The sequence below is a fragment of the Pseudoalteromonas sp. S3776 genome (genome assembly GCF_005886915.1).
Lineage (GTDB): Bacteria > Pseudomonadota > Gammaproteobacteria > Enterobacterales > Alteromonadaceae > Pseudoalteromonas.
Map to the genome: position 1 here is coordinate 1 of NZ_PNCU01000011.1, position 57,671 is coordinate 57,671.

General features: G+C 40.8%; 53 protein-coding genes (1 of these 53 running past the window's edge). 37 read left to right on the forward strand and 16 right to left on the reverse strand.

Annotated elements, in window-relative coordinates:
• Positions 1–306: 306 nt before the first annotated feature.
• From CWC16_RS06080 to CWC16_RS06110, 8 genes are all read left to right on the forward strand, one after another.
• Entirely contained in the window at positions 307–720 is a 414-nt protein-coding gene (locus CWC16_RS06080; protein ID WP_138540878.1) for a GFA family protein, read from the forward strand.
• Positions 721–1,043: 323 nt separating this feature from the next.
• Positions 1,044–1,196, forward strand: coding sequence for a hypothetical protein (locus tag CWC16_RS19850; RefSeq protein WP_160318638.1), 153 nt, complete (start codon positions 1,044–1,046; stop codon positions 1,194–1,196).
• Positions 1,197–1,277: 81 nt separating this feature from the next.
• A complete protein-coding gene (locus CWC16_RS06085) occupies positions 1,278–1,862 on the forward strand; it encodes a glycosyltransferase (protein WP_138540879.1) in 585 nt (194 codons plus the stop codon).
• Complete coding sequence (locus CWC16_RS06090) at positions 1,859–2,878, forward strand: glycosyltransferase (RefSeq protein ID WP_138540880.1); 1,020 nt, start codon at positions 1,859–1,861, stop codon at positions 2,876–2,878. The genes CWC16_RS06085 and CWC16_RS06090 overlap by 4 nt, the downstream gene beginning before the upstream one ends.
• The gene (locus CWC16_RS06095; RefSeq protein WP_138540881.1) at positions 2,875–3,909 is read left to right on the forward strand and encodes a glycosyltransferase; all 1,035 of its coding nucleotides are present in this window, start codon (positions 2,875–2,877) and stop codon (positions 3,907–3,909) included. Before CWC16_RS06090 ends, CWC16_RS06095 begins: the two co-directional genes overlap by 4 nt.
• Positions 3,893–4,951: a glycosyltransferase gene (locus CWC16_RS06100; protein WP_171037631.1), complete on the forward strand. Its 1,059-nt coding sequence runs from the start codon at positions 3,893–3,895 to the stop codon at positions 4,949–4,951. The genes CWC16_RS06095 and CWC16_RS06100 overlap by 17 nt, the downstream gene beginning before the upstream one ends.
• On the forward strand, positions 4,941–5,783 hold the full coding sequence (locus tag CWC16_RS06105; protein ID WP_171037632.1) for a glycosyltransferase family 2 protein: 843 nt from the start codon (positions 4,941–4,943) through the stop codon (positions 5,781–5,783). Before CWC16_RS06100 ends, CWC16_RS06105 begins: the two co-directional genes overlap by 11 nt.
• Before the next feature lie 113 nt (positions 5,784–5,896).
• Positions 5,897–6,121 carry a hypothetical protein gene (locus CWC16_RS06110; RefSeq protein ID WP_138540884.1) on the forward strand — a complete coding sequence of 75 codons (225 nt, stop codon included), beginning with the start codon at positions 5,897–5,899 and terminating at the stop codon, positions 6,119–6,121.
• On the opposite strand, the gene CWC16_RS06115 is transcribed toward CWC16_RS06110, so the two are convergent.
• On the reverse strand, positions 6,118–7,290 hold the full coding sequence (locus CWC16_RS06115) for an MFS transporter (protein WP_138540885.1): 1,173 nt from the start codon (positions 7,288–7,290) through the stop codon (positions 6,118–6,120). The two genes, CWC16_RS06110 and CWC16_RS06115, sit on opposite strands and share 4 nt — an antisense overlap.
• A 131-nt stretch (positions 7,291–7,421) precedes the next feature.
• On the opposite strand from CWC16_RS06115, the gene CWC16_RS06120 reads away from it, so the two are divergent.
• Entirely contained in the window at positions 7,422–8,204 is a 783-nt protein-coding gene (locus CWC16_RS06120; protein WP_138540886.1) for an AraC family transcriptional regulator, read from the forward strand.
• Positions 8,205–8,225: 21 nt separating this feature from the next.
• On the opposite strand, the gene CWC16_RS06125 is transcribed toward CWC16_RS06120, so the two are convergent.
• The 3 genes from CWC16_RS06125 to CWC16_RS06135 form a co-directional block, all read right to left on the reverse strand.
• Positions 8,226–10,286, reverse strand: coding sequence for a TonB-dependent receptor (locus CWC16_RS06125; RefSeq protein WP_138540887.1), 2,061 nt, complete (start codon positions 10,284–10,286; stop codon positions 8,226–8,228).
• A gap of 74 nt (positions 10,287–10,360) precedes the next feature.
• Positions 10,361–11,017: a YoaK family protein gene (locus CWC16_RS06130; RefSeq protein ID WP_138540888.1), complete on the reverse strand. Its 657-nt coding sequence runs from the start codon at positions 11,015–11,017 to the stop codon at positions 10,361–10,363.
• Positions 11,018–11,028: 11 nt separating this feature from the next.
• Positions 11,029–11,721: a substrate-binding periplasmic protein gene (locus CWC16_RS06135; RefSeq protein WP_138540889.1), complete on the reverse strand. Its 693-nt coding sequence runs from the start codon at positions 11,719–11,721 to the stop codon at positions 11,029–11,031.
• Positions 11,722–11,840: 119 nt separating this feature from the next.
• Between CWC16_RS06135 and CWC16_RS06140 the strand changes: the two genes are divergently transcribed.
• From CWC16_RS06140 to CWC16_RS06150, 3 genes are all read left to right on the forward strand, one after another.
• Positions 11,841–12,089 carry a TIGR03643 family protein gene (locus CWC16_RS06140; RefSeq protein ID WP_055015297.1) on the forward strand — a complete coding sequence of 83 codons (249 nt, stop codon included), beginning with the start codon at positions 11,841–11,843 and terminating at the stop codon, positions 12,087–12,089.
• A 76-nt stretch (positions 12,090–12,165) separates the two neighbouring features.
• On the forward strand, positions 12,166–12,528 hold the full coding sequence (locus CWC16_RS06145; protein WP_138540890.1) for a hypothetical protein: 363 nt from the start codon (positions 12,166–12,168) through the stop codon (positions 12,526–12,528).
• A gap of 23 nt (positions 12,529–12,551) precedes the next feature.
• Positions 12,552–13,631, forward strand: coding sequence for an endonuclease/exonuclease/phosphatase family protein (locus tag CWC16_RS06150; protein WP_138540891.1), 1,080 nt, complete (start codon positions 12,552–12,554; stop codon positions 13,629–13,631).
• A 537-nt stretch (positions 13,632–14,168) separates the two neighbouring features.
• Here the strand turns inward: CWC16_RS06150 and CWC16_RS06155 are convergent.
• Positions 14,169–15,164 carry a hypothetical protein gene (locus tag CWC16_RS06155; RefSeq protein WP_138540892.1) on the reverse strand — a complete coding sequence of 332 codons (996 nt, stop codon included), beginning with the start codon at positions 15,162–15,164 and terminating at the stop codon, positions 14,169–14,171.
• Positions 15,165–15,663: 499 nt separating this feature from the next.
• Between CWC16_RS06155 and CWC16_RS06160 the strand changes: the two genes are divergently transcribed.
• Positions 15,664–15,912 carry a hypothetical protein gene (locus CWC16_RS06160; protein ID WP_138540893.1) on the forward strand — a complete coding sequence of 83 codons (249 nt, stop codon included), beginning with the start codon at positions 15,664–15,666 and terminating at the stop codon, positions 15,910–15,912.
• A 149-nt stretch (positions 15,913–16,061) separates the two neighbouring features.
• Here CWC16_RS06160 and CWC16_RS06165 read toward each other — a convergent pair whose 3' ends face one another.
• On the reverse strand, positions 16,062–17,438 hold the full coding sequence (locus CWC16_RS06165; RefSeq protein ID WP_138540894.1) for an NAD-dependent succinate-semialdehyde dehydrogenase: 1,377 nt from the start codon (positions 17,436–17,438) through the stop codon (positions 16,062–16,064).
• Between the two features lie 182 nt (positions 17,439–17,620).
• Positions 17,621–18,139, reverse strand: coding sequence for an NUDIX hydrolase (locus tag CWC16_RS06170; protein WP_138540895.1), 519 nt, complete (start codon positions 18,137–18,139; stop codon positions 17,621–17,623).
• Between the two features lie 240 nt (positions 18,140–18,379).
• On the opposite strand from CWC16_RS06170, the gene CWC16_RS06175 reads away from it, so the two are divergent.
• The 6 genes from CWC16_RS06175 (at position 18,380) to CWC16_RS06200 (ending at position 24,633) form a co-directional block, all read left to right on the forward strand.
• On the forward strand, positions 18,380–19,720 hold the full coding sequence (locus CWC16_RS06175; protein WP_138540896.1) for a sigma-54-dependent transcriptional regulator: 1,341 nt from the start codon (positions 18,380–18,382) through the stop codon (positions 19,718–19,720).
• A gap of 14 nt (positions 19,721–19,734) precedes the next feature.
• Positions 19,735–19,950 (forward strand): histidine kinase, encoded by a 216-nt coding sequence (locus CWC16_RS06180; protein ID WP_138540897.1) that lies wholly within the window; start codon positions 19,735–19,737, stop codon positions 19,948–19,950.
• A gap of 27 nt (positions 19,951–19,977) precedes the next feature.
• Complete coding sequence (locus CWC16_RS06185; protein WP_138540898.1) at positions 19,978–21,462, forward strand: sensor histidine kinase; 1,485 nt, start codon at positions 19,978–19,980, stop codon at positions 21,460–21,462.
• A complete protein-coding gene (locus CWC16_RS06190) occupies positions 21,463–21,924 on the forward strand; it encodes a response regulator (RefSeq protein ID WP_055015307.1) in 462 nt (153 codons plus the stop codon). It abuts the gene before it with no gap.
• Between the two features lie 102 nt (positions 21,925–22,026).
• Positions 22,027–23,997, forward strand: a complete 1,971-nt coding sequence (locus CWC16_RS06195; RefSeq protein ID WP_138540920.1) for an ATP-binding response regulator — start codon at positions 22,027–22,029, stop codon at positions 23,995–23,997.
• 15 nt (positions 23,998–24,012) lie between these two features.
• Entirely contained in the window at positions 24,013–24,633 is a 621-nt protein-coding gene (locus tag CWC16_RS06200) for a fumarylacetoacetate hydrolase family protein (RefSeq protein WP_138540899.1), read from the forward strand.
• Here the strand turns inward: CWC16_RS06200 and CWC16_RS06205 are convergent.
• From CWC16_RS06205 to CWC16_RS06215, 3 genes are all read right to left on the reverse strand, one after another.
• Positions 24,584–25,507: an ABC transporter substrate-binding protein gene (locus tag CWC16_RS06205; protein WP_138540900.1), complete on the reverse strand. Its 924-nt coding sequence runs from the start codon at positions 25,505–25,507 to the stop codon at positions 24,584–24,586. The two genes, CWC16_RS06200 and CWC16_RS06205, sit on opposite strands and share 50 nt — an antisense overlap.
• A gap of 108 nt (positions 25,508–25,615) precedes the next feature.
• On the reverse strand, positions 25,616–26,668 hold the full coding sequence (locus CWC16_RS06210; RefSeq protein ID WP_138540901.1) for an aldo/keto reductase: 1,053 nt from the start codon (positions 26,666–26,668) through the stop codon (positions 25,616–25,618).
• A gap of 66 nt (positions 26,669–26,734) precedes the next feature.
• Positions 26,735–27,157, reverse strand: a complete 423-nt coding sequence (locus CWC16_RS06215) for an acyl-CoA thioesterase (protein ID WP_055018178.1) — start codon at positions 27,155–27,157, stop codon at positions 26,735–26,737.
• A 469-nt stretch (positions 27,158–27,626) separates the two neighbouring features.
• Here CWC16_RS06215 and dinB point away from each other — a divergent pair, with 469 nt between their 5' ends.
• Together dinB and CWC16_RS06225 are read left to right on the forward strand one after the other, a co-directional pair.
• Positions 27,627–28,679, forward strand: coding sequence for a DNA polymerase IV (gene dinB, locus CWC16_RS06220; protein WP_138540902.1), 1,053 nt, complete (start codon positions 27,627–27,629; stop codon positions 28,677–28,679).
• 119 nt (positions 28,680–28,798) lie between these two features.
• Positions 28,799–30,334 (forward strand): M17 family metallopeptidase, encoded by a 1,536-nt coding sequence (locus tag CWC16_RS06225; protein ID WP_138540903.1) that lies wholly within the window; start codon positions 28,799–28,801, stop codon positions 30,332–30,334.
• Positions 30,335–30,600: 266 nt separating this feature from the next.
• Here the strand turns inward: CWC16_RS06225 and CWC16_RS06230 are convergent, their stop codons facing one another.
• A complete protein-coding gene (locus CWC16_RS06230) occupies positions 30,601–32,238 on the reverse strand; it encodes a methyl-accepting chemotaxis protein (protein ID WP_138540904.1) in 1,638 nt (545 codons plus the stop codon).
• A 142-nt stretch (positions 32,239–32,380) separates the two neighbouring features.
• Complete coding sequence (locus tag CWC16_RS06235; protein WP_138540905.1) at positions 32,381–34,606, reverse strand: S9 family peptidase; 2,226 nt, start codon at positions 34,604–34,606, stop codon at positions 32,381–32,383.
• A gap of 112 nt (positions 34,607–34,718) precedes the next feature.
• On the opposite strand from CWC16_RS06235, the gene CWC16_RS06240 reads away from it, so the two are divergent.
• Positions 34,719–35,123, forward strand: coding sequence for an HIT domain-containing protein (locus CWC16_RS06240; protein ID WP_138540921.1), 405 nt, complete (start codon positions 34,719–34,721; stop codon positions 35,121–35,123).
• 44 nt (positions 35,124–35,167) lie between these two features.
• On the opposite strand, the gene CWC16_RS06245 is transcribed toward CWC16_RS06240, so the two are convergent.
• The gene (locus CWC16_RS06245) at positions 35,168–36,868 is read right to left on the reverse strand and encodes a DUF8614 domain-containing protein (RefSeq protein WP_138540906.1); all 1,701 of its coding nucleotides are present in this window, start codon (positions 36,866–36,868) and stop codon (positions 35,168–35,170) included.
• Between the two features lie 310 nt (positions 36,869–37,178).
• Here CWC16_RS06245 and CWC16_RS06250 point away from each other — a divergent pair, with 310 nt between their 5' ends.
• Positions 37,179–38,018, forward strand: a complete 840-nt coding sequence (locus CWC16_RS06250; RefSeq protein ID WP_055015319.1) for an HDOD domain-containing protein — start codon at positions 37,179–37,181, stop codon at positions 38,016–38,018.
• Between the two features lie 81 nt (positions 38,019–38,099).
• Here CWC16_RS06250 and rdgC read toward each other — a convergent pair whose 3' ends face one another.
• Both rdgC and CWC16_RS06260 read right to left on the reverse strand, forming a co-directional pair.
• The gene (rdgC, locus tag CWC16_RS06255) at positions 38,100–39,008 is read right to left on the reverse strand and encodes a recombination-associated protein RdgC (protein WP_138540907.1); all 909 of its coding nucleotides are present in this window, start codon (positions 39,006–39,008) and stop codon (positions 38,100–38,102) included.
• An 83-nt stretch (positions 39,009–39,091) separates the two neighbouring features.
• A complete protein-coding gene (locus CWC16_RS06260) occupies positions 39,092–40,849 on the reverse strand; it encodes a HAMP domain-containing sensor histidine kinase (protein WP_055015320.1) in 1,758 nt (585 codons plus the stop codon).
• Positions 40,850–41,210: 361 nt separating this feature from the next.
• Here CWC16_RS06260 and CWC16_RS06265 point away from each other — a divergent pair, with 361 nt between their 5' ends.
• The 14 genes from CWC16_RS06265 (at position 41,211) to CWC16_RS06330 (ending at position 57,469) form a co-directional block, all read left to right on the forward strand.
• Positions 41,211–41,579, forward strand: coding sequence for a response regulator (locus CWC16_RS06265; protein ID WP_055015321.1), 369 nt, complete (start codon positions 41,211–41,213; stop codon positions 41,577–41,579).
• A 229-nt stretch (positions 41,580–41,808) separates the two neighbouring features.
• Positions 41,809–44,226 (forward strand): bifunctional aspartate kinase/homoserine dehydrogenase I, encoded by a 2,418-nt coding sequence (gene thrA, locus CWC16_RS06270; RefSeq protein WP_138540908.1) that lies wholly within the window; start codon positions 41,809–41,811, stop codon positions 44,224–44,226.
• Between the two features lie 9 nt (positions 44,227–44,235).
• Positions 44,236–45,171, forward strand: coding sequence for a homoserine kinase (gene thrB, locus CWC16_RS06275; protein WP_138540909.1), 936 nt, complete (start codon positions 44,236–44,238; stop codon positions 45,169–45,171).
• Positions 45,172–45,182: 11 nt separating this feature from the next.
• Entirely contained in the window at positions 45,183–46,466 is a 1,284-nt protein-coding gene (thrC, locus tag CWC16_RS06280; RefSeq protein ID WP_138540910.1) for a threonine synthase, read from the forward strand.
• A 270-nt stretch (positions 46,467–46,736) separates the two neighbouring features.
• Positions 46,737–47,993 (forward strand): serine hydroxymethyltransferase, encoded by a 1,257-nt coding sequence (gene glyA, locus CWC16_RS06285; protein ID WP_055018152.1) that lies wholly within the window; start codon positions 46,737–46,739, stop codon positions 47,991–47,993.
• 411 nt (positions 47,994–48,404) lie between these two features.
• The gene (nrdR, locus tag CWC16_RS06290; protein WP_004586861.1) at positions 48,405–48,854 is read left to right on the forward strand and encodes a transcriptional regulator NrdR; all 450 of its coding nucleotides are present in this window, start codon (positions 48,405–48,407) and stop codon (positions 48,852–48,854) included.
• 2 nt (positions 48,855–48,856) lie between these two features.
• Positions 48,857–49,990, forward strand: coding sequence for a bifunctional diaminohydroxyphosphoribosylaminopyrimidine deaminase/5-amino-6-(5-phosphoribosylamino)uracil reductase RibD (gene ribD, locus CWC16_RS06295; RefSeq protein ID WP_138540911.1), 1,134 nt, complete (start codon positions 48,857–48,859; stop codon positions 49,988–49,990).
• 16 nt (positions 49,991–50,006) lie between these two features.
• Entirely contained in the window at positions 50,007–50,660 is a 654-nt protein-coding gene (locus CWC16_RS06300; protein WP_055015326.1) for a riboflavin synthase, read from the forward strand.
• A gap of 29 nt (positions 50,661–50,689) precedes the next feature.
• Positions 50,690–51,802: a bifunctional 3,4-dihydroxy-2-butanone-4-phosphate synthase/GTP cyclohydrolase II gene (ribBA, locus tag CWC16_RS06305; protein ID WP_055020229.1), complete on the forward strand. Its 1,113-nt coding sequence runs from the start codon at positions 50,690–50,692 to the stop codon at positions 51,800–51,802.
• 101 nt (positions 51,803–51,903) lie between these two features.
• Positions 51,904–52,368: a 6,7-dimethyl-8-ribityllumazine synthase gene (gene ribH / locus CWC16_RS06310; protein ID WP_004586865.1), complete on the forward strand. Its 465-nt coding sequence runs from the start codon at positions 51,904–51,906 to the stop codon at positions 52,366–52,368.
• A gap of 15 nt (positions 52,369–52,383) precedes the next feature.
• Entirely contained in the window at positions 52,384–52,794 is a 411-nt protein-coding gene (gene nusB, locus CWC16_RS06315; protein ID WP_004586866.1) for a transcription antitermination factor NusB, read from the forward strand.
• Between the two features lie 94 nt (positions 52,795–52,888).
• A complete protein-coding gene (gene thiL / locus CWC16_RS06320) occupies positions 52,889–53,863 on the forward strand; it encodes a thiamine-phosphate kinase (protein ID WP_138540912.1) in 975 nt (324 codons plus the stop codon).
• A complete protein-coding gene (locus CWC16_RS06325) occupies positions 53,860–54,345 on the forward strand; it encodes a phosphatidylglycerophosphatase A family protein (RefSeq protein WP_024031690.1) in 486 nt (161 codons plus the stop codon). The genes thiL and CWC16_RS06325 overlap by 4 nt, the downstream gene beginning before the upstream one ends.
• Before the next feature lie 37 nt (positions 54,346–54,382).
• Positions 54,383–57,469: a ligand-binding sensor domain-containing diguanylate cyclase gene (locus CWC16_RS06330; protein ID WP_138540913.1), complete on the forward strand. Its 3,087-nt coding sequence runs from the start codon at positions 54,383–54,385 to the stop codon at positions 57,467–57,469.
• 133 nt (positions 57,470–57,602) lie between these two features.
• Here the strand turns inward: CWC16_RS06330 and dxs are convergent, their stop codons facing one another.
• Positions 57,603–57,671, reverse strand: the 3' end of a protein-coding gene (gene dxs / locus CWC16_RS06335; RefSeq protein ID WP_138540914.1) for a 1-deoxy-D-xylulose-5-phosphate synthase. It continues 1,794 nt past the right edge of the window; the window shows 69 of its 1,863 coding nt (coding positions 1,795–1,863); the start codon falls outside the window, past its right edge; it ends in the stop codon at positions 57,603–57,605.

A 57,671-nucleotide genomic window follows, 5' to 3' on the forward strand; every position in this document is an offset into this window, starting at 1 on the left:
TATTCACCATAATTAGGCGATAACGTCGTAAAAATGCCAATCAGGTTCTGCCTAGGGGCCATTTACTCTTTGTTGCCTACATGGATGTAGGTAAGGGGCGTGAGCAGGACGCGGAAGCTTTGCTCGGTTTTTACTTATTCTTACATGGATGTAAGTCATTAGAATAACGCAGGAGCAGTTATCGAGCCCACTAGGTTACAAACCTCGCGCCGCGATTTTAATCGCCCCTAGATTGAACAAATTTCAATCCGCAAAGGTCAACACGCCCTAGGTTAAACACCTTTAAACATGCTCAAGGAGAGTAAAATGAAAATTACTGGAAGCTGCTACTGCGGTGAAATTAAATACCAAGCCCAGTCGCAAAATAATAACGTACTTGTATGTCATTGTAGCGATTGCCAACGCATGTCTAGCGGGCCATTTAGAGCGGTCATTATGGGTGAGCCTAACTCAGTCGTTTTTACTAAAGGCGAGCCAAAAGAGTATGTTAAAACAGCACAGAGCGGCAATAAACGTGCGCAAGGCTTTTGTGGTACGTGCGGCACTACACTTTACGCAACTAATGAAGCTAAAGCCGATAGAGTGTACGGCCTGCGTATAGGTGCTGTTGATCAGCGAGATGAATTTACCCCAGCTGCACAAATTTGGTCGCAATCAACGCTTAAATGGCTAAACGATTTACACCAAGTGCCTGCTTTTGAAACTACACCTCAATCATAAGTGCTGTTAGCGTTGAGAAAATAAAATAGCTAATTAGTTATGCTTTGCTAGTGGGAAAAATCTCGCTAGCTGCATTTTACTCCCTCCTTTACCTCCTCTTTATATAAAATTAAAGTATTTTTAGGCCAAATGACTTTGTGAATTATTTTCATATTTTATTGAAATATATGCCTACATGCTCATTTGTAGTAGTAGCTCACCTCAGCTTTTGTATTTAAGTTTATGATATTTATAAAAATAAAGTTTATCTTTATATGTACCTATTTGGCTTGTTAATTGCTGATAAACACCACGGACTACATATTAATGATGAGGTGAAACGAATGAGAATTTTATCCACGAGCGAAGTAGGGGCTGAATTAGAAGCAGCCAAATCACGTTTAAAAAAATTACCCCACTGGAAACTCTCTGAAAAGTTAGCCTTAGAGCTGCGCTTAAAACAACTAAGCGCTTACTTTAACGAATACAAAAGTTAGCGTTTGATTTATTAGCGTAATAGATATGGAAATTAATCCCCTTGTTTAAGCGGTTTTAAATAATATGGCTAAGGAAAAACAATGAAAAGCAAAAGGTACTGTAAAACGGCCATCGTGCTAGTAACTTACCACTGCAATGAAGGTGTTATAGAGCGCGTTAAAGAAATACAAAAATACGCCAGTAATTACATCATCACGATTGTTGATAACTCAACACAAAAGTACAAACAAAGGTATAACTTACGCCTAAGATTAAAGGCGATTGACCCCAACATTATTTATATTGATCACACACTAAACTGTCGGTTTACGGCTTATAACGTGGGGCTGCAAACAACGTTGAGTGATTTTGTTGTTTTTCGTACTGACGACGATGTATTTGATGAAAAGCACACTTTTAAACTAATAAACGAAGGCTTTGAAGAGGACTTTGTTTTTACTCCCTATTACTTTGATAATACAAAAAAAGTAGAGCGCACTTATCAAAGACCGATAGAAACCCTGGTATTTAAAAAGAATTCATTATTTGCGTTTTTACCTTTTAAAACAGCCCCAAGCAGCGATTGGCAGCTAATGAAAAAGATGTTTGCTACAAAAAGCAAAAAGGAAGTGCCACTCGTTCTTTTGTATAAAAAACCGCATGGTCGCGAGGAGCTTGCTGTATGAAACTAGCAATAATAGCGCATCCCCGATTTCCTATTAAATCTCCCTATGCTGGTGGGTTAGAAGCTTTTACTGGCGCATTAGTTGAATACTACCAATCAGTTTATGAGGTTACTTTATATGCTCACCCAGACAGTGAGGTTAACTGTAAATTAAAATCGTTCCCGATAGATAACAGCCAATATCAACAATACCCCGATATAGTTGAAAACGATTTTATGCTCAAGGTAATGGACGATATAACTAAAGAGCAGTTTGACGTAGTGCATAACAACTCCCTTAACCCGATTCCCATACTGTGGGCCAGTAAACATAATATTCCTATGTTAACCACGTTGCACACACCGCCTTACTCAAAATTAAAAGCGGTGGTAGGGCTGGCTTCTTACTCGCCATTTATACACTTTACCGCAGTCTCGCACTCTTTAGCAGAAGCGTGGGAGCCTTTTATAAACGATAAAGTAGAAGTGACCTACAATGGTATAGACCTTAAACGCTGGCAGGTAACAAAAAAGCCGCAAGATTATGTGTTTACGTATGGCCGAATATTACCAAGTAAGGGCATTGATATAGCAATATCTACAGCGCAACAAATGGGGATTGCTATTAAATTTGCCGGCCCCATAGCCGATCAACACTATATGGATGACGTAGTGCGGCCTTTACTAAAACCCTGCGATACCTATTTAGGGCACCTTGATCACCATAGTATCAAACACCAATTGGCTCATGCCAAAGCTGCAGTATTTGGCACCCGATGGGATGAGCCTTTTGGGCTTTCTACTTTAGAAGCTATGGCAACAGGTACGCCAGTGGTGTCGTTTAATCGCGGTGCATTTGCCGAAATAGTCAGTGAAGGCGCAGGTGTGCTTGCTAAGGGCAATAATGTAAATAGTTTAGCCGCCGCGCTTGAGGCTTCATTCTCACTAAATCAAAGCGATGTAATTAAAAGCGCTCGTAATTTTCCTATTGCAAAAATGTGTAGCGAATATAGCAATATACTGGGGAGAATTGCATGAGAATACTGATGGTCGCAAGCCCAATAGTCTCTTTACGACAGCCCTTTAAAGGGGGCACAGAAGCCTTTGTTGCTAATTTAGCTAACGCATTGTGTAAAAAAGGCCACACTGTTGATGTGTTGTGTAAAGATGCTGATGAAGAAAACGAGTTTAACATTTTACAGTTAGATGAATCCCCAATGCGCATGAAAGACAACATAACCACAGAGGAAGAAGGCCAAAAGCTGTACCAAGCTGCCCAATTTGCGCTAATCGATAATTCGTATTACGACGTTGTGCATTACCACAGTTACTACCATGCACTCTATGATGTGGCATTACTTCATAATATAAAAAGCGTAATTACTTTACATGCCCCGGTATCACCAAAGTTAGGTTTAATACATAAGCTGCATAAAGCGCGTAGCGATCACCGCTATATTGCTGTATCTAACAGGTTATGCAAAGAGTGGGAGGCTCATCTAGGTAGTGCCATTAAAGTGATTTCAAATGGCGTTACTCTACCCAAAAGTGAGTGTGTGCAAAAAATTAATAAAACCCACGATTTATTTTGGATGGGACGTATTAACGCCGAAAAAGACCTAGTATCGGCGATTAAAATAGCGCAAAAATTACAGCGCAAATTATGCATAGCTGGCCCCGTTGAGGATAGGGAATACTTTAATGCTCACGTCGAACCGCTTCTTACAGACTCCATTTATTATATTGGGCATTTAAAACACGATGAATTGTTTACACAACTTGCTAAATCTTGTTTGTTTTTAGCTACCTCTAAGTGGAACGAACCTTTTGGCCTAACCACCATTGAAGCGCTTGCTCATGGTATACCTGTTGTAGGCTTTAAAACAGCCATACCAGAAGAACTACGATTTTCTAACGTGTGTACTGCACTAAACAATGTGGATGAAGCTGTATCTTCCATTAAAAAGCTAGGCAAAGTATCGCCGCAAGCGTGCCAATCTTTTGCTAAAAACTTCGACTTTAACGTGACTGTTTCAAATTATGAGGCCGAATATGCAGCACTTATATGAGCCAAATTTACCGACTGTATTTTTTTATGTTCACCATCATGGCGCGGGCCACATTACACGTGCTGAGTTACTTATTACTAAGTTACAAAATAGCTATAACGTAGTGGTGCTTTATGGCGATTTAAACGTAAAAATTGCTTTGAATAAAGTGTGTAAGCGGAGCATTTTTGAAAAGCTACCTTCAAAATGGGCAGGCCAAAGCGCTGTACAAAGAAGCTATAACACTGCATTTGAAGGAATCGAATATAGCGAAGCGCCACTTGAACGCTCCATAACCTTTAACCTATTGGCGCAGCAATACAAACCGGTACTATTTATCAGTGATGTATCGGCCGAACTGACTATTATGGCCAGAAGCATTGGTTTACCTGTTTTAATGCAGCGCCATTCGGGTGATATTAGTGGCGATCCCACGCAAGTGTTTGCTTACGAATGCGCGACTAAACTATATGCCCCGTACCCAAAGCAGCTAGAAACACCTCACTACAGCTATTTTAATAAAACTCATTATTTAGGATTTATATCAAAATACACAAGTTGTAAAAGCGCCACCAATACAGATTTTGGCAGCTGTATTACTTTGCTAATGACCGATGCCCAGAGCGCGGCATTAATTGCCCGTACACTTATTAAGTACACCGAACACGTTGAGGTTATTGGTTGCCAAGGTGAAGCCATTGAAGGAGTAACCTACAAAGGCAAAGTGAGCAATATAGATCAAGTGATTTCAGCAAATGTGGTTGTAACAAGTGGTGGCAATAACGCAGTATCACAGTTGTTATCACTGGGGAAAAAGCTAATTGTTATACCCGAAAACCGACCCTACCAAGAGCAAGATGAAAAAGCGCGCATGTTAGCTAAAAATAACCTCGCAGTGCATTTGCCTTTTTCAGCGTTTTTACAGCACAACAATGCCCAAATAGAGGCTGCGTTGGTTAATGTAAGAAAAACCCAAACAAGTAAAACACAAATAATAAATGCTACAGAACAGTTTACCAGCGAGTTTGTAGAATTAGTTAAGGAGGTTGCAATTGAGTCATAATTTTTCAATCGTTACTATTGTAAAAGGCCGCCACCAGCAGCTTGCTAACCTTATCCACAGTATAGAAAATAGCACGCTTCGCCCATCTGATATGGTGGTAGTGTGGATGGATGAAAAAAATAGCCATAATGTTACCCCAAACACGTCTTTTGTGACCAAAAATGTGTACATACAAGAAAATGGCTTACCCCTTGCTAAAGCGCGCAACACGGGGGTTAAAAATGCGCAGCAAAACGACGTTATATTTATAGACGTAGATTGCATTTGCTCCCCAACACTTTTTGAAAGTTTACTTGCTAAACTAACCCACGGATTAGTGGTCAGTGCTAAAGCAAAGTATTTACCGTATGTGCCCAAAAGCGGTAACTATGAATTATTAGTGGAGGAAGCTGTTGATCACCCTAAACGCAAAAACTTACCTACAAACGAAGAGGTAGATTTTTTAACTTTTTGGTCTTTAATTTTTGTGATTAATAAACGTGACTTTAATAAAGTTAATGGTTTTGATGAGCAGTTTATTGGCTACGGCGCAGAAGACACCGACTTTGCAATGCAGTGCAAAGTAAGCAATATAAAGCTTAATTACATTGATGATTGGGTATTGCACCAGTACCACGATAAGTTCACGCCACCTTTAAATTACGCCGAAGATATTTGTAACAACGCCAATACATTTGCAAATAAGTGGCAATTTTTACCTATGTTTGGTTGGCTAAAAAAAATGGCCGCTATGGATATTGTTGAAATTGACGAAAAGAGCCACAGCGTTAAATTTTTAAAAAAACCGACCACCAATGAAATAGAAGCGTGCCGCTCTACCTCGCCGTATTAAATTAGGTGCGTTAAATGCTAAAAGCGAAACAAGCAATGGATATGACAAACGATTATTGAAATTTTTTTTCCTACATGACTGTCTATTTATAAGACCGTCATGTGGAGAAATATATGTGTAGTTCACCTAAAACTAGCCGAGCCGTTAAAAAGTCAGCCATTAACTTTAATGACGACCTAACTCAAGAGCAGCGCCTGCGTTTTGCTGCAAAAGCTAATTTAGCACAAGAGCGCCGCGCACAACGCGAAGCCACAAATAAGCGCTTTGAGAAAAAGCACTTGTCAGTAAAAAAGCCAGCGACAGGCTTGTTAGCATGGTTATGCCAGTTGATAAGCTAGCTATTATTAAGCGTGGTATTTTTTCCGCTAAACCAGCCACATGTAGCACATAGCACGCCCGCACCTGCACATAGCCAAAGTGGCGCACTCCAGCTGCCAGTGCTTGTATGTAGCGCCCCAGCTATCATAGGGCCAATAGCCGCCAGTAAATAGCCAATACTTTGTGACATACCCGACAGTGAGGCCGCTTGTGTTGAGTTATCGGTACGTAAGCTAATAAACGATAACCCTAAAATAAAACACGCGCCAGAGCTAAAACCAAGTAGTAGTGTCCATATCAATGCAAAGCTTGGCATATATAACAAACCAAGCGCACAGGTTGCACTGAGTGATGCAAGTATAAAACTAAGCGCACTTTGATCTTTGAGCTTGGCAAGTAACGGTATAAGTACCAGTCCAGGTATGGCGGTCGCAATTTGAAAAGCCCCATGGTAGGCACCTGCTTGCGTTGCACTTTGCCCCGCTTCGGTGAGTATGCTGGGTAGCCACGTAATGATGATGTAGTTTAAAAACGAATTTAAACCTAACAATAGTGTAATTTGCCATGCAAGTGCATAACGCCAAATGCTTTTAGTAAGTGCTGAGGTATGCGTTGTTTGTGTAGGTTTAGTGTGTTTATTTAATTGCGCCATCCATATAACTAACGTGGTAAGTGTAATAAGTGCACTTGCCCCTAAAGCAAACTGCCAGCCTAAGCCTTCATATTGGCTGAGCGGATAAACTATCGTTGAAAAACCACCAGATACAACGCCCATGGTGAGTACATAAGCAGAGGTCATTACCGCAACTTTTGCTGGAAAGTCGCGTTTTATTAAACTCGGTAGGAGTACATTAGCTATGGCAATACCGGCGCCTATTATGGCGGTGCCAACAAATAGCATAATGGCTGAATCAATCACGCGCCCAGCAATACCCAGTAATATTAAAAATACAGCAAAAAACAATGTGCGCTCAAGCCCTTGGCGCTCAGCCAGGCTTGCAGCCATAGGCGATATAATGGCAAAGGCAATTAGCGGTAACGTGGTAATAAAGCCTGCTTGCGAAGCGGTTAAATTAAAGTGCGCAATTATTTGTTCAAGCACAGGGGCAACCCCTGTAAAAGGCGCACGTAAATTGGCAGCAATAAGTAAAATACCGATTACAAGTAATACGCCTGAAAAGCGAGACATACCGCTATTACTGTTAGGTGTATGAGTCATTATTACAAAATATGTTAGCTAATAATGGGCGCTAGTATAAACAAATCAGCAGTATTATAATTTAGCTATACTGACATTAAATAACTAAAAACTGACAAAATATGTTTGAGCCTAAAGGGTGGGGATACCTACAAAACTACGAGCACATGGTACAGCCCATAATCGCCAAAGTAGATACCGCACAAGGCAGTAAAGAATACCCTTTACATACACATCCAAAAGGGCAATTAATATTAGCGCTTGATGGTTATGTAACCTGTGAAGCCGCTAATAAAATGTGGATGGTGCCAACGCATAGCGCTATTTGGGTACCTGCAAACACCTTACACAGCAATCGCGCATCTGATAACGCCAAATTATGTTTTGTATTTATTGATGCCAATAAGCACGGTATGCCACAGCATACCTGTACATTAGCAATAACGGGGCTGGTAAAAAGTTTAATGCTAAAACTCGCCAGCGAGCACCAAGCCTATAACGAAGACTCTAAAACAGCACGCTTAGCTCAGGTACTGTTTGATTTATTAATTGAAATGCCCGCCCAGCCGCTCGACTTTGCGCTTTCTAAGCATGCGGTTATTCAAACGATGGGGCAGCAGTTACTCGCACAGCCAAATAATCGCAAAACCCTTGCGCAATGGGCACACGATTTTGCTTTAACCGAGCGGACCTTAGCACGGCTTATAAAAAAGCAAACCGGTATGACCTTTGGTAAGTGGCGAATGCAATTACATATAATTACAGCGCTGCAGGCATTGTCAGATGGGCAAAGCGTACAACAAGTGTCGGCGTTATTAGGGTACGAATCGGTGAGTGCGTTTATAACTATGTTTAAAAAGGTTATGGGCAAATCGCCCACTAAATACATGGGCGATTTAAATTAGTTAAATCTTTAAGTTAACGCATTACCACGTGTACGTAGCTGAAATCATGGCGTTACGCGGTTTACCAGGAAAGTACCTATCGCCAGTAAAGCTGGTGTAATCAGCACGCTCTGCGTAAGCTTCGTCGGTCAGGTTAATTATACGTGCAAGCACTTCTAGGTTTTTGGTAACTTGCCACTTAGCCCGCAAGCTTAAAATATCATGCCCCTCGTAGCTATGACGGTTTTCTGGGTCGGTATAGTAACTACTTACGCTATGCCATTGCAGTGCAAGCGCTAGGTTATTAAAGGCTTGCCAGGTTAAATCAAGGTTAGCTACATTTCGAGGCGCGGTGTCTACGTTGTTACCGTTTATATTTAGCCCATTAATTAACTGGTTATTGGTATATGTGTGCTTTGCATGTGTACCTGCAAATTGTAAGTTAAGTGTTTTACTTAATGCGTAGTCTACTTCAAGCTCAATACCTCGGTGGCGTGAACGGCCATCATTAACGTTATAAAAGTCGCTATCGCGATAAATAGTGTTGTGTTTGCTCATGGCATGCACAGCCAATACATAACTCACATCGCTGTAATACCCTTTTAAGCCAAGCTCGGCATTATTGGCTATTTCGGGGTTTAAATTAGCGGTAGTTTGCTCGCGTTGTAATTGGTAAAGCTCTGCCGCTTGCGGCGCTCGGTAGCCACGCGAAAAGTTAGCGTATAGCGTATTGTTTTTGTTGACCTTATAGCTTACACCAAGCTTAGGTGAGGTATTGCTAAAACTGTTTTTACCACTGGCTGGGCGGCTATAACGGCATCCGCCAAAACCACATTCAGTGCCATCATCTTTTGTGCGGCCAGTCAGCATATTATTAGTGTAATCGTACTGCATGTGCTCATATCTTAGGCCGGCGCTAATAAACCATTTATTTAATTGCCACTCAACTGATGCAAACGGTGCATACAGGGTTGCGTTTACATCGTAATCGTAATGTTTGCCTTGCGGTACTGTGGCTACTAAAAATGCAGAGCCCTGAGTTGGCTCGTTTTGGCTTTGTGTAAAGTCGCTGCGAGTGTATTCGCCATCAAGCCCTAGGTTTACTTTTATATTACTTTGCAAGTTATGTTGATACAGCGATTGCACACCTATGCCTGTTTGACTATTGGTTTCAAGCGGGGTGCCAGGTAAAAAATGCTTAAAAAAGTCCATGCTTTGGTCGCGCACATAAGGCGTTATAGAAAGCACATTGCCATTTTTAAAGTGCCACTGGGCGTTGCTCCACGCTCTAAATGAGCGGGCTTTTCTAAAGGCATCGGGATCAAAGTTTTGCTGTGCTATGTCTTCGTTTTTATAGCTTTCAAAACCCGTTATAAAGCCTGCAGTTTGCTGATCTAAATTTGTGTATGTAAGGCCGGAGGTCAGTAACAGGTTATCGTTTTCAAAGCGGTGGCGAATATTTACTTTTTGCTGTTTAACGCTTTCATCATCACGGTAACCAGTATCGTCGGTAACACTTGCATTAATGCCAATCCCACTGTTGCCGTAGTCTTTTCCTGCGCGTAATTTATAACGAGCATACCCGTATGAGCCATAATCAAGCCCAAAAAGTCCGCCGCCTTGGGTGGTGTCTGGCGTTATTACATTAATTACACCATGCACGGCGTTTGAGCCATAAAGTGCAGAGCCCGGGCCTTTTAATACTTCAATGCGCTTTGCCATTTCGCTATGCGCTTCAAATAGCTCGTTTATATTACAAAAGCCTGCAGCACGTAGCGGTATGCCATCTTCAAGGGTGAGTATGCCGCCACAGGCTGCTGCGCCCGAGAGCACCGGCGAGCGAAGTGCCGGTAAGTATTCTTGCCCATTTCCGCGCTGTACATTAGCACCTGCAATACGTTGTAACGACTCTTCAACATGAGTAGGCGCAATGCTATTTAATTGCGCCTCAGATAAGGTACTAATAGTAAGCGGATAGGGTGTAGCCAGTGCTTCTGTACGTGATGCGGTGGTTGTTATGGTTTCTATTGCATCATTGTTTTTATTATCAGCAAGTGTAACGTGGCTGAGTGGCAATAACAGCGGCAAAATATAAGGTTTCATACATTCCTTTAAGGTGAATAACGCTTTATTAACTCAATGGTAAGGTGTTTTAAACAGTATTTAAACCAATAGCGTTAAAGTGTGCGAACTCTGTAAATTTTATACGTTACAGATAATACAAAGCACGCCAGCGCAGGCACCACTAAAGCAAGTATTGAGTAATACTCAAATAAAATAACCCCAGTAATACCGCCAAGTAAAAAACCAAAAATAATAAGTAAAAACATAACGCCTTTGCGGGTATCAAAGGGTTCACCTTTTAGCGCTTTGCCTATCATTAAACCTAGGTCGGTAAAAATACCGGTTAAATGAGTGGTGCGCACTACTGCGCCGCTGTAATTAGTGGCAAGGGCGTTTTGTAAACCACACGCAGCGCTGGCAAGTGTAATGCCATAAACATGGGCGCGGCTGAGTAAATAGGCGCTTAAAAGTAGTAATAGGCCTTCAATAAATAATAGGGTGTCGTAATGTCGCCCAAGCTTTAACGAGCCGCCGGTAAGTAAAAAGCCAGAAAGGGCAGAGCCAAGCATAAAGCTCAGCACTACAGCCAATAGCAATAGTGCGCTAGAGACATTACTCATTAATGTAATACCAAGTAGCGTTACACTGCCCGAAAGGTGCGAAATAGCCTGATGTTCAAACCCTAATAACCCAATAGCGTTAACAATGCCCGCTATGAAGGCGAGTGCAAACGCGCCATACTCAACCCATTTTGGTAATTTAGTTAACATTGCCTACCTTATTAATGCACACCGAATTGCGCTTTATAGCGCTTTATTTGCTCATCAACGAGTGCGGTGTCGACCACGCCATGCTTAAAAGCAATATAGACAGGTAGAGCGTACCCTTCAAGCTGCTTAGCATGTATGTTTTTATAGCCTTTTGAGTACCATAAACCGGCTTGATAATTAGTAATTGCGTAGTCAACACGCTGTTTATCAAGCAAATCAAACGTGGCCTTGGTTGAAAGTGAATGCATAAAGTTGCTTTGTTTAAGATTATATTCTTTTGCCAGTACACTGGGTAATTTAACGCCTCTTAGCATAGCAATACGTGAATTTGATAAGTCATTATTAAGGTTTTCTTTTTCTGTGCTAAATAAACCAAATTGGGTGGTGTGTAGTGGTTCATTAGTAAATTCTAAATATTGTGCTCGCTCGGTATTATTAGCGAGCGCAAAGTAGCAATCGTAGTAACCTAACTTCATTTCTTTTTTAATACGTGCCCACGGTAAATGTACCAGCTCAATGGTTACTTTTAAATTACGCTCTATAAAAGCTAAATAGTCTATATCTATGCCCGTAAAGGTATGTGTTTCATCGTCATAAATTGTAAAAGGCGGGTAATGAGTCGTTGCACAGCGTAGCGTTTTATTTGGCGCGGCTAATAATAGCGAAGAAAAACTAAAAGCTAAAAGCAGCAGTAATGTGCGCATACATATAAATCCAATTTTTTCTTATGTTAGTGTGTTTAGTATACAGCGATATTCGGTTTTGAGGTGATGATCTATGTATTTTTTCTTCTCGTATAAGTTTAAATTTTTAAGAGACAACCATGTTTAACGCAGAGCAACAATCGCGAATCATAGAAATGGCGTGGGAAGACAGAACTCCCTTTGAGGCTATAGAGCAGTTATACGGACTTAATTATTCACAGCTTGTATCGTTTATGAGGGGGCATATTTCAAAGGGCAGTTTTAAAGTGTGGCGTAAACGTCATGCAGGGCGTAAAACAAAGCATTTAAAATTACGAGATCCAGCCATAATGCGCAGCCACTGTAAAACACAGTATAAGCAGCGATAAAAGCTATTTTTAAGTTTCATACGATGTTCAGCCGTGTTTGATAATCTTTAGTCATTAACTTTATTAGAGATTATTTATGAAAGCGTTTTTATTCACTGTATTTTTAGCAGGCGCCTTGGTTAGCATTAATGCCCAGGCAAAGCCCAATAAGGACAATCACGGCCATAAAAACGGCCACCATAAACATCAGCAGCACAACTATAAAAGCAGCAATAAACTATCTAAAAAGCAGCACAAAAAATTTGTACGTGCTGGTTGGACACCACCAGGGCTAAGTAAGCGTTACCACATAGGCGATTACCTAGATCGCGACGTATATAAACAAGGCCGCGTTATTGAACGCTCTAGAGATAATGGTACAGTAAGTATAAAAATTGACCGTACAATTATTCATATGGTGCACGACACCCGAGAAATACTTTCAATTCTAATTTCTTAAGTACACTTTATAAGGATATTTAAATGCTCATTGCACTGGCTCTAATCATTGGCTTTTTTTTATTAGTGACTTTGTTACCTATGTCGTACAGTCAGCACTATTTAGTACGCAGCTGCGACTTTGTCCGACTTCAGGTATTTTATATAGCCAGCGCTGTTGCAATCGTGTCGTTTTATTTACTGTGGCAAAGCGGCAATAGCGGGTACTTGTATACTGCTTTAACCGCATTACTAACCATGATATTACAAGGGAAATGGATATTTCCTTACACTTGGCTTGCTAAAAAAGAAGTTAAAACCGCCTCTGTGAGCGAAGATCACAGTGTTAGAATCATGTCGGCTAATGTACTTATGTCAAACCACAATAGTGAGCAACTAATCTCACTTGTCGATAAGCACCAGCCCGACTTATTAATTACCCTTGAAAGCGACAGCTGGTGGGAAAACAAATTAGCTGTTCTTAAAAAAAACTACCCATACTTTATAGAGTGCCCAAAAGACAACCGCTATGGCATGCACTTATACAGTAAATTTAAAATCCTTGATGCGCAAATATGTGAGCTCATTGAAGACGATATACCTTCAATTCATATATTGTTCGAAAACGATGAAGGCCTGCAAATGCAAGGGCACTTTATTCACCCCGCGCCCCCAAGCCCTACAGAAGAAGACTCATCGCGCCCACGCGACTCGGAGCTCATAATGGTGGCAAAAGCACTTAAAAACCCATCACGCCCTACCATTGTAGCCGGCGATTTAAACGACGTAGCGTGGTCGCGCAGCACGCGTTTATTTATGCAAATAAGCGGTTTTTTAGACCCACGTAAAGGCCGTGGCTTTTATAACACCTTTCACGCAAGTTACTTTTTTATGCGCTGGCCGCTTGATCATTTATTTCACAGCCAAGGCTTTAAAGTAAAACGCATTAAGCGCCTTGCAAAATATGGCTCTGATCATTTTGCACTACTTACCGAGCTGGTTTATGAAAATGCCAAGCAGCAATCATTAGAAGATAAACCAAAAGAGCTTAAGCAAGAAGAAATTCAAGAGCTTGCCATGAGCAAAGCTGATAAACGAAAGGTGCCAAGGTTTGAGAAGAAGTGATAGCTATTAGTTTTTAGCTATTAGCTATTAGCTGTTAGTTGAATATGTTTAAACTTGAACGCCCAAGTTTAACTCATGGTACTTCATCAGCTTGTGTAGGTTGGATAAGTGAAGGGCCATCCGACACAGTAAAATACCTTGCCTTATGATCAATATTTTATGCAGTTGAGTGGCTGGAGCAGTCATTGGTAAACTTTGATGTGTGAAGTCAAGAGTTTGACCCCTTTACTTAAGAGCATCTCAGCATTCCTTTGAGTACATAATAATTTAATAGTGCGCTCATTGCGCTTATTTCTGCTGACGTCATGCTCATTTATATATCTTATATAGTATTAAAAAGTCACCTAAGGTATTGCTATCGCTAATTTTTTAAACTTTAAGGTGAAGTTAATTAAACCAATGGGCGCGCCGCTAATTTTAATAGATATATGCGCAAAGAGTAGTTTGATCAACCAACTAACTTATATTTACCAATCTGAATGACCGGTTATAGCTTTAGGCGACTTAACCATAGCGGAGGTAAAAGCTTGTTAGTTTTTATAAAACTAATTTAATAAGGTCATATACGTAATTAGTAAAGACTCCCACCGCAAGAGTCCCAATTAACCCTAGAGCACTCCAAGCTATAGATTTGGTATTCCTTTTAGAAAACTTTTTTATTAACTTTGCATCGCCTTTATTCATATTTAGATAAGATAACGCTAAGTAGCTATCAATAGAAGATTCAACTTTACTCAATAGTGTATCTGCAATGTTACCTATGATTAAAAATGCTGATGCATAAATAACTAAGAATTGGAGAGTTAATTCAGGGCCTATCTCCTGTAACTCAATTGCAGAAGCAGTAAAAAATGCAAGTAGACCATAAATGGTTAACGTGCCAAACTTTCTAATTAAATGTGAAAACCTTTTTAATAAGGGGATTAACTTTAAAGTTTTTGATTCATCGCATCCTTTAATCCATTCATCAAACATGGCGGTAAAGTGTCTTGCTTTCACATAATCACAATAATGGACAGAAATTCTAGCTGTCGTTGTAACCATGCTTGCAATGAATGCTGGAGATATAAACGGTGGAGCTTCTTTTTCAATTTGTTGTAACTCACCTATACGAGAACGAACTTGATTGATAATTTTGTAGTTTTCAAACTCTCCAGTTTCAACATTATATAACGTGAATGTGTATAACAATACAATATCTGCGGTAGGGTTGGGGCTGGTTATATTGTGTTTTTCAAACAGTTCAAATGAATTGAATTTTTCAGACTCTCCTTCATGATGAGAGACTGCAATACGAACCCCTAAATTATCTTTAGCTTGGTTCAAAGAGTTAATAGACTGAAGTGTTTTTATGTGTAGTTCTTTAATATCTTGAAAACATATTAAAATATTATCATTATAAGATTTAGAAATTTCTTCACTTTTAGCATTAATCTTATCATGCATTTTTAGATACATATCCATCTGAACATCTTCATGCTTTACTATGTTGTTGGATGATTCTTCATCCATGACCTCAACAACACTTCCCATTTTGAACCTCTAAATTTGATAATCTGCAGGTAAAATTAAGTCGCTAACCAATTTTTTACGCCGCCTGTTCCTATTGTATGACCTATATTAATACCAAAAAGCGTAATTTATTACCAACTAAAAAATTGCTTTTGATAAGCAATTTTTAGTAAAAACAGCTTCGCTTTCCCTGCAATACTAATAGGCTTTCACTATATTGATTTACTTGTGATCCTAAACTAGTTATCTGTAATAATTGTTCGACAAGTTAAAGTTACCAACTAGCAGCTGCTCGCTCATTGTTGCCTGTCAGCTTAAGTCTAGTGAGATAGGTTGCATTGCATAGTTAAAGTTTTTATATTATTCGGCAATATTTTACTTGGTGCTAATAAAGCACTGCGTGCAAAGGAAAGCATGTGAATTATAAAAAATGTGCTACCCAGTTAAGGCGCTTGCTGCCTTATCTTTAGTTGCAGTTGCAGTTGCAATTAAGTACTGGATGCCAACGGAGGTTGGCTTTGTGTTTATGCTATTGCCTTATTTGGTTTTGTATTTTTTAGCGAACGCTAATAACTACCAAAATAAACGACTCTTTCTTATCAGAATTATAGCTGCATTATTTACTATTATTTTAGCGCCTGTTCTCATTTTTGGTATAAAGCCTGATCCTCAAGCTGGAGTGGGTGTTATGTTTTTGCTGATAATGCAACTAGCTGCAATCAGTGCCTCAGAATTTTTTATATTATTTTTTAATGTTGATAATGATTAAGAAGAAACATGCATATTTTCAGCTATTAGTATTTAGTTTCGTGTGGTTTGGTCTTAGTAAAGGGTGAGCTCTGCTGTAGTATAATTAAAAAAAACCTAAAAGCGGTTACCCACTTTTAGGTTTTTTATGTATTGGTATTTAAAGCTAAATTAGCTATTGATCATAATACATTTGATATTCACAAATTCGCGCATACCAAAGCCGCCGTGCTCTCGGCCGTAGCCACTTTCTTTAACACCACCAAACGGTAGGTTGGGTTGGGCAAGGCCGTAACCGTTAATGTTGATCATACCGGTATCAAAATGCTTTTTAGCCAGTTCAATGGCTTTTTTCTCGTCTTTTGAGAAAATACCACCGCCTAAACCATAGCGAGAGTCGTTGGCGATGCGCATTGCATCGTCGTTGTCTTTTGCTTTAATGAGCGAAGCTACAGGGCCAAATAATTCGTCATCGTATGCTGGCATGCCCGGCGATAAATTATCAAGAATAGTCGGTGGGTAGTAGTAACCTGTTTGCGAAGGTACTTCGCCACCTGTAACTACATTTGCACCGGCTTTAACTGATTGCATTACTTGGTCGTGAATTTTATCGCGTAAATCTTCACGCGCCATTGGGCCTAGGTCTGTATCATCAGCCATTGGGTCACCCATTTTTAATGCTTCAAATTGCGCTTTAATTTTTTCTTTAAAATCATCATAGAGTGATTCTACAACCACAAAGCGTTTTGCCGATACACAGGTTTCGCCGTTGTTGATCATGCGCCCTGTAACACAGGTTTCAACAGCAAGGTCTAAATCTGCATCATCAAGAACTAAGTAGGCATCGTTGCTGCCAAGCTCAAGCACTGTTTTTTTAACGTGCTTGCCGGCTTCTTCGGCTACTTTTTTACCCGTGCCATCACTGCCTGTAAAGGTTACGCCGCTGATTGCTTTGTGCGAAATAAGCGCGCTGGCAGTTTTGCCGTCAATCAGTAAGTTGCTAAAGCAATATTCAGGGAAGCCCGCTTGCTTAAATAAGCTATCGATTTTCTCTGCCATGCCAAATACATTGCCCGCATGTTTAAGCACGGTGGTGTTACCGGCCATAATGTTAGCGGCACTGTAACGGATTACTTGATAAAGCGGGAAGTTCCAAGGCTGAATACCTAATAAAACACCGGTTGGTTGGTAGCTAATAATAGCGCGGCCGCCGTCCATATCGCGCTCTTCATCGCCAAGTACTTGTGGGCCGTTTTCGGCTGTGTAACGACAAATACCAGCGCACAGTTCAATTTCTTGAAAGCCTTGCTCGTACACTTTACCCATTTCTTCGGTCATTAATTTAGCAATAGATTCTTTTTGCTCTTCAAATAAAGAGGCTAATTTATTTAAACATTTAGCACGTTCGGTAAATGAAGTTTGACGCCATTTTAAATATGTTTCGTGAGATTTTTCGACTACCTGTTCAGCTTCTTCTTGAGAAAGCAGTGTGTAGGTATCAATGGTTTGCTCAGTTGCGGGATTAATCGTTTTAACTGTGTTACTCATTTTTATCTCCTTACAAATTAGTTATCGGTAAAGGTGCAAACACAAAGCCAGTTTGTTTTATAAAGCAAAATTTATCTTAAGTGTTTGAATAGTAATGGATTTAACTTTTATGATGTGGCGAAAATTAAAACTAAGTGATGAGCAAGCAGTAAAAAATACTGCTTTATGCAATTTTTACAGCCTTAGTTAAACAGTTGCTGTGCTATTTGTTTTAGTAGGTACGTTTCACGAATGATAGACAACCCTTGTTTGTCGCTAAGGCTGATTGTGCGCTCGTTGTGTGCAATGGCGTCGTGAATATTAACCCATTTAGGCGTCATACCATTTTGTTGCTCGTAATGTTCAAGCTGTGCTTTACCAAGTGCTTTGTTTGCATCGCATAGATAGCAATACGACTGAATATGTATAATATCAAAGTCGTCTTTATACCAAGGGCGGTATTCTTCGTATAGCCCAAACGGTTTAATAATTTGTATATTTTGCGCGCCAGTTTCTTCGCTAAGCTCCCTTATTAACCCTTGCTCTAGGGTTTCACCTTCATCCACACCGCCGCCGGGTAAGCTATAGTCTTCGTAGCGACGGGTATACATTAATAAAATATGTGCATCTTTAATCACAATGGCACGGCCTGTACGGCGAGTAAATTGAGTACCTTGGTTTAAATTTATACCAGGATGAACCATGGTTTTTAATAATTGCATTTTGTCTCCTTTTTATGACGTTAAAATTGTATCAGCTGGTATAATGGGTGAGTAATGAAAATAATTATAATTTCTAAAAAAAAATTATGATCGATATGGCTTAAGTGTACGTACATACTTGGTTATTAAAATTAAACGTTAAAAGACTCAATAGTTTAATCATTTTTAAGAGATTCTAGTTCTGCCCTTTATTTATAATTTAGGGGGCGTAGAATAACAAAAAAAGCATAGGGATTTATCATGTTAAACATACTTTTAGTCGACGATGACGTTGAATTTAGTGACGTTGTTTGCCACATTGTCGAATTCCTCGGACACAACATTTGTACTGCAACCAGCTTAAAAGAAGCGCATCAATGGTTTGAAAATAATACCTTTGATCACGTGTTGCTCGATTTTATGCTGCCAGATGGCAGTGGCCTTCATTTGCTTGATCATTTAAAAATGATTGGACAGTCTCCTAAAGTAACGCTTATTTCCGGCCACCCTTCAGTAAAAGGGATTTTGGCAGATATGTGCGAGCAAGATGTTGGGCATTTATTAAAGCCACTACAACGCGAAGACCTAGAGCTGGTATTAAACGGCCCTAAAAAAACGGTTAAAAAGACAAAAACTCCAGCTATTACACGCCACTTTAATAGTTTAATTGGTGAATCAGCGCCAATGCAAAAGCTTTACACCATGATTGAGCGTGTAGCTAAAACCAATGCTAACGTAATGCTGATGGGTGAAAGCGGTGCAGGTAAAGAGGTGGTTGCGCAGGCTATTCATAATGCTAGCCAATGCGAGGGGCCTTTAGTGGCAAGCAACTGTGGTGCCTTATCTAAAGAGCTAATCGGTAGTGAACTATTCGGCCATGAAAAAGGGGCGTTTACGGGGGCAATTGCCCGTAAAGAAGGGGTATTTGAGCAAGCTGATGGCGGCACATTATTTTTAGATGAAGTGACTGAAATGCCTATTGATATGCAGCCAAACTTACTGCGTGTACTTGAAACTAAAAAGGTAACACGCGTAGGTGGCAATCGTGAATTGCCTATAAACTGCCGCGTTATTTCTGCTACTAACCGTTCTCTGACTGATCTGGCACAAAATAATGTTATTCGTGAAGATATTTATTTTAGACTTGCGGTTTTCCCTATAGATATACCCGCGCTGCGTGAACGAAAAGAAGATATACCATTGCTTGCTAAAGCTTTTTTAGAACAGCTTAACGATGAAAATGGCACTGCGTTTTATTGGCATAATGAGCAACTCAAAGAGCTTCAGCAATACGAGTGGCCGGGTAATGTACGTGAACTGCGCCATGCTATTCATCGTGCCTTTATTATGAGCGATCCGCAGACAAGTGAAATTACCTTACCAGATAGCTTAGAGTCGCCGTTTTCGCGGGTAAATACGCAAGCAGCAGACAACCATGTGTCGGCAGGGCAAACCATTGAAGAAGTTGAAAAAGAACTAATTCACGCCACGCTAGATAAAGTACAAGGTAATAAAACGCTCGCTGCGCAAATGCTCGGGATCAGTACAAAAACGTTGTATAACCGATTAAACGCATACGGCGGAATTGGAGAATATAAGTAGCTATAGGAAGTAATATGAGTGAGGAAAAAGAAGTAAATACGCTAAATAAACTGGTACACGATGCGAGAGCGCCGCTAAATAGAATTTCTATGAACGCAGAGCTCATTAAGCTGGTGTTAGAAAACGATATGCCAAAAGACAAAGCGTTAGCAGCACTCGATAAAATAATTTCAAACTGTCAGCAATGTAGCGAAAGATTACAAAACATTACTGATTTTAATAATAAGTAGCCATTTAAAATTAGGTATTTACATATAATGAGTAAGCAAAAGCAGCAGGGTAAAACGAATATAACGTGGGCCGCTTTTATCGCGATAGTACTATGCATAGTGGTAGGTAATGCATTTTTAGCATTAAGTACTATTCAAGGATTAACGCAAACACAAAAAAGTTTAGATAATACCAGCTTACTAGCAGATGCTATTGAGCGCCTTCATTTATCAATTGTGCAGGCAGAATCTGGCCAGCGCGGCTACTTACTCACCGAAGAAGATGACTACTTAATGCCCTATTACGATGCGATAGGGCAAATAGAATCGCAAATACAGCATGTAAAGTCTCTACATTCTGAAATTGATGGACAAGCAGAACGAATTGCACAATTGTTAGTGTTAACCGAAGCTAAAATTAACGAGCTTAAAAAAACGGTTAAACTTGCCACTAATGATAAAGAACGCCGTGCATTGTATTTATTAAATACGCACAAAGGGCGAGAGCTGTACAAAGATATTCGCGCTAAAGTTAATGATATTCAAGACCGAGAACTGTTGTTTAAGGTAAGTCATTTTTCGAAGTTGGCACAAATAAAAAATGAGGCGAAAATCACCTTTGTAATAACCGCGGTGACAAGTGCACTGCTTATTATAGGTATGTTTATTTTAACACGGCTAAATTTAAGAAATGCGGCTAAATATCGCGAAGAACTTGAAAGGCAAAACGAAACACTTGCGAGCAAAGTGTCTGAGCGTACTCAAGAGCTTACCTTATATTCAGATGAGCTTAGCCGCTCAAACCGTGAGCTTGAAGAGTTTGCTTTTGTTGCCAGCCATGACTTACAAGAACCACTACGAAAAATTCAAGCATTTAGTGATCGCCTAGAAACCATGTTTAAAGATGAGCTGGGCGAAAAAGGCATCGATTATATAGGCCGTATGAAAAATGCAGCACAACGTATGTCTAATCTTATTAACGACTTGCTAGAGTTTTCGCGGGTAACAACGCGAGGTAAAGACTTTGATGACACTGACTTAAAAGGCGTAGTGAACGATATTTTAAGTGATTTAGAGGTCGCCATAAATGAAAGTAATGCGCAAATAGAGGTGGGCGAACTACCGGTTATTCAGGCCGATAAAAGCCAAATGCAGCAGCTGTTTTTAAACTTACTATCTAACGCTGTTAAGTTTAGAAAACCAGGTGAAGAGCCACATATAAGCGTAACGTACGAGTATAAAGACGAGTTTAGCGAAGATCATAACGAAAAAGTGGGCTGGCAAATTATCACTATAAAAGATAATGGTATTGGTTTCTCACAAGAGTATGCTGATAAAATATTTGTACCATTTCAGCGCCTGCATGGGCGCTCGGAATATAAAGGCACAGGGATTGGGCTTTCAGTTTGTAGGCGTATAGTTGAGCGGCATGGTGGGATAATTACCGCTCATAGTAAAGACGGTGAAGGGGCAACCTTCATAATAAAATTACCTGTGGAAACAACGCTTTTCACACTTCAAGGAGAGGCTTAGATGCCGTATTCAAAAGTGAAACCTATTACAATATTAATGGCTGATGATGACGAGGACGATCGCCTACTTACGCAAGATGCGCTGGCTGAAAGCCGTGTACTAAACGAGCTGCATTTTGTGGAAGATGGGGTTGAATTATTAGAGTACTTAGAGCGAAAGGGTAAGTTTGAAGATAAAAGCTCATCGCCACGCCCTGGTCTGATTTTGCTTGATTTAAACATGCCGCGCATGGATGGCCGCGAAGCACTTGAGGCTATTAAAGCAAACCCTAACCTTAAAGGTATACCTGTTGTTATTTTAACCACCTCTAAGCAAGAAGAAGACATGGTTAAAGGGTACAATCTAGGCGCAGCTTCATACATAACGAAACCGGTAACGTTTGATGGCTTGGTTGATTTAATGAAAACCCTAGGAAAATACTGGGTTGAATTTGTAGAGCTGCCAACAACGTTTAACGACTAAATAATACCATTGCGCAATAATACTTAATCATACGAATTGGTATAAGTAGCAAGAATAAGCCCCTAAATAGGGGCTTATTAAATGCCATTAAAAGGAGATAGCATGTTAGATAAAGTGACTCGCTTACTTTTAGTAGAAGATGATGAAGATGATTACATCCTTACTCGCGACTACTTAGACCAGTTAGATTCACATACATTTGACATAGATTGGATAAGCTCTCCTGAGCAGGCAATAAGCATATTAAGTAAAAACGAGCACGATATATGCTTGCTTGACTACCGATTAGGTGCCTCAAATGGGCTAAGTGTATTAAAAAAAGCCATTGCTAATGGGTTTAGCGGGCCAATTATTATGCTTACGGGGCAATCTAATGATGAATTAGACTCCGCAGCGCTGGATGCCGGTGCTGTAGATTACCTTATAAAAACAGAAATGAGCTCGAGCCGTTTTGCCCGTGCTATACGTTATGCGCTGGCACGTAAAGATGTTGAAGGCGAGCGAGTAGAGCGTTTAAAAGCCGAAGCTGAAAACCGCTCAAAAGATAGATTTTTAGCCCACTTAAGCCACGAATTACGTACCCCGCTTTCATCTATATTAGGTTACACAGAGCTATTGCTGCAAAGTGACTTTAGCAAACAGGCCGAGAACGAATTAGGGGTTATTTACCGAAACGGTAAACACCTACTGAGCTTGTTAAATGACGTGCTCGATTTATCTAAAATTGCTGCTGACAAATTAGAGCTTACATTAAGTGAAGTAAACTTAGATAGCATGCTTGCTGATGTTTACACCTTAATGCGTGTATCTGTGCTTGATAAAGGCTTAAAGCTTCGCTTTGAGTCTCTACAGCCTTTACCGCTCATTGTGAGACTAGATGCGACCCGCGTACGTCAAATACTCATTAATCTAATCAATAATGCGGTTAAGTTTACTGAAAAAGGCGAAATTGTAGTTAGTGCCTGGACCGAGTGGGTTGAAGGGCAAGAGATGCTATTTTTTAGTATTAAAGACTCAGGTATGGGGATTGCCCCTGAAAAACAAGCACTCATTTTTAAACCTTTTGAGCAAATAGCCGATGTTGAATCTCGATCTGTTGGCGGCGCTGGTTTAGGGCTCGCTATTTGTGCTGAGCTATTAACGCGTATGCATGGCAGTATTGATTTAACCTCGAGAATGGGGGAAGGCTCTACTTTTACTATTTCAGTGTACCCAGGCGATATTAGTGAAGTGGAACGCCAAGTATTAAACTTTAGTAGTGGCTCGCAGTTACAGACAAAATCTGCACCGTGTAAAGTAACAGGCCGCGTATTAGTGGTTGATGATTTACGCGATTTACGGATGTTAGTTGGTCATATGATTAGCACGTGTGGTGCGCGTGTAGATTATGCAGAGCATGGCCAACAAGCACTTGAAAAAGTAAGAATCGCACAAGCGTATCGCTCCCCATACGATATCATCTTCATTGATATCCATATGCCTGTAATGGGGGGGAAAGAAGCCACCATAGAGCTTAGAAAAATGGGCTACACAGGCCCAATTATTGCGCTTACAGCCGCAACAATGAAAGGCATACATGAAGAGCTTGCCGCACTCGGCTTTAACGATGTAATACCTAAGCCCGTTGATAGCTCCTCTTTGTATCAGTGTTTACAAGATTTTTTAGTATCTCCAGAGCACGCGCCTCAAGCTAAAAACATTCACAGTGATAAAGCGGTAATAGAGAAAAAGCAGCGATTTTTGTTGGTTGAAGACGACCAAGATGCTGCGCAAATTACACAGTTACTGCTAGAGAGCTTAGGGGTAGAAACTGTGATCACCTCAACGTGTGCACAGTGTTTACAAACCCTAAATCATGACCAGCAATTTGATAAGGTATTGCTTGATATGCATTTACCTGACGGCCGTGGTGTAGATTTAGGGAAGCAAATTAATGAACGTTACCCTAGCTTAAGCTTAGTGATTGTTAGTGGTGCAGAGCCTGATCCTAAGCAGATTAAAGATTTAAATATTAATCATGTACTTTTAAAACCGATTAATCTGAGCTTATTAGAAACCTTGATCAGCTCGTAACTTAGAAGTGATTTTATGCAGTCAATTAAACTAGAAAGTGAGTTATTAACGCCCTCAAAAATAGTGTGTGTTGGGCGTAATTATACCGCACATATTGCCGAACTTAATAATGAACTACCAGATCAAATGGTATTGTTTAATAAGCCAAATAGTGCCATAACGGATACCTTATTTACTACGCATAATAACGACACGCTGCACTTTGAAACTGAGCTGTGTTTTATTATTAAAAATAATGAGTTAGCGGGCGTCGGTTTAGGGTTAGATTTAACTAAACGTACTGTGCAAAGTAAGCTTAAAAATAAAGGGTTACCGTGGGAGCGCGCGAAGGCATTTGACGGCTCGGTATTACTAACGCCCTTTGTAAGTATTGCGGATGCTGAGCAGGCGTTTACGTTTGAGCTTAAAATTAACGATAATGTTATTCAGCAAGGCGATACACAATTTATGATACACAAGCCTAAAGATATTTTAAGTGAAATTAATGAGTTTATGCACTTAGAAAATGGCGATGTAATAATGACCGGGACACCTGCAGGCGTTGGAGAAGTCCCTGCAAACAGTGTATTTACAGTTAGCCTATATGCTAATTCGGCGTGTTTGTTATCTCAACGTTGGCAGGTTCAGTCGTGTTAAGTATTTGCTGTTGGTAATACTTAGAAAACTGAGGGAAACTTTGTTCTAACCAAAAACGCTGACTATTTATATAAGCAGGCGAGTGTAATACCTGCTTATGTAGCGCTTTATTTATTTTATCAAGCGCTTTGGTAGCAAAGTTATTTGGCGCTCTTACAGCACATCCTATCGCTCCTAAAACAAATTTTCGAGAGTCTTCTTCTATTGGTACACTGACGATATTTTTAAATCGACTGTGATTTACAAAATAATCTCCCAGAAACGGGTAGTCTATTGTGTAATCTATAAAGCCGCGGCTTAATCGAGCAATCACTGCTTGGCTTTCATTTTCGCTACTCCAGCTCAGCGATGCTTTACGGTACACCGTGGTATTTTCGATTATTTTATTAATTTTGGTTGTAAACTTGCGCGCCGCCGCTTGACCATAAACATATTGCTCGTCTGACAATAAATGAATAAGTTTAATAGGGTTCCCGTGTCGAGCTTGTATTTCTGCTGCCAGTTTTTGCGTGGTTAAAACCGAAAAGGGCGGGTATACCGTTGTTGGGGTAGAAAACTGTAGTGCATCATTAGCTGTTTTTTTATGAATCACACATGGAAAGCACACATTATCGCCTTCATTTAAGTGCTTATTAATTCGTTCTTGCGGCACAATTAAGCGCGTGTGTTTTACATCATCAATAGTTTGGATGAGTTGCTCGGTAAGGTTATCGCAAATCCCACCCTGAGGGGCGTGTGAGTCTTTATCTATATGAAACGGAGGCGTATAACTTTGTAACCACACAATTTCTTCAATTGGGTGTGTATTGTCAGCGTACCCGTACTGTGAAAAACCACCCAGCACAGTGCAAAATAAAACTATATTTTTAAGCATAACTCACTAAAAATAATCCATTTAAGTTAACTTTAGTATAGTTTTACTTTGTATATGTTCAAATTTAACAACGGAATAGGCAGTAATTAAACCGCCTATTATTTTGCTTTAGTATGGCTGCGGGTAATCTTTAAAAATTGCGCCAATTTCAGCAAGGGTGTCATTGCTTAAAGTTAAGTTAAATGCGTCAATATCTTCTTTTAATTGCGCCATATTAGTCGCCCCAATAATTGATGAAGTAACGCCATCGACTTGATTACACCACGCAAGGGCTAATTGTGCCGGTGTTATACCAATTTCATGCGCCAAATCCACATAGCGCTGCGTTGCTTTTTGCGCGTTAGGGGTATCCCTGAAAATGCCATTTCGCTGCATGAATGTCCAACGCGATCCAGCAGGTCGCGCGCCATTTAAATATTTACCGGTTAACAAGCCCGCTGCAAGTGGAGACCAAGGTAAATATGCAATGTCTTCATGGATACATTGCTCAATTAAATAAGGCCAATCTTTCGCATGCGCTAGGCTAAATTCGTTCTGAATCGAGACCATTCGCGGTAAGTTATGCGCTTTAGCTAAATTTAAAAACTGGCTAATGCCCCATGGCGTGTCATCTGAAAGACCACAAAATTTTATTTTGCCGGCTTTAACGCACTCATTAAGGCCTTCTAAAATATCTAGCATGCCAGCTTGTTGTTGCTCGGTATTTACGTCACTAAAAGTAAGTTTACCTGGCCACTGCCTGCCAAAATGCGGGGTAGAGCGATTAGGCCAGTGCAATTGATATAAATCTATGTAGTCGGTTTGTAAGCGTTTGAGGGAGTTATCTACAGCCTCAATAACCGCGCTGCGTGTTATATCGCCGCCATCACGTACCCACGACAAGCCGTTGCCTGCAATTTTAGTGGCCAATACAATATCACCACGTTTTTCTTGGTTGCGGTTTAGCCAGTTACCAATAATTTGCTCTGTTTTACCGTAGGTGTCAGGTGAAGGAGGAACGGCATACATTTCGGCGGTATCAATAAAATTAACGCCTTGCGCTAAAGCATAGGCTATTTGCTCATCTGCCTCTTGTTGGGTATTTTGTTTACCCCAAGTCATGCTACCTAGGCATACTCTTGAAACATCAACCCCGCTGCTGCCTAACGGACTGTATTGCATGTAAAATCCTTAAATTGTGTAAGATCTTGAGTGTGGCTTATTAATACCAGCTCGCATACTATTTAATTAAGCGAATTGGTGTAAGGCCGATAATAATGGCTCAGTGATCGCCGCCTTTTGCCCCGTTTTAAAGTCAAACATAACTACTTGAGAGTAGCCTGTTGTGGTAACAGCTTGCTGTGCATGACTATATACAGAGTAATTCATCATAAAGCGGTCGCTTTTTATATCCGAAATAGTAATACCTACGGTTAAAGTATCTGGAAAGGTTACAGGGCGCTTGTAGCGAATGTTGTTTTCGCTAATAACGGGACCTACGTCACCTGGTTTTATCGTATCAAACTGGTTTATTTTATTTAAAAAGTCGATGCGCGCAATTTCAAAATAACGCAAGTACACCACGTTGTTTACATGTTGTAGGGCGTCCATATCGGCCCAAGCGACGGTGATATCGGTATGAATAGGGTGCTGTTCTTTGAACCTTTGCATATATGTGTACTCTTAGTTTTAAATGAATCAGGTTATCAATATGGTGTTTGTAGCTCAAGACAATAAATACCATGTTTTTTTATAAGATGATTGTACCTATTTATTTTTAGGACTACAGTTAAATAACACAGGCCACACACACGAGAACACACATGCAAAATATAATTAATTGGGCTTTAGCCAGTTTAGTTTTTATAGCATCTTTTGCTTGCTACGCTATGGGTAATGCTTCAGGCGGTATCATGCTTTTAGCTGCGGGGTTTTTATTGGAATTTGTTTTTTGGCTACATTGCTTTAAAAAAGAAAAGCGCTTTAAGCTGCCGTTTTAAAAGCTGTATAAAGCTTGCTTAATTTAAACGCCAAACTTACTAGCGATTTAACTTTAGCAGGTTAACTGGCTTTATTAACCTTGCTTAATGAAAGTGAATCCTTAATAATGGCTGTATAAATAAACAGTTGTTATGTGGTAATGAAAAAGTTTATTCATATCGACATGGACTGCTTTTATGCAGCGGTTGAAATGCGCGATAACCCCAACCTTGCCAATGTGCCTTTAGCCATTGGTGGTAATAGTCGCCGAGGCGTGCTTTCTACAGCAAACTATATAGCGCGCGAATATGGTGTACGCTCGGCTATGTCTAACTATCATGCCAAACAATTATGCCCAGATTTAGTTATTGTGCCTGGGCGGATGGCTGTTTATAAAGAAATTTCTAACCAAATACGGGCTGTATTTAAACGTTATACTGACCTAATAGAGCCTTTGTCGCTTGATGAAGCCTACCTAGACGTCACCAATAGCTCGGCATTTAAAGGTAGTGCTACGCTTATTGCTCAACAAATTAGAGCCGATATTTTCAACGCTACTGGCCTCACTGCCTCTGCAGGCGTTGCTCCCATTAAGTTTATTGCGAAAATTGCTAGCGATGAAAACAAACCCAATGGCCAGTTCGTTGTATTACCAGATGAAGTTGATTCGTTTTTAAATAATTTGCCGCTGGGTAAAATACCTGGTGTGGGTAAGGTCACCCTTGAAAAGCTTAATTTAAAAGGATTGTATACAGGTAAAGATGTTCGCGAGAAAGGCGTTAATTGGATGCAACAGCATGTGGGGAATTTTGGTGTATCGCTTTATCAAAAATGTGCTGGTGAATACATTGGTAAAGTAACAACCGAGCGAGTACGTAAATCACTCAGTGTTGAGCATACTTATGAATACAACAAAAATAGCTTACAAGAGTGTCTAGATCAGTTGCCTAAATTATTGGAAGAGCTGACAGCGCGTCTTAATAAACAACAGCTACAAAATCGTATAAATAAATTAAGCGTAAAAGTGAAATTTGCAAATTTTGTGGTGACCAGTGCCGATCAAGCTCATCATCAATTAAACACAGCTATTTTTACTGAGCTACTTTCAAAAGCGTATCAACGGGGTATGCAGCAACCGGTGCGTTTACTAGGCATAGGGGTGGGTGTTAAAAATGAACCTAATTTAAACCTACAATTGAGCATTCTAGATTAGAGTGTACTTGAGTGTAACACCAAGTTGCCAGATTAAAATGAGCTCATCGCAGGTGGCTGGTTTTGTGTTTTTATATCAACGATAATAGCCCCTTATGTTTTCTAACAGGAGCTTTACTTATGGCATATCCTCAAGCGATAGCTGCACAATCAATTAGTGCAAGCTTTGCAGCATTTTCTCACGATGCACTTATTATAATTAGTGATGACTTTTCTCAACTTCCGAATAACTCACTACGTGATGCCATTGAATCACAGGCTAAAGTAGACTCTCGTATTGGTAAACAAGTTACGTTTTTAGTAATTGATAATGTACGCGTTGTTTTAGCACCTACAGGGCCGCTTAATCGCGATTACGATGATGTAAGACGCTACTTTGATGCCGCCAAACTTGCGATTAACGAAGCAAAAGCCGCGGGCAGCGTAAACCCTGCTATTTACTTACCTAAATTACATACGGATGCGCGTTACCAGCATGCATTAGAGGTGGCGTATTTAGGTGCATGCCAAGCATTATGGCAACCTTTAGAGGCGCGTGAATACCACGGTGAAAGTATTGAGCCAATTACGCAAATTGGTTTAATTGATGCAAGTGAGCAAACAGTAAAAGCAGTTAACGCAATTGCTGCTGGCCAATATGCGGCACGCGATTTATGCGGTACTGAGCCTGAACGTATGGCGCCACCACGCTTTGCCGATTACTGTGTTGAGCTTTTCAAAGGCTCTACAGTGGCAGTTGATGTGATTGACGACATAGACACAATAGATAAAAACTACCCTATGCTTAGCACCGTTGCGCGCGCATCTTATGCGGTTGAGCGCCACCATCCACGCGTAGTAAAACTAGAGTACGTACCAGAGGGTGAAGTAACGCGTACGCTAATGTTTGTGGGTAAAGGTTTAGTATACGACACCGGCGGCGCCGATTTAAAAGTAGGCGGTTACATGGCTGGTATGAGCCGCGATAAAGGCGGTGCTGCATCTGTAGCGGGCTTTATGAAAGCGGTTGCTGATTATCAGCCTAAAGGCGTTAAAGTGATTTCTTATTTAGCGGTGGTTCGCAATTCAATTGGTTCAGATTGTTTTGTACCAGATGAAATAATTACTAGTCGTGAAGGCGTACGCGTACGCATTGGTAACACCGATGCCGAAGGGCGCTTAGCTATGGGTGACCTTCTTAGCGAAATGAAAGACTTGGCTAAAACACAAGTTAACCCAACTCTATTTACTGTAGCCACTCTTACAGGCCATGCGGCACGTGCTATGGGACCTTACGGTGCGTATGTTGAAAACGGCCCAGCACGCAGTGCTAATACGTCTCGTCAAATAGCGGATTGTGGTGATTTATGGGCAGATGCAGCAGAGGTTTCTCGCTCTCGTCGTGAAGATTACGACTTTATAAAGCCGCGCACCTTAGCTGATGATGTTTTATCAAGTAATAATGCGGCTTCTGCTGTTACAGCTCGTGGGCATCAATTCCCTATGGCATTTTTAGCCGTTGTTGGCGGACTTGATAAACATGGTAACGATTCTGAGCAGCCATTACCTTATGTGCATATGGATATTGCTGGTAGTGGTGTTGAAGGCGGTGATTGGCAGCATGGCAAGCCAACCGCGGCATCGGTAACCAGCTTATTTGCACGCTACTGTATGTAATACCAATCCGCAATAATACTTAATCATTTTTCGGGGCTAAACGTGTCGCTATCTGTGTTAAAAAATCTCATTTACGACTGCATGGATGCAGAAGGTAGAGCAATGCAGGAGCAATTGCCGAGAACAACTAAATAGCAAATTTTTTGCCTAGCCATCAACACGTTTTTCCATCCTAAAAATAGATCACTTAATTATGCGAAATGGTATAAGCTAAAAACGCTTATGTAATAAAAAAGCCCTGTTAATTCAGGGCTTTTGTTTTTTAATTATTTTAATTTAAAGCGATTAACCACACTCGAAAGCCCTTGGCTACTTTGTTTAAGGTTGTCACTGGCATCGGTAAGCTGCTTGGTATTATTTAATGACTGCTCGGTTGATTGAGATAGCTCGTTAATACGTAAATTAACCTCGTCAGCAGCTTGTGTTTGCTGCTCGGTAGCACGGGCTATTTGGCTGTTCATGTCTGTAATTATAGACACCAATCTTTCTATTTCATTGAGAGAGGTATCGGCAGATGAAACCTGCTCTACCGTGGTTACCGACAATGCTTGACTTGATTTTACGGCCTCTACTGCCGCTTTAGCGCCTTCTTGCAATTTGGTGATCATGGTTTGAATTTCATCTGTGCTCTGCCCAGTTCTGCTCGCTAATGTGCGCACTTCATCGGCAACAACTGCAAATCCTCTGCCGTGCTCTCCTGCACGAGCCGCTTCTATAGCAGCATTAAGTGCAAGTAAATTTGTTTGCTCCGATATACTTCTGATCACATCGAGTACAGAGCCTATGTTGTTACTTTCGTTTGCTAAATCTTCGGTTACTTGGCTCACGGTTTCTATATTACTTGAGAGCGTTTCTATGGCAGTAATGGTACTGGCCACCACGTTTTTACCGGTTGAGGCATTGTGCGCTGCATCATTGGCAGCTTGTTCTGCGGCTTCGGCATTACGACTCACATCATGAATTTGGTGCGTCATTTGCTCCATGGCGGCAGCTACTTGTGTGGAACTGTCGTTTTGTAGCTCAATGAAGGAGTGGCTTGTTTTACTTGACTCATCCACCGTGTGCGCGTGTCTGCTTACATCATCTGCACTGTGCGATACATGCACTAATGACTCGCGCATTTTTAAAACAAATAAATTAAAAGAACGTGACAGCTCTGATATTTCATCATTGCCAGATTCGTTTAGCGTACGTGTTAAGTCACCTTCGCCTTGCGATATATCTTTCATCATTTGTGCAGCAAGGCGAGTCGGAGTGAGTATACTTTTTCCAATAAAGTAGCTTAGTAATATGACAGCAATAATCATTACTAAGGCACTGATAATGATTAGATTACGCTGCTCGCTAAAGGCTGCATCTATTGAATCTAGGTATACGCCAGAGCCTATAACCCATTGCCACGGGCTAAACCCTTTAACAAATGCGACTTTATCTACGGGTTGGTCTTTTCCTGGCTTTGGCCACTTATAAGGAATAACCCCTTCTTTTTGTTGCTTTACAATACTCACCATTTCGACAAACAGTGCCTTGCCATCGGGGTCTTTGTTATTACTAAGGTCTTTGCCGTTAAGCCCAGGTTTTATCGGGTGCATTACCATTGCAGGTTGGTAGTCGTTTATCCAAAAATAATTGGTTTTGTCGTAGCGTAGGGCTTTTACAGCCTCTAGTGCTTGTGTTTTAGCTTGTGTTTGTGTGAGGGTGTTATTTTGTTCAAGCTGGTGGTAATGCTCTATAACACTGTATGCTGTTTCTACCACATGCTGTGTTTTAATGTATTGCTCATGTTTAAGTGAGCTGTATTGATGAGTTAAACTCGAAATACTAAGTATGATAAGCCCAATTATAACGATGGCGATTAACAGTGAAAAACGCTGGGAAATACTAAAACTACGTAGGTTAGGCATTTACTTTTCCTCAATAAGTGTACGCATTTGCGCATAGAGTAAGCGTAGCTAAAAAAAGCGTTTAATCTAGGCTCAATAACTTATTAACACAAAAAAAGGCTGATTTTTCAATCAGCCTTTAGTTTATTTAGTCGTCATATGATTATTTAACATCAAAATGTCGATTAAAGAAGTTAGTGATGGTTTGGTGTAAATGTGTTTGCACCTGTTTACCACGTAGGCTGTGTTTTGAGCCCGGGTAGGTCATCATTTCAAACTGTTTTTCGTTATCTTGGAGTTGTTTAAATAATTTAGTGGCGTGGGTAAATAACACGTTGTCATCGGCCATGCCATGGTAAATCATTAGTGGGCCTTTTAAGCCGTCAGCGTATGGAAATACTGCGCTGTCTTCGTAGCCTTTAGCATTCGTTTTTGGGTGCCCAAGGTAACGCTCAGTGTAATGGGTGTCGTAAAGTGCCCAGTCGGTAACTGGTGCACCTGATACACCAGCTTGAAAGTAATCACCGGCTTTAAACATGGTCATAAGAGCCATATAGCCGCCGTAGCTGTGGCCATAAATACCAATACGTTGTGGGTCTACGTAATCAAGCGTACGTAAAAACTCAACGCCTTTAATTTGGTCTGCCACTTCTACAACGCCTAAATGTTTGTAAATGGCGTCTTCAAACTTTTTACCGCGGTTGTAAGAGCCTCGGTTATCGAGCTGAAAAATAACATAACCTTGCTGCGCCATATATTGAAAGTATAGGTTTTTGCTGCGCCAGCTATTTGTTACGCGCTGTGCATGTGGGCCGCCGTATACGTTAACAATTACTGGGTGCTTTTTACCGTCTGCAATATTACTTGGTTTAAATAAGCGGTAATGCATTACTTGACCATCTTCTGCTTTGATGGTGCCGTACTCAGGTGTTGCTAAATCACTTAAATAAGGGGTTAATGGGTGGCTATCATCGAGCTTATTTTGTTCAAGCCATGTGATAAATTCGCCATTTACTTTACGTAGTGCTGCCGAGTTAGGCTTGTTTACCGATGAGCTATTATCAATAAATGTTTTGCTGTCTTTAGCCATCACCACTTTGTGGTATTGGCCTTGCTCGGTAATGCGCTTAATATTGCCTTTTTTAAACAGAGGCACGCTGTATAAATGGCTTTCAAGCGGGGTATCTTTACGTCCAGCAAAGTACACTATGCCTTTTTTCTCATCCACGCCTTTTAAGCTATCAACAACCCAGTCTCCAGATGTGATTTGTCGAACTAGCTGACCATTGGTGCGGTACAAATAAAGGTGCTTAAAACCATCGCGCTCAGAAGCCCATACAAAATGCTTTTTGTCTTTTAAGAAATGCAGATCAAAGTTTAAATTGATCCATGTATCGCTGTTTTCTGTTAGTGCTACTTTTTGCGTTTTAGTATCGCTATTGTAAAAACGTAGTTCTAACTTATGTTGTGAGCGATTTTGCCATTGATACGAAAGGGTGTTGCTGTCTTTTAGCCATTTAGCGCGCGCAATGTAAATATCTTTATCGTCGCCTAAATCAATCCAGTCAACGCTTTGATTATTTAGAGACACAACACCCAGTTGAATTTCAACATTGTCAGTGCCCGTAAATGGGTAGCGTTGATTAAATAGCTTTACTTCGTCAGCGTATATTTCGTTACGAATGGCTTCTTTTACTGGGGTTTCATCTACGCGGGTAAATGCAATTTTAGATTCATCGCCAGCCCACCAGTAGCCAGTCATGCGGCTCATTTCTTCTTGCGCTACAAATTCGGCCATGCCGTTTTTAATTACGCCACCACCATCTTTGCTTAGTTGAATTTCCTTGCCAGAATCAAGTGCTAAAGCGTAAAGGTTTTGCTCGCGAATAAACGATACATAGTTACCTTTAGGTGAAAAACGAGCATCGGTTTCAAACGCTTCTGTATTGGTAAGCTTTTTACTTTTACCAGATGCAAGCTCGTAATAATATAAGTCACCATTGAGTGGGAATAGCAGGGCTTTACCGTCTTTAGACCATTTATATTCTAAAATACCTTTACCAAAAATACGTTGGCGTTCGCGACGTGCTTTTTCTTCATCAGAGAGGTTTTCAGGGCCTGAAAATAGCTTTGCAGAATCAACCAGTATTCTGTTGGTGTTATCTTTTAAATTGTATTCCCATAAATCATAGCGGTTGTAATCGTCGGTTTTGCCTTGCAGATAAGTTACGCGGGTACCGTCCGGCGAAAACTTAAGTTGTACGGGGGCTTTACCCGACAGGCTCGGGTCGTCAAAAATACGCTCTAGTGATAATGGTTTTGCTTGCGCGCTCAGTGCACCAACAGCAAGTGGGAGTGCGAGGGTTAGGTATTTTATTTTTTTTAGCACAAGATTGCCTTAGCTTATTATAAATAGTGTATTAAATGGTAAAGCTAAGCGTGTGCAACTGCAAATAAATGCTATAAAGTGGCCATTATTAAAGACTAACTAGGATATGATGATGACAACTCCCACTTTTGAACTTGCCCCAGAGCTTAAGCGCGATTGTATAGAACTGGCAGATTGGCCTTTGTGTAAAGTGCTATTACTTAACGACAGCCAATACCCTTGGTTTGTATTGGTGCCTAGAAAAGCCAATTTAAAAGAGATCATAGACTTATCAAAGAGCGATCAAATTGTATATTTAAAAGAGTCGGCCAAACTCAGCAAGCTTATTATGCAAGTGTTTAGCCCTGATAAACTAAACGTGGCGGCTTTGGGTAACATGGTGCCGCAATTACATATTCATCATATTGCACGTTTTACAACTGACGCTGCATGGCCTGCACCGGTGTGGGGTAAGTTTCCTGCAAAACCATACACAGATGAGCAAATAATAGCGCTAAAAAAAGCGCTGCAGTTATAAACCACAGCGCTTCATTAATCTATTACAAAGTATTACGTGTTGGGTTAGTTAAGGCCTAACACGTCTTTACCTTGTTTAAAGGTTACATCTACAGGGATATTAGCTTGGCTTAGTTTTTCTAAGTCTTTAGCAAGCTCTTCTTTAATATCGCCATGGGTGGCAATTAGCTGATCTACTTTTTCGTAATCGCCGTCACCTTGTAATGTTAAAATTAAGCGCGAAAGTTTAGCCATAGCCACACCCATTTTTTCCATATTGACACGGTAGAAACCTTCTTCGTTTTTAGAAAAGGCGCCTTCTTGAGCAAAAAAGTTAAAGCGGATCATGTTCGCTTTACCATGTGCGCTTGATGCACCAAAACGTACTGAGCGGAAAATACCCGCCATAAAGGTGGTGTAGTAATCTTCTAATGTACCTTCGGTAATTTCACCTTTTTTAAGTAACTGCTCAACCATGTATAAACCTAAAATATCAGCTTTACCTTCTTCAAGTGCGCTTGCGTGCTCTTGTAATGATTGGCGCACAGTGCCTTTATTTGTAATGGTGTTTTTAATACCTAGGCCGTGAGCGACTTCGTGGAACATGGTATTGGCAAAAAAGGCGTTAAAAGTAATATGCTTACGTTGCTCAGGTACAATTAACTGCTCAGCAATCGGCACTAAAATTTTATCAAACTTTGCACGCATTGCGTTTTTAAGCTGCAGGCGACGAGTGCCTTTTTCAAGCTGTACTTGCTCATCGTTTGGTAAGTTAATAGCAATAGTTTTGCTGCCCGCATTTGAGTGACCTGCGTAGTAAACCACATCGTAAGCATTTAAATCGGCGTCTGAGCCTGGCACTTCTTGCTTATATTTAGTATCTACCGGTAAACCTTTTTGCAGCTCTGGTAAAAAGGCCGCAAATTTAGCAAGGCGCTCGCTCCATTTTAAATCTTTAATTAGTACATACGACTCATAAGCAGAGCGGTAGCCAAAGAGTTGATCTTCGTAAGTTTCAATTGGGCCAATAACCACATCAACAGGGTTGTTTTTCATGTCCATCCAAGCAAAGTCAGAACCCTGAAAATCATCTTTTTGAAGTGCATCAGCACGTAGGTTTAAGTAATTGGCAAATTCTTTATCATCGGCAAGCTTACTGGCTTCACGTAATAAGTCAGCTGCTTTAGCTAACTCTTGCGCGTATTCTTTTGAATAAGGCACACTGTAAAGATTACCTTGCTCATCACGTTTGATTAATGAGTAAAGGCCTTTTTTATCATCTACGTCGGCATTATTTAGTTCTTCTTTTGTTATGTCGGCTGGGTAGAATTGCGCGCCAAGGGCTTTTTCTTTGTAACCTGATAAAAACGGTTCATCACCATTTAAACGATCCCATGGGCCGTAGTTAATATCAGCAAATTTACGTACTTTTTCATCACTCAGCTTTGCTAAAAAAGCGTCTTTATTATCGCCAAAAGCCTGCTTCCAAAAAAGCACGTCCATAATTTTAGAAGCATCGATAAGCTTAGCTACCATGGCTTTTTGATTCTCACTTAAATGAGATAGGTCGGCTTCTAGGCTAAAGTCGGTGTAAATATCTAAACGTTGATTATCAATGTTAACTAATTCTGGGCCAGCTTGTGCGGCACTTTTTTGAGCAAGTTCTACACCTGTGGCTTCGGTCGAAGAAGGGGCTTGCTCTGAGCATGCACTAAGAAAAACGACGCCAGAGAGTAAAATTGCTTGGCTAATTTTGTTTAAGATCATTTGAATGCCTGTTAAAAAGTAAGTTTAATTATTTGTATGGGCGAACTCTGAACGCTAGCGCATACAAACGTTTCCTTATAGTGACTGCATTAAAACAAAACTAAATAGTAAATAGCAAGTGTTTGGCGTTATGTAGCATCTTAGGGCGATGAAGGCACATTAATAACAATTAATTTATATAATTTTCTTAACTTTATCGGTAAGTTAGATAATACTCATTGTATTACTCATTGTATTACTCATTGTATTACTCATTTTATCCGAGGTTAGCAGTTGCATTGCGGCCCAGAAACAAAAGGATGACAGTTCTATGTCTACAGAAAATGCACTATTAACGATTTTGGTTGATAGAATCAACAACGATACTTTGGTTTTACCTACCTTACCTGAAGTCGCCATTAAAGTGCGTCAAGCGGCTGACAACCCAGATGTAAACCTAATGCAAATGTCAGAGGTCATTAGCCAAGACCCAGCACTTTCAGCGCGCATGATTAAAGTAGCTAACAGTGCAATCATGGGTCGCACAGTTAAGGTATCTAACTTACAGCAAGCAGTTACTCGCATTGGTTTACGCCAAATTAAAAATATAGCAACCGCAATGGCAATGGAGCAGCTGTTTGTTTCTAATAATGAGCTAATAAAAGGCTACATGAGTAAAGCGTGGCAAAAAACGCTAAACGTGGCGGGGCACTCAATAACGCTTATGGCGTTTTATTTACAAAATAATAAACGCACATCGTTAAATAGTGACTCTATAACGTTGGCGTCGTTGGTATATAACATTGGTGTACTGCCTATTTTAACCGAAGCTGAGCGCCACCCAGAGGTGTTTGCTAACCCAAGCTTTTTAGCGCATGCAATTCAAAAACTCAGTGGTAAAATTGGTGGCTCAATTATGGGCGCGTGGGAGTTCCCACCTGAATTTGTAAATGTTGCTAGGCATTGGGCTGACCCTACATATCGCCCTGAAGAGATTGGTTATGTTGATTTTATTCGTATTGGCGCTATTTTAGAGGGAACATTACAGGTGTCTGATAAATCAGCGGCTTTACAAACCTACATAGATAAAGGTGTTATTCCATCTATGCAGCTATTTTCAAGTGACGAATACAACGACATGCTTGAAAGTGTGAAAGACACATTTAGCTAATTAGCAGTTATAAAGGTAAAAGCAAAAAGCACGACTGAGTCGTGCTTTTTTGGTTTTAGTAGCGCTTATAATTTTAGCGTTTTATAAATCTTCTGCATCACCTAAACCGGCCGTCAGCTCTTCAAGCAGTAGCTTGATTTCTTCCGAGGCTAAAATAAAGTCAGCATCTAGTTTAACCGCCATATCTTCTTTTGGAATATCGGCGTTTTCTTCTTTTAAGGTTTCTGAGTAGCTTAAACGCTTGATAGAACCATCGTTTTGCAGCATAAATTTCAGGCGTTCTTGCCAGTCAAGCGCAAGTTTAGTCACACGTTTACCAGTTTCTAGGTGCGATTTAACTTCATCACATGATAAATCATGGCCTTTTAGTTTAACCTGTGCGCCACTGTCGTCGGCTTCTTCGAGTTCTGCATCAAACCCTATAGCAAAGTTTTCTGGCGTGCTGAAGTTAGTTAGCCAATCAGTTAAAAATACATCCAGGTCGTAGTTTGCAAACGCAGGAACTACCGGTAAAGTGCCCAGCGATTTACGCAGCAATGCAAGTAACTCTTCTGCTTTATTAAAACTACCACTGTTTACTACAACCCACCCGTTTTCTTGATCAATAAAGGCAAACTGCAGGCTTGATTTTTTAAACGCTTGAGGTAATAAGGTCGTTAAAATGTTTTCTTTTAACTCGTCTTTTTCTTTCTTTTTAACCGGGCGGTTTTCTTCCGCTTCTATTTGATCTACTTTTTCGGCAACCATTTCATTAACAACAGATGCAGGTAGCACTTTTTCTTCACGTTTGGCACACACTAAAATGCTTTTTTGTGAAAAATGCGCCAGCGAGTCACCATGCTTACCAAATGCTTTTGTCCAACCAAATGTAGAGAGGTCTTGAGAGCCACACGGGCGAAATACATCTTGTTCTAACGCTTTTTCAAACTCTTCTTGAGTGTACGAAACATCTTGCTTAAAGCGATAACAAATCAGGTTACTAAACCACATAAGGTAACTTTTCCATCTTATAAATTTGCTCAATCATAGCAATAAAATGGGGTTCTCGAAATGGCTGATTTTAACCAAAGCCTTTATTGATTAAATAATGGCTTTGGCATATTTTTAGGAAACTCAATATGGTAATGCAGTCCTTTACCGGGTTCACTGTTAGCCTCTATTGAGCCGCTGAGCGTTTGCTTAACTAAGTTAAAGGTTATATGTGTGCCCAAGCCACTACCGCCTTGGTCGCGCTTTGTAGTAAAGAAGGGGTCGAACAATTTAGCTAACTGCTCTTTTGTTACACCGTTACCGTTATCTTTGTAGTCAATCACAAGGAGTGTGTCATTGGCACTAATATTTATATCAATATTGCCCTGTGCAATGTTATCAAACCCATGAATAATTGAATTCATAATTAAGTTGGTAAAAATTTGGCTAATCGCCCCAGCAGGCAAATTTAGCACTAAATCATCCGGACACTGCAAGTTTATGGTGTGCTTGGTTTTTTTAAGTTTAGGGTGAAGCGACAAAATCACTTCGTTTAAGTAATCTTTAAAGTTAATTGTTCTTACAGCTTCACTGGCTTGATCTACCGCTATTTGTTTAAAGCTGGCAATGAGCTCAGAGGCTCTATCAAGGTTGGTTGTAAGCAAGCTCGTGCTTTGCTTGGCTTCGTTTATAAATTCTTCTAATGCTTTGGGCGATAAAGTTTTTTCTTTATAAGCGCTTTCTAAGGTATTTAAACGCTCTTGCAAGAATGATATAGCGGTTACCCCGATACCAATAGGCGTATTTATGTCATGTGTAATGCCAGCAACAAGCCCGCCTAATGCGGCCATTTTTTCTGTTCCAACTAATCGCTCTTGAGCAAGGCTTAGCTCATCAAGATAGCGTTCGAGCTCTTTTTGTTTGGTTAATAACTCTTCTTCGGTGTGCCTACGTAAATCAACCTCTTCGGTTAGTACCAGCTTTTGTTTTTCTAGTTCGTACTTCTGTTGCTGTAAATCCATCATTGCTTGACTTAAATTAGACGTTTTACGAGCAACATCCTGCTCAAGTTGTATATTGTGTTGGTCGAGCTTTTCATTACTAACAATCAGTTCACGTTGAGTGTGTTCAAGCTCCTTTCTGTATTGGACTACTTTATCTATTAAGTTATTAAAAGACTGCTCCATAACGTTTAGTTCGTTATGCTCTTCGGTTTCAATTTCTATGTGTTGACCTTCTAAGTCATCAAGCTCAAGGTTTTCTATTTGATCGGTTAATTCGTTTAACGGGTCGGTGAGCAGTTTTCTAAATGCCATTAAAAACAAGATGATCAAAAAGGTGGTTTTGATCATGGCGTTACCAATTAAAAAGTAAATAGATACCATTATTCGGCTAAACACCACGTCGCGGCTCGAAAATAAGGTTACATCACCCACTTGCGTAGCACGTCCTGAGAACTCAAAAATGAGTGGGAATGTATAACCAAAGAGACCTGACTTAGTGTCCTCTATAATAACTTCTTCCTGAACAAGTTGTTGATTATAAAGTTTATGTATATCTAAAGAGCGCCCCAGTTGCGAAATAATTTCGCCGCTGTCGTCGCGTACAATAATGCCCTCCACCATAGGGATGGCAAGTAAGCCTTCTGCGGTTGTTATTGTTTGCTTTGTATTTAGTTCCCAAATTGCGCGCGTTAAGCTTCTACTGAAGGTTTTTTGTAGTGTACTGAGCTCATCACGAATGTAGTCTTTAGTATTTACAAATTCAGCAAGCACTTGTCCACATGTCACCACGAAGGTGAGTAAAAAATAAACTGATAAAACATTAGTTAACAATTTCTTAGAAAGGCTTTTTTGTAACATATGGGATTTACTCATCCGGTATAATTATATCTAAGTTGCAATTTCTATCCTAAAAGTTAGTCAATAAAACCTTAAAAATAAATAAAAAAACTTATATTTTAAAGAGACTGACTCTTGAGAGTCGTTTTGTTTTAATAATAGTGCACTAATTTGACTTAAAGTAATCCAAATGCCCACTTATGTTACATAAGTATCGATTGGGTGGGGAATTATTAATAATAGTTAAAGTTTTATTGTAAGGTTACCGTATCACACTATACGAACAAGCAAAGTGTTAGAGTTTTAGGAACGTGTTAGAATAGAAAAAAACCAACGGATGGCTCGTTTTTATAATTTTTAGAAGGTTATTTTAGTAGTAAACATGATGAAATTTTCTATATTAGTGTGTGATGATTCCACTGTTGCACGTAAACAAGTTGTGCGTTGTTTAAATGAGTGCGTGAATGCCGACATACAACAAGCCGCAAACGGGGCCGATGCGCTTGAGCTTTTACGCTTGCAGCAATTTGATCTTCTGTGTTTAGACTTAACCATGCCAGAAGTTGACGGTGTACAGGTGCTAGAGCGTATTAAGGCAGAAAAAATAGAGTGCTTTGTATTGGTGATCTCCGCTGATATTCAACAACAAATGAAGCAAAAGGTGGCGCAGTTAGGTGCTATCGACTTTATAAATAAACCTATTAACAAATCAGCCTTAAGTGAAGTTTTGCATAAATTTGGCATTCATTAGGTTTTTTCATGTTCAAAAAGGCTGTTTTATCTTTTAATTTGGGGTTGACAGCATAGCCTTTGTTAAGGCAGTCTTAGCGTTATGAAAACAATTAATCGCGTACTGACCATTATTATTACAACCACCATTCTTACTGGATAGTGGCATAGGTCGGTGCAACAAATTTAAAGGCCTGTGTTCACTAAGAACACAGGCCTTTTTTCGTTTTATGGGATGAGGAACATAAATAATGCGCGTTTTAAAATTTGGAGGCTCTTCGCTTGCTGACTTTGCCTGTTTGCAGCAAGTAGCTCAACTTGTCAAAGCACAGTTAAAAGATGAAATGTTACTGGTGCTTTCTGCACCCGGTGGTATGACTGACTCATTAGTTGCGCTGGCAAGTGCCGCAGAGCAAGGTCAGGACTTTTCACAGCAATGGCAAGCTTTACTAAGCCGATGCGAAACATTAAAAGCAGAAGTAGAAAAAAGCAGTGGCGAAGTCGCAAACTGGCCAGATTTTCATGAGCTTAAAAATAAGCTTGATGGTGTGGCGCTTATTAAATGCTGCCCAGATCAAATTCGTGCTTTTGTAATTAGTTTTGGTGAGCGAGTAAGTGTATCGCTTATGCAAAGTTTATTAAGCTCGCACAATGCACAATACCTAGAAGCAACACGCTGTGTTGCCTCTACAGGGGGTTACATTGATGCTGAAGCCGACTTAGTAACGAGTAAAGCACGTTTTCAAGCAGTACTTAAAGAAAACCCAGCCACTATTTATATTATGCCAGGATTTACTGCCAGCAATGAGCAAGGTGAACTCACTACGCTTGGTCGTAACGGCTCTGACTACTCAGCGGCAATTGCTGCTGCATGTTTAGATGCTGAGGTATGTCAAATTTGGACAGATGTTGATGGGGTGTACAGCGCCGATCCGCGTTACATCAAAAAAGCGACTAAAGTTGACTTTTTATCTTATAAAGAAGCAATGGAACTTTCTTATTTTGGCGCTAAAGTACTTCATCCTAAAACCATTTTACCGTGCGCCAAAGCGGGTGTACCGTGCGAAATTAAAAATACCCATAACCCAGATGCTCAAGGCTCATTAATTGGTAACGATTATTCATCGGATGAACCTGTAAAAGCGCTTTCTAGCTTGCAAGACCTAGCAATGCTTACCGTGTCAGGCCCTGGCATGAAAGGTAAGGTGGGTATGGCCTCTAAAGTATTTAATGCTCTTGCGCACGATAACGTATCGATTGTGTTAATTACGCAATCATCGTGCGAGTTTAGTATTAGCTTTTGTGTGCACGAAAGCGATTTAGCGCTAGCGCTAGAGGCCTTGCAAAGTGCATTTGAGCTTGAATTACAAGCAGGCTTAATTGAGCCGGTAAACGTACAACGTAACCTTGCCATTGTTACTTTAGTGGGCGATAACATGCGTGCACACAAAGGTTTAGCTGCGCAGTTTTTTGCGTCACTTGCACAGGCCCAAGTAAACATTGTAGCCATTGCGCAGGATTCTACAGAAAGTGCTATTTCGGCGGTTATTGACGGTGAGCTGTGTAACGATGCAGTAAAAATATGCCACGAAAACTTTTTTACTCACGTCCCTTCAATTGACGTATTTTTACTTGGCTGTGGCTTAGTAGGCCAAGAGCTTATTTCTCAGTTAGAACGCCAACAAGCGTGGCTTGAAAAACGAAATATTAAATTAAACCTATATGGCGTTGCTAATTCTCGTCAATTGCATTTAGACAGCGAAGGTATTGCATTTGATGACTGGCAGCAAAAGCTAGCAGCATCAGAGCAAGCGTTTGACTTAAATTTAGTTGAGCAGTTTGTAAAACAAAATCACTTAGTAAACCCAGTGCTTGTAGATTGTACGTCTTCTGATGCGCTAGCCGCTCAGTATGTAGACTTTTTAAATGCGGGCTTCCATGTGGTGGCCGCTAATAAAAAAGCAACAACCAGCTCGTACGATTATTACCAAAACTTAATTGCAGCAACACAAAAAAATAACCGCAAATTTTTATACGAAACAAACGTAGGTGCAGGCTTACCGGTAATCGATAACTTACAGTCGTTATTTGGTGCAGGTGATGAGTTACTCGAGTTTAGCGGTATTTTATCAGGCTCACTGTCGTACATGTTTGGTGCACTAGAAGATGGTTTATCACTTTCTGAGGCAACAATTAAAGCAAAAGAAAGCGGTTTTACAGAGCCAGACCCACGCGATGATTTATCGGGTACTGATGTAGCACGTAAATTACTGATTATTGCTCGCGAAGCCGGCATGAAATTAGAGCTTAGCGATATAGAAGTGGAGTCGGTATTGCCACAAGGTTTTGCACAAGACGACAGCGTAGATGAATTTATGGCTAAACTACCAAGTTTAGACGCTGAGTTTAACGACCGTATTCAAAGTGCCGCAGCAGAGGGTAAAGTACTTCGTTATGTAGGTACAATTAAAGAAGGCCACTGTAAAGTAGGTATTGAAGCGGTCGATTCATCGCATGCATTAAATGTTATTCGTGATGGTGAAAACGCGTTAGCTATTTTAAGTCAGTATTATCAACCACGCCCGTTTGTAATACGTGGTTACGGCGCAGGCTCTGCAGTAACCGCTGCCGGTGTATTTGCCGACGTATTAAAAACGTTATCGCGCTAGGAGTTAAAAATGATAGAAGTATATGCTCCGGCGTCTATAGGTAATTTTGCAGTCGGCTTTGACGCACTAGGCGCAGCGCTTGCGCCTATTGATGGTAGTTTATTAGGTGATGTAGCCGTAGTAAGCGCCGCTCAAAGTGATGAGTTTGTTTGCTCAGGCGAATACGCGCATAAGTTACCAAGCGATGCGAGCGAAAACCTAGCATATCAGTGTTTAGTGCATTTTAGAGCGCACGTGGCGCCAGATATGCCAAGTGTAAAATTAGAACTTAAAAAGAACTTACCAATTGGCTCAGGGCTAGGTTCGAGTGCGTGCTCGGTGGTCGCAACCTTTGCTGCGCTTGATAAGTTTGCTCAAACCAATTTAAGCCAAGTTGAGCTGATTGAGTTAATGGCTGATTTTGAAGCGATAGTCAGTGGTGGGCGTCATTACGACAACATCACCCCGTGTTATTTAGGAGGCTTACAGCTTACAGGCGATTTAATTCCTGATAAGTCAATTGCTTTACCAGTTGATGAAAACTGGTACTACGTAGCGGCGTTCCCTGGTTTTTCGCTTAATACCGCAAAGGCTCGCTCGGTATTACCAAAAGAGTTAAGTATGCATGCGGGGGTTGAGTTTGCTCAGCGTTTATCTGCATTTAGCAGCTTGTTATTAACGCAGCGTTTTGATGATGCACTAAGCATTATGCAAGACGATATTGCAGAGCCGTACCGAGCGCCTTTAATTGCCGGCTTCAGTGAGGCAAAAGCGAACCTTCCAGCATTAGGCGCTGAAGTTGTCAGTATTTCAGGTGCCGGCCCTACGTTATTTACAGTGTGTAAAACATTAGAAGCGGCTGAAAAATGTGCGCAGTGGTTAGCGCAAAACTATATAAATGAGCAGGGCTTTTGCCACATTTGTAAATTAGATAACGACGGCACGCGTCAATTAACAGTTTTATAGGATAGGCATTTATGCAATTACATAATTTAAAAGAAAATTCTCAAAAAGTGTCGTTTGTTGAAGCGGTAAAAACAGGGCTTGGGCGCAATCAGGGGGTATTTTTCCCTGAAAGCTTAGCGCCACTAACTGATGTAGATGCGTTATTAGATATGGATTTTGTTACCCGCAGTAGCAAAATTTTATCGCACCTTATTGGCGATGAACTGCCCGCTGATACTGTTGCTCAAATGGTTAAAAATGCGTTTAATTTTCCTGTAAAATTGTTAGAGGTTGAAGACAATAACTATTGTTTAGAGCTTTTTCACGGTCCTACGCTTGCGTTTAAAGACTTTGGTGGACGCTTTATGGCTGAGTGTTTAGCACAGTTTAACAAAGGCGAAAAAGTCACGATTTTAACGGCAACCTCTGGCGATACTGGCGCTGCTGTAGCGCATGCGTTTTACAACAAGCCAAATATAGATGTGGTTATTCTATATCCTAAAGGCAAAATTTCGCTTGCTCAGCAAAAGCTATTTACTACGCTTGGTAACAACATTCATTGTTACGCAGTTGATGGCAGTTTTGATGATTGCCAAGAGCTGGTTAAAAAGTCATTTTTAGATGACGAAGTTAAATCTACACTTGGTCTTAATTCAGCTAACTCAATCAACATTAGCCGCCTAGTGGCACAAGTATGTTATTACTTTGAAGCCATTGCTCAGCTACCAAAAGAAAAGCGTGCTACCGCGCATATTTCGGTCCCTAGTGGTAACTTTGGTAATGTATGTGCCGCCATGATTGGTGCTGTAATCGGTTTGCCGGTGGGTAAACTAAGCGCAACGACGAACCAAAACGATACCGTGCCACGTTACATGCTTGATAAAAATTGGGCGCCAAATGCCACACTTGAGTCGCTTTCAAATGCGATGGATGTGAGCAAGCCAAATAACTGGCCACGTGTGCAAACAATGTTAGATAATAACTGGTTTAGCTACGATAATTTTTACTCAACCAGCGTGAGCGAAGAAAATACGCAAGCAGTGATGAAAAATATTCAACAAACTGGTTATGTTGCAGAGCCCCATACCGCTATTGCATACCAAGGTCTTGTAGAGAATAAAGCACCCGGCGCAGCAGGTATCTTTTTAGCAACTGCTCACCCAGCTAAGTTTAAAGAAAGCGTAGAAGAGATTCTAAATATTGAACTTGAGATGCCAAAACCACTGAGCGACGCACTTGCAAAACCTTGTTTAGCAAAGGACATTAACGCCGATTACGACGCGTTACGTAATGAAATACTCACTAAGTTGGGCTAACTAACTTAGTGTTAAAAAAGCGGCTTTGGCCGCTTTTTTTGTGTTTTAAATGCAGTCTATAAAACTACTGTCATTAACTAATTAAATGTAAAAATTAAAAGTCATTTAAATTATTAATGAATTTATAAAAAAATATCATCTTAAAAATGCTGTGAAATAGATTCAATCCCTGTTTAAATATCCTCAACTTAAGAGCGTAGGCAAAGCGTTGTTTAAAGCGTACAATAAAGCCTCTAAAAAACACCATACACGTTGCCCTAGGAGACCCCAATGTTAGAACGTAGCATGAATATTTCGGATTTTGATCCAGAGTTATTTGACGCGATAAACAAAGAAACTGCTCGCCAAGAAGAGCACATTGAATTAATTGCATCAGAGAACTACTGTAGCCCACGCGTACTAGAAGCGCAGGGTTCACAGCTTACAAACAAATACGCAGAAGGTTACCCGGGCAAACGTTACTATGGCGGTTGTGAGCACGTAGACGTTGTTGAGCAACTTGCAATCGATCGTGCGAACGAGTTATTTGGTTCTGACTATGCGAACGTTCAGCCTCATGCAGGCTCTCAAGCTAATGCCGCTGTTTTTTTAGCGTTATTAGAAGCCGGTGACACTGTACTTGGTATGAGCTTAGCTCATGGTGGTCACTTAACGCATGGTTCACACGTAAGTTTCTCTGGTAAGCTATATAATGCTATCCAATATGGGCTAGATGAAGTAACCGGCGAAATTGATTACGCACAGGTAGAAGCGCTAGCACTAGAGCATAAGCCAAAAATGATTATTGGTGGTTTTTCTGCATACTCAGGTATTGTTGATTGGGCTAAATTCCGTGAAATTGCTGATAAAGTAGGTGCTTACTTATTCGTTGATATGGCTCACGTTGCTGGTTTAATTGCGGCGGGTGTTTACCCAAGCCCAGTACCTCACGCGCATGTTGTAACAACAACAACACACAAAACATTAGCAGGCCCTCGTGGTGGTTTAATTATTTCTGCATGTGGTGACGAAGCAATTTACAAAAAGCTTAACAGCGCTGTATTCCCAGGTGGCCAGGGTGGTCCTTTATGCCACATTATTGCTGCAAAAGCAGTGGCATTTAAAGAAGCACTACAACCAGAGTTTAAAACATACCAAGCACAAGTTGTTAAAAATGCACAAGCTATGGTTGCTGTTATGCAAGAGCGCGGCTACAAAATCGTATCTGATAAAACAGAAAACCACTTATTCTTACTTGATTTAATCGATAAAGATATCACAGGTAAAGATGCAGACGCAGCGCTTGGTAATGCAAACATTACTGTGAACAAAAACTCTGTACCAAACGATCCTCGCTCACCGTTTGTTACTTCTGGTTTACGTATTGGTTCACCTGCAATTACACGTCGTGGCTTTAAAGAAGCTGAATCGAAAGAACTTGCTGGCTGGATTTGTGACGTATTAGACAATATCAACGATGAGTCAGTACAAGCGCAAGTTAAAGAAAAAGTTAAAGCAATTTGTGCAAAACTACCTGTATACGCTTAATTGCATAAGCAGCAGTAATTTAGAGCACAACAAGGGGCCTGTTTACCTTTCGAGATTTAATTTGCAGTAGTGTGCTTGGTTTTTAGGCAAGGCAGAGTCTATGTAGTGTGGTTACTCCACACAAATAGGCGATAACGCAGCATAAATGCCAAACATGCACTGCCCTCGAGTTCGTCCTAGGGGCGATTTACTCTTTGTTGCCTACATGGATGTAGGTAAGGGGCGTGAGCAGGACGCGGAAGCTTTGCTCGGTTTTTACTTAGCCCACTAGGTTACAAACCTCGCGCCGCGATCAAATCACCCCTAGATAGAACAAATTTAATCCTGAAAGGCCAACAGGCCCTATTTTTTTGCTAAGATAAAAGGCCGCTAAATAGCGGCCTTTTTTGTTTAAAACGGAAGTACCTAGTTATGCATTGCCCATTTTGTACCGCAAAAGATACTAAAGTTATTGATTCTCGCCTTGTTGGCGGAGGCCACCAAGTTCGCCGTCGTCGTGAATGTAACGAGTGTCACGAGCGATTTACTACCTTTGAAGGCGCCGAGTTAGTTATGCCTCGTGTGATTAAACAAGACGGTAGCCGAGAACCATTTAACGAAGACAAGCTACTAAATGGCCTTAATCGCGCCCTAGAAAAACGCCCTGTAAGTACTGAGCAAGTAGATGAAGTGGTTAATATTATCAAATCGCAGTTGCGTGCTACCGGTGAGCGAGAAATATCGAGCCACTTGGTGGGGGAGTGCATAATGGAGGCGCTTAAAAAGCTTGATAAAGTCGCCTACGTGCGGTTTGCCTCTGTATATCGCTCGTTTGAAGATATACGCGAATTTGGTGAAGAAATTGCCCGTTTAGGGGAGTAGTAATGCAAAGCCAAATACCGTTTACCGAACAAGATGAAATGTATATGGCGCGGGCCATCGAACTTGCGAAAAAAGGGCGATTTACAACCACTCCAAACCCCAATGTAGGGTGTGTTTTAGTTAAAGATAACCACATAGTTGGTGAAGGGTTTCATCAATTAGCGGGGCAGGGACATGCTGAGGTTAATGCGCTTGCTGTAGCAGGTGAAAATGCAAAAGGCGCAACAGCTTATGTTACGCTTGAACCGTGTAGTCACTTCGGGCGGACTCCTCCTTGCGCAGAAGCTTTAAAATCGGCAGGTGTAGTAAAGGTGATTGCTGCGATGGTCGATACTAACCCGCAAGTAGCAGGCAAGGGGCTTAAAATACTTAGCGATGCTGGTATTGAGGTTGCTTTTGGGCTGTTAGAGAAGCAAGCACGCGCACTTAATTTGGGGTTTTTTAAGCGTATGGAGCAGGGGCTGCCGTACGTAACGTGTAAAATGGCCGCTAGTATTGATGGTAAAACTGCGCTTAAAAATGGACAAAGTAAGTGGATTACTGGCTCAGCTGCGCGACAAGATGTTCAGTTACACCGAGCACAAAGTTGCGCTATTTTAACCGGCGCCGATACGGTCATTACGGATGACGCTAAACTTAATGTAAGGTTAAACGAACTCCCAGAGGCTTTACCTACCGAGTTACCTCTTCGCCAACCTGTGCGTGTTATCATTGACTCGCAAAATAGGCTTACACCAGAGTTGGCATTATTCAATACTCAAAGTGATATAATAATATTTACTACCAAGGTTGATAAATCAGCGCAATGGCCACATTTTGTAAGGCATGTTGAAGTGCCACAGCACAATAACAAAGTTAATTTAACGTCTGTTTTAGCGCACCTTGCTAAATTGCAATTTAATCATGTTTATTTAGAAGTGGGTGCTACACTTGCCGGTAAAATGACAGAGCTTAATTTAATAGACGAATATATATTTTATCTAGCGCCAAAATTAATGGGGGGCGATGCAAAAAGCTTAGTTAATTTTGCACCGCTGACAGATATGCAAAATACCGTTAATTTGACGTTTACAGAGTGTGTAAAAATAGGCGATGACTTACGTATAACCGCTATAAAACACATTCCAACCACTTAATTTAAAGAGTAGGGCTATGTTTACTGGAATAATTGAAGCCACAGGCAAAATTGCGCTATTACAAAAAAAACAAGGCGATTTAGCCATTCGCATTCAAAGCGCTAACCTTGATATGAGCGATGTAAAGCTAGGTGATAGCATTGCCACTAACGGTGTATGCTTAACCGTAGTCGATAAGCACATTGATGGCTTTAGTGCCGACTTATCAAATGAAACTATCAGCCTCACTGGGTTTGCAAATTATAATATTGGCCAAACAGTTAATCTAGAAAAAGCCATGCAGCCGGTTTCGCGTTTAGGGGGGCACTTGGTCTCTGGTCATGTTGATGGCATTGCCACCATTACCGCTATTACGAGTAATGCGCGCGCAACAGAGTACTGGTTAAGCACAGATGAAAACTTAATGAAGTACATACCTTATAAAGGGTCTGTATGTATAGATGGTATAAGCCTGACAGTAAATGCTGTCCAAGGTAATGAATTTAAATTAACCATAGTGCCGCACACAAGCGAGCAAACTACCATTGCTGATTTTAAAGTGGGCACACGCGTTAATTTAGAAGTTGACCAAATTGCACGTTATTTAGAGCGCCTTATTAAAGGGGCTGAGCAGCCAACGGGCTCAGACATTTCAATGAGCTTACTAGCTAAAGCTGGTTTTGTTAAATAACGACACTGATAACTTACACGAGCAAATTTATGAACTTACACAGCGCACAAGAAATCATCGATGACATTAAAGCCGGTAAAATGGTTATTTTAATGGATGACGAAGACAGAGAAAACGAAGGTGATTTAATCATTGCAGCAGAGCACATTAGCGCCGAAGCCATTAATTTTATGGCCACTCATGGCCGTGGCTTAATTTGTTTAACTATGACACAAGAGCGCTGCCAACAGCTTGATTTACCATTAATGGTAAAAAATAATGGTGCTGCGTTTTCTACTAATTTCACTATGTCGATTGAAGCTGCCAAAGGCGTAACAACCGGTATATCGGCAGCTGATAGAGCGCGCACAGTTCAAGCGGCAATAGCAAAAGGCGCTGTACCTAGCGATATAGTACAACCAGGCCATATTTTTCCTATTATGGCGCAACCTGGTGGTGTTTTAACGCGCGCAGGCCATACCGAAGCCGGTTGTGATTTAGCGCGATTAGCGGGCCTTGAAGCCTCATCGGTTATTGTCGAAATTCTCAATGCCGATGGCACTATGGCACGTCGCCCTGATTTAGAAGTCTTTGCTAAAGAGCATGGTATTAAAATTGGCACGATTGCAGATTTAATTGAGTACCGAAACCTTAACGAAACCACCATAGAGCAAGTGGCGAAGTGTAAGTTGCCCACCGAGCACGGCGAGTTTGATTTAGTAACTTACAAAGACACCATTGACGGCCAACTGCATTACGTATTGTTAAAAGGCGAAATTAAAGAAAACGAGCCAACGCTTGTGCGTGTACACTTACAAAGTACCTTTAACGATATTTTACTCTCGGACAGAAGTGCGGATCGTAGTTGGGGGCTTTCAGATGCAATGGCGCACATTGCAAAAAACAATGGTGCATTGGTTATTTTAGGCAAGCAAGAAAGCACTGAAGAGCTAGAGGCTACTGTTAAAGCATTTGCTGCTGCCGACGCTGGTGAGAATGTTACGCCGCGTAAATTTAAAGGCACATCACGTACTGTTGGTGTGGGCTCGCAAATACTGGCTGATTTAGGTATTAAGCAAATGCGCTTAATGAGTCGCCCTAAAAAGTACCACGCACTTTCGGGCTTTCATTTAGAAGTGGTTGATTACGTTGAGCCACAATAAGGGCTGCGCTTTTAACTAGTCTATTTTTTTATTTTTATGGTATGATGCGCAGCAATTTTTGCGCAATCGCAACCGCTTGAACATATTTTTAGGGTTATCAAATGAAAATTATTGAAGGTAATAAGTACGCTCCAGGCAAAAAATTCGCTATTGTTATTTCTCGTTTTAACGATTTTATTGGTAGCAGCCTACTTGAAGGTGCTGTTGATGAACTAAAGCGTACTGGTGGCGTAGCCGATGATGACATTACCGTTGTGTATGTACCCGGTGCAGTAGAGTTACCTTTAGCGGCAAAACGCATTGCGGCAAAAAAAGAGTATGATGCAATCATCGCATTAGGCGTAGTGATCAGAGGTGGTACACCACACTTTGACCTCGTTGCTGGCGAATCTAACAAAGGCCTTGCAAATGTATCGCTTGAGTATGATATCCCGGTTGCATTTGGCGTATTAACCACAGAAAGCATTGAACAAGCAATTGAACGCGCTGGTACCAAAATGGGTAACAAAGGCGGCGAAGCGGCATTAGGCGCGCTTGAAATGGTTAATGTGTTAGATAAAATTTAAGTTTAAGGAATTTTTGTGAAACCAGCAGCAAGACGTAAAGCACGTATCTTAGCACTTCAAGCCGTTTATTCTTGGCAATTAAGTGGCAATTTAATTGCCGATATCGAGCAACAAATGTTGATCGAAAACGACGTGACTAAAATTGATGTTGAATACTTTAAAGATTTAGCGCGTGGCGTTGCCGTTAACTATAAGCAACTAGATGAAGCTGTCTCTCCGCATTTAACACGTCCATTTGATGATTTAGATATGGTAGAGCGTGCAATTTTACGTTTAAGCGCGTATGAGCTTAAATTCCGTGAAGATGTGCCATACAAAGTAGCAATCAATGAAGGCATTGAGCTTGCTAAAATATTTGGCGCTGAAGACAGCCATAAATTTGTAAACGGTGTACTTGATAAAGCTGTTAAGCATTTACGCAAGTAATACTAACTTTGCTAAAGCGCTCTACTTAAGAGCTTAGCTTTAACAGTTAGTACACGTTAAAAAGGAGAGCCGGCGTAGGTCGGCTTTTTTGTGTATGAAGGAATTTGAATTAATAAACCGCTACTTTAAAGGTCGTGGTATAACTCGTCGTGATGTAAGCCTAGGAATAGGGGACGACTGTGCATTAGTTACCGTTCCGCAAAACTGCCAACTGGCAGTAACAACTGATACGCTTGTATCGGGTGTTCATTTTTTTGATGACATTTCTCCCCGAGCATTAGGACACCGAGCACTGGCCGTAAATCTAAGTGATTTAGCAGCCATGGGAGCAGAGCCTACTTGGGTGTCGGTGGCATTAACCCTACCAAATATTAACCAGCAGTGGATTGAAGAATTTACTGAGGGAATGCACGAAATTGCTGAGTACTTTAATGTACAAATAATTGGTGGCGACACTACACAGGGCCCTTTAACAGTTACTATATGCGCTAAAGGCACTGTGCCAGAGGGCAAAGCTTTACGCCGTGCAGGTGCTAAAGTGGGTGACTGGGTATGTGTAACCGGCACGCTAGGTGATGCCGGCTTGGCTATTGAATCTCGCAAGCGTGGCCTCAGTATTGAGCCTGAGCACTTAAAGTACATAAATAGCCGCTTTGATTACCCCACTCCACGGGTGGCTGCAGGGCAAGTATTACGAGGCCTTGCTTCATCAGCTATTGATGTGTCTGATGGCCTTATCGCGGATTTAACCCACATACTTGATATGTCACAAGTCAGCGCCAGTATAAATATCGAAAACATCCCAACCTCAGACGCTATGCGTTCAAGCCTGAACTTTGAGGCGCAATTGCCGTATATTTTAGGCTATGGCGATGACTACGAATTACTTTTTACTGTCTCTGAAGATAATAAAAGCATGTTGGAGCTTAAATTACGTCAATACGGCGTAGAAGCAACGTGCATAGGGCAAATAAAAAGTGGCGAAGGGCACATTGAGCTTTTACACCACGGTGAAAAATTTAATTTTGAGCAACAGGGCTTTGAGCACTTTGCCAAGGAGCAGGTTTGACTAGCAAAAAACAGTTTAATTTAAAGCGCCCGCACCAGTTATTTGGCCTAGGGTTTGGCACTGGCCTTGCGCCTGTTGCGCCAGGCACCTTTGGCACATTTGCTGCTTTACCATTTATTTTTATGACCATGTATTTTCCGCTTTGGCTACAAATCGTGTTTGCTGTGGTTATTAGTATTTTTGGTATTTGGGCGTGTGGCAAAACCGCCGATGATTTAGGTGTGCACGACCACCCAGCCATAGTGTGGGATGAAGTTGCAGGTTATTACATTACGATGATCGGCGCAGCGCTTAGTTGGCAAACCTTGCTTGTAGGCTTTTTATTATTTAGATTTTTTGATATTGCCAAACCAGGCCCGATTAAAACGCTCGATAAGCGAATGGACGGTGGTGTGGGTATAATGGCTGATGATGTACTTGCCGGTATTTTTTCACTTATTTGTTTGCAAGCGTTAATAAAAGCAGGTTTACTACCCTTTTAATTTTTGTGTTTTATTTGTTTAATTAGGTGGCAGCAAAATGATGCGATTTTTACTGGTATGTGTACTTATGTTGTGTGCCATGCCAAGTTGGGCTTCTATTACTGATTACGTTGTTAAGCAATGGAATATTAAAGATGGTTTGCCCTCGCAATCGCTTAAAAGTGTTGTGCAAGATCAGCAAGGCTATATGTGGGTCGGAACGCAATTTGGTCTTAGCCGTTTTGACGGCACAACTTTTACTAATTACAACACACAAAATAGTCCTTTTTTACCAAGTAATGGTATTAATAAATTGCTCATAGATAGTAATGGCTATTTATGGGTAGGCACTAAAAGTGGCTTGGTGGTTATAAACCCGCAAACGCTTGCCGCACAAGAATTTAATATTAAAGGCCCAGTTAGAGACATATTAGAAGATGCCAAAGGCAGCATTTGGATTGCAGCTAATGGGCTTTATTATGTAGACCGCAACCAAGTCGATTTACGTGATAAAGCGAACGAACTCGTTCCTATTGTTAATGCCACCGTGATCACCCAAATAGTGGGGTCGGTTAGTCAAATGGCGCTTTCTCCAGAGGGGATTTGGCTGGTTAACGACCGTCATTTACTACGCTTAACTAAAAGCGCCTCTGATTTTTCAAAACTCAGGTTGGAGTTAACAGCCAAGGTATCATTGCCAGAGCGGTTAGCACAAACCATTGTTCATGATCTGTCTTTTTTAAATGGTAACTTATACTTAGCCTCTGAACTGGGTGCCTACTTTTTAGATTTAGACGATGAGCTAAGACCTTTCCCGCTGCCGAATGCGAATAACTCAGCTGTGTATAAATTTATGAGCGACACCAATGGTGGCTTATGGGTTTCTACGTATGGACGACTGCTTTTTAGAGCTAAGTCGGGTGAGTGGCAATGGGTTGAGCCAAGTCAGCTTGATCAAAGTATTTGGTTTGCCGATATTTACCGCGATAGCCAAAATAATATTTGGCTTGCAAGTTTTAGCGAAGGCTTATGGCTTGCACACGAAGGGCGTATAGAACGCCACTCTGCTTTATCGCAAATGACTGAGGCCGTTATGGCAATCAGCCAAGCGCCCGATGGAAATTTATGGGTGGCAAATAAAAGTGGTATTGGGTATTTCGATTTAAATAAAAACTTTGTCAATAAAATACCCAGCGCGCAATTTGGGCGTGCAACAGTACACGACTTACAGTTTGATGGCTCGCGTTTATATATAGCGACCGGACGAGGGCTGTTTTTTTACGAGCAAGATAAACTATACAGCTTTCCGGGCAGAGCCCTGCGCGACAACCCTGTATTTGCTATTAGTCCATCAAGCAAAGGGGGCTTTTGGATAGGTACAGGGCGTGGCTTGTATAGGCTGAGTTATGGCGGGTTAACACCCTTTGCATACAATGCCTTTTTAGGCAGTAAATTTATAACTTATGTGCTTGATAAAGCAAACTTTGGTGTAATAGGTACCAGTAAAGGCGCGTATTACTTTACCGACCGTGGCATTGAAAAAATAGGTGACCAAACCTCGCTCGAAAGTGCATACATCACCAGCGTATTACACATAGATGGGGTAGGTATTTTAATAGGCTCGCTTAACGACGGCCTATTTTACAGAAGTTTACAAGGGCATTGGCGACAGTTAGATGCAGCCAACGGCTTACCCTATGGCTCTATTTTTAGCTTAGAGTATGACGAAAACTACAAGCGTGTATGGGTAAGTACCATGAAAGGTGTTTACCGTATGCCAGTAGCGCAATTTAAAGGTGATGTGTCGAGCCTAAAAGTGGAAGAGGTTATTTCTTCTTTTGACAGGCAACTTGATGGTAAAGCAAGCCAATGTTGTAACGGTTTAGGGCATGATGCTGTTGCCATGACAGATTATTCAATTTGGTACCCAAGCTTACAAGGCATTGTAGAAATACCTAAAAATACCGAGCTATTTGGCTTAAATGTATTAAAGCCTAAAGTAGAAACACTAACCACACCACTGCGTGCGTTAACTACCGCCGCATTAGGCGAAAAACCTCTGCTAGATACCGATGAGCGCGATATAACGTTAAAGTACACCGCCATCGATTATTATGCACCAAACAGTATTGAGTTCAGATATAAGTTAAGTGGTTTAGATAGCGATTGGCGCTATGCTAATGCACGCCGAGAGGCCATTTATACAAATTTACCTGCAGGGGCTTTTTTATTCGAACTTGAGGCAAAACGTCAAGGCGAAGATTGGGATAGAGCACAGACTGCCGAGTACGCATTTGTTGTACCGCAGCGTTTTGACGAGACCATTTACTTTAGGCTACTCATTGTTAGTGGCTTTATTTTACTATTTTACTTTATTTTTTGGGTATTTAGAGCGCAAGAGCGACGCAAGCAAGAAGTACTCGAAGCCTTGGTTACAGAGCGTACATTAGAGCTGCGCCAAGCCAATGACAAGCTGGGCCAAGTAAACTCACAACTTAAACTTGTTAGTCACTCAGATGAGCTTACAGGGCTTCGTAGCCGTCGCTTCTTATTTGATCAGCTTCCTAAAGATATTGAGCACTTTCAACGTAATGCGCAGTCTTTACAAGCGCAAGGCAAGTCACTTGTGCTGCTTATTATTAACTTTGATAATTTCAGTCGTATAAACGATGCATATGGACCAATCGCAGGGGATAGTTGTTTACAACAAATGGCAGCGTTACTTAATTCGCGTACCCAAGGCTCTGATTATGTAGCACGCTGGAGTGGGGATGAGTTTTTATTATTACTGCGTGACTTTAAGTGCAACATGATTGACAGCTATGCCTCTGATTTATGCCAAGCAATTGCATTAAATTCGTTTCAACTACCGAACGGTAAAACCACCAATATAACAGCGTCATTAGGGTGGTCTTTTTACCCACTGCCACTTTTAGGTGGGCAAGTAATCAGTTGGGAAACATCGATAAACTTAGCCGATATAGCGCTTCATCAGGTTAAAAAACGCGGTGGTGATGGTGTCGCTAATATTACGTTTGATAAACAGTTAGATGCGTTTGAGTTTGAGCAAAATTCGAATGTAGATCAACAGCTGGGTATTTTACAAAGTAATGGCTTAGCAGATATTAAAGTGTGGATGCGATAAAGTTTAATCGATACCTTTTATATGCGTGTTGCTATTGATAGATAAACTAAACCTATGAAGTAATGAGAAAGCTAAGCTGTACAAGACTTAGCTAAAAAGAAAGGAGCTTAAAAGCTCCTTTCTTTTTGTTTAATTAAGCGATAAAGGATTTTATTGAATTTAAAATGCCTTGTTCGCCTAAGCCCATTTCATCGTGCATTTG

What these genes read in the sequence shown, in the direction of transcription:
- CWC16_RS06080 (WP_138540878.1), top strand. Translation starts at nt 307, where the DNA reads ATGAAAATTACTGGAAGCTGCTACTGCGGTGAAATTAAATACCAAGCC.
- CWC16_RS19850 (WP_160318638.1), top strand. Translation starts at nt 1,044, where the DNA reads ATGAGAATTTTATCCACGAGCGAAGTAGGGGCTGAATTAGAAGCAGCC.
- CWC16_RS06085 (WP_138540879.1), top strand. Translation starts at nt 1,278, where the DNA reads ATGAAAAGCAAAAGGTACTGTAAAACGGCCATCGTGCTAGTAACTTAC.
- CWC16_RS06090 (WP_138540880.1), top strand. Translation starts at nt 1,859, where the DNA reads ATGAAACTAGCAATAATAGCGCATCCCCGATTTCCTATTAAATCTCCC.
- CWC16_RS06095 (WP_138540881.1), top strand. Translation starts at nt 2,875, where the DNA reads ATGAGAATACTGATGGTCGCAAGCCCAATAGTCTCTTTACGACAGCCC.
- CWC16_RS06100 (WP_171037631.1), top strand. Translation starts at nt 3,893, where the DNA reads ATGCAGCACTTATATGAGCCAAATTTACCGACTGTATTTTTTTATGTT.
- CWC16_RS06110 (WP_138540884.1), top strand. Translation starts at nt 5,897, where the DNA reads ATGTGTAGTTCACCTAAAACTAGCCGAGCCGTTAAAAAGTCAGCCATT.
- CWC16_RS06115 (WP_138540885.1), bottom strand. Translation starts at nt 7,290, where the DNA reads ATGTCTCGCTTTTCAGGCGTATTACTTGTAATCGGTATTTTACTTATT.
- CWC16_RS06120 (WP_138540886.1), top strand. Translation starts at nt 7,422, where the DNA reads ATGTTTGAGCCTAAAGGGTGGGGATACCTACAAAACTACGAGCACATG.
- CWC16_RS06125 (WP_138540887.1), bottom strand. Translation starts at nt 10,286, where the DNA reads ATGAAACCTTATATTTTGCCGCTGTTATTGCCACTCAGCCACGTTACA.
- CWC16_RS06130 (WP_138540888.1), bottom strand. Translation starts at nt 11,017, where the DNA reads ATGTTAACTAAATTACCAAAATGGGTTGAGTATGGCGCGTTTGCACTC.
- CWC16_RS06135 (WP_138540889.1), bottom strand. Translation starts at nt 11,721, where the DNA reads ATGCGCACATTACTGCTGCTTTTAGCTTTTAGTTTTTCTTCGCTATTA.
- CWC16_RS06140 (WP_055015297.1), top strand. Translation starts at nt 11,841, where the DNA reads ATGTTTAACGCAGAGCAACAATCGCGAATCATAGAAATGGCGTGGGAA.
- CWC16_RS06145 (WP_138540890.1), top strand. Translation starts at nt 12,166, where the DNA reads ATGAAAGCGTTTTTATTCACTGTATTTTTAGCAGGCGCCTTGGTTAGC.
- CWC16_RS06150 (WP_138540891.1), top strand. Translation starts at nt 12,552, where the DNA reads ATGCTCATTGCACTGGCTCTAATCATTGGCTTTTTTTTATTAGTGACT.
- CWC16_RS06155 (WP_138540892.1), bottom strand. Translation starts at nt 15,164, where the DNA reads ATGGGAAGTGTTGTTGAGGTCATGGATGAAGAATCATCCAACAACATA.
- CWC16_RS06165 (WP_138540894.1), bottom strand. Translation starts at nt 17,438, where the DNA reads ATGAGTAACACAGTTAAAACGATTAATCCCGCAACTGAGCAAACCATT.
- CWC16_RS06170 (WP_138540895.1), bottom strand. Translation starts at nt 18,139, where the DNA reads ATGCAATTATTAAAAACCATGGTTCATCCTGGTATAAATTTAAACCAA.
- CWC16_RS06175 (WP_138540896.1), top strand. Translation starts at nt 18,380, where the DNA reads ATGTTAAACATACTTTTAGTCGACGATGACGTTGAATTTAGTGACGTT.
- CWC16_RS06180 (WP_138540897.1), top strand. Translation starts at nt 19,735, where the DNA reads ATGAGTGAGGAAAAAGAAGTAAATACGCTAAATAAACTGGTACACGAT.
- CWC16_RS06185 (WP_138540898.1), top strand. Translation starts at nt 19,978, where the DNA reads ATGAGTAAGCAAAAGCAGCAGGGTAAAACGAATATAACGTGGGCCGCT.
- CWC16_RS06190 (WP_055015307.1), top strand. Translation starts at nt 21,463, where the DNA reads ATGCCGTATTCAAAAGTGAAACCTATTACAATATTAATGGCTGATGAT.
- CWC16_RS06195 (WP_138540920.1), top strand. Translation starts at nt 22,027, where the DNA reads ATGTTAGATAAAGTGACTCGCTTACTTTTAGTAGAAGATGATGAAGAT.
- CWC16_RS06200 (WP_138540899.1), top strand. Translation starts at nt 24,013, where the DNA reads ATGCAGTCAATTAAACTAGAAAGTGAGTTATTAACGCCCTCAAAAATA.
- CWC16_RS06205 (WP_138540900.1), bottom strand. Translation starts at nt 25,507, where the DNA reads ATGCTTAAAAATATAGTTTTATTTTGCACTGTGCTGGGTGGTTTTTCA.
- CWC16_RS06210 (WP_138540901.1), bottom strand. Translation starts at nt 26,668, where the DNA reads ATGCAATACAGTCCGTTAGGCAGCAGCGGGGTTGATGTTTCAAGAGTA.
- CWC16_RS06215 (WP_055018178.1), bottom strand. Translation starts at nt 27,157, where the DNA reads ATGCAAAGGTTCAAAGAACAGCACCCTATTCATACCGATATCACCGTC.
- dinB (WP_138540902.1), top strand. Translation starts at nt 27,627, where the DNA reads ATGAAAAAGTTTATTCATATCGACATGGACTGCTTTTATGCAGCGGTT.
- CWC16_RS06225 (WP_138540903.1), top strand. Translation starts at nt 28,799, where the DNA reads ATGGCATATCCTCAAGCGATAGCTGCACAATCAATTAGTGCAAGCTTT.
- CWC16_RS06230 (WP_138540904.1), bottom strand. Translation starts at nt 32,238, where the DNA reads ATGCCTAACCTACGTAGTTTTAGTATTTCCCAGCGTTTTTCACTGTTA.
- CWC16_RS06240 (WP_138540921.1), top strand. Translation starts at nt 34,719, where the DNA reads ATGACAACTCCCACTTTTGAACTTGCCCCAGAGCTTAAGCGCGATTGT.
- CWC16_RS06245 (WP_138540906.1), bottom strand. Translation starts at nt 36,868, where the DNA reads ATGATCTTAAACAAAATTAGCCAAGCAATTTTACTCTCTGGCGTCGTT.
- CWC16_RS06250 (WP_055015319.1), top strand. Translation starts at nt 37,179, where the DNA reads ATGTCTACAGAAAATGCACTATTAACGATTTTGGTTGATAGAATCAAC.
- rdgC (WP_138540907.1), bottom strand. Translation starts at nt 39,008, where the DNA reads ATGTGGTTTAGTAACCTGATTTGTTATCGCTTTAAGCAAGATGTTTCG.
- CWC16_RS06260 (WP_055015320.1), bottom strand. Translation starts at nt 40,849, where the DNA reads ATGTTACAAAAAAGCCTTTCTAAGAAATTGTTAACTAATGTTTTATCA.
- CWC16_RS06265 (WP_055015321.1), top strand. Translation starts at nt 41,211, where the DNA reads ATGATGAAATTTTCTATATTAGTGTGTGATGATTCCACTGTTGCACGT.
- thrA (WP_138540908.1), top strand. Translation starts at nt 41,809, where the DNA reads ATGCGCGTTTTAAAATTTGGAGGCTCTTCGCTTGCTGACTTTGCCTGT.
- thrB (WP_138540909.1), top strand. Translation starts at nt 44,236, where the DNA reads ATGATAGAAGTATATGCTCCGGCGTCTATAGGTAATTTTGCAGTCGGC.
- thrC (WP_138540910.1), top strand. Translation starts at nt 45,183, where the DNA reads ATGCAATTACATAATTTAAAAGAAAATTCTCAAAAAGTGTCGTTTGTT.
- glyA (WP_055018152.1), top strand. Translation starts at nt 46,737, where the DNA reads ATGTTAGAACGTAGCATGAATATTTCGGATTTTGATCCAGAGTTATTT.
- nrdR (WP_004586861.1), top strand. Translation starts at nt 48,405, where the DNA reads ATGCATTGCCCATTTTGTACCGCAAAAGATACTAAAGTTATTGATTCT.
- ribD (WP_138540911.1), top strand. Translation starts at nt 48,857, where the DNA reads ATGCAAAGCCAAATACCGTTTACCGAACAAGATGAAATGTATATGGCG.
- CWC16_RS06300 (WP_055015326.1), top strand. Translation starts at nt 50,007, where the DNA reads ATGTTTACTGGAATAATTGAAGCCACAGGCAAAATTGCGCTATTACAA.
- ribBA (WP_055020229.1), top strand. Translation starts at nt 50,690, where the DNA reads ATGAACTTACACAGCGCACAAGAAATCATCGATGACATTAAAGCCGGT.
- ribH (WP_004586865.1), top strand. Translation starts at nt 51,904, where the DNA reads ATGAAAATTATTGAAGGTAATAAGTACGCTCCAGGCAAAAAATTCGCT.
- thiL (WP_138540912.1), top strand. Translation starts at nt 52,889, where the DNA reads ATGAAGGAATTTGAATTAATAAACCGCTACTTTAAAGGTCGTGGTATA.
- CWC16_RS06330 (WP_138540913.1), top strand. Translation starts at nt 54,383, where the DNA reads ATGATGCGATTTTTACTGGTATGTGTACTTATGTTGTGTGCCATGCCA.